Annotated in this window: 48 protein-coding genes and 3 tRNA genes (2 of these 51 cut by a window edge); 19 read left to right on the top strand and 32 right to left on the bottom strand. The window is 67.1% G+C overall.

All coding sequences use genetic code 11. The features are described 5' to 3' along the window. On the bottom strand, positions 1 to 478 hold the 5' end (the start) of the coding sequence (locus AU193_RS02470; RefSeq protein WP_064420757.1) for a phosphotransferase family protein. It extends 566 nt beyond the left edge of the window; the window shows 478 of its 1,044 coding nt (coding positions 1-478); the start codon lies at positions 476 to 478; its stop codon lies off the left edge, out of view. A 9-nt stretch (positions 479 to 487) separates the two neighbouring features. Then, entirely contained in the window at positions 488 to 1,090 is a 603-nt protein-coding gene (locus AU193_RS02475) for a histidine phosphatase family protein (RefSeq protein WP_064420758.1), read from the bottom strand. 18 nt (positions 1,091 to 1,108) lie between these two features. Between AU193_RS02475 and AU193_RS02480 the strand changes: the two genes are divergently transcribed. Then, the gene (locus AU193_RS02480; protein WP_064420759.1) at positions 1,109 to 1,882 is read left to right on the top strand and encodes an SDR family NAD(P)-dependent oxidoreductase; all 774 of its coding nucleotides are present in this window, start codon (positions 1,109 to 1,111) and stop codon (positions 1,880 to 1,882) included. A gap of 11 nt (positions 1,883 to 1,893) precedes the next feature. On the opposite strand, the gene AU193_RS02485 is transcribed toward AU193_RS02480, so the two are convergent. The 7 genes from AU193_RS02485 to AU193_RS02510 form a co-directional block, all read right to left on the bottom strand. Next, positions 1,894 to 3,771, bottom strand: coding sequence for an alkyl/aryl-sulfatase (locus tag AU193_RS02485; protein ID WP_064420829.1), 1,878 nt, complete (start codon positions 3,769 to 3,771; stop codon positions 1,894 to 1,896). 88 nt (positions 3,772 to 3,859) lie between these two features. Further along, a complete protein-coding gene (locus AU193_RS02490; RefSeq protein WP_064420760.1) occupies positions 3,860 to 4,273 on the bottom strand; it encodes a hypothetical protein in 414 nt (137 codons plus the stop codon). Further along, positions 4,266 to 4,769, bottom strand: coding sequence for a metallophosphoesterase (locus AU193_RS02495; protein WP_064420761.1), 504 nt, complete (start codon positions 4,767 to 4,769; stop codon positions 4,266 to 4,268). Before AU193_RS02495 ends, AU193_RS02490 begins: the two co-directional genes overlap by 8 nt. Before the next feature lie 39 nt (positions 4,770 to 4,808). After that, positions 4,809 to 5,126, bottom strand: a complete 318-nt coding sequence (locus tag AU193_RS02500) for a hypothetical protein (protein WP_064420762.1) — start codon at positions 5,124 to 5,126, stop codon at positions 4,809 to 4,811. Between the two features lie 122 nt (positions 5,127 to 5,248). After that, positions 5,249 to 6,664: an IS607 family element RNA-guided endonuclease TnpB gene (tnpB, locus tag AU193_RS22645; protein ID WP_172798193.1), complete on the bottom strand. Its 1,416-nt coding sequence runs from the start codon at positions 6,662 to 6,664 to the stop codon at positions 5,249 to 5,251. A gap of 63 nt (positions 6,665 to 6,727) precedes the next feature. Next, positions 6,728 to 6,800: transfer RNA gene (locus tag AU193_RS02505), tRNA-Arg, on the bottom strand. A 38-nt stretch (positions 6,801 to 6,838) separates the two neighbouring features. Then, a tRNA-Ser gene (locus AU193_RS02510) sits at positions 6,839 to 6,927 on the bottom strand. Between the two features lie 83 nt (positions 6,928 to 7,010). On the opposite strand from AU193_RS02510, the gene hisC reads away from it, so the two are divergent. Further along, on the top strand, positions 7,011 to 8,066 hold the full coding sequence (hisC, locus tag AU193_RS02515) for a histidinol-phosphate transaminase (protein ID WP_064420763.1): 1,056 nt from the start codon (positions 7,011 to 7,013) through the stop codon (positions 8,064 to 8,066). Next, positions 8,063 to 8,524 (top strand): DUF4334 domain-containing protein, encoded by a 462-nt coding sequence (locus AU193_RS02520; RefSeq protein WP_064420764.1) that lies wholly within the window; start codon positions 8,063 to 8,065, stop codon positions 8,522 to 8,524. The genes hisC and AU193_RS02520 overlap by 4 nt, the downstream gene beginning before the upstream one ends. A 106-nt stretch (positions 8,525 to 8,630) precedes the next feature. On the opposite strand, the gene AU193_RS02525 is transcribed toward AU193_RS02520, so the two are convergent. Next, positions 8,631 to 9,209: a TIGR03086 family metal-binding protein gene (locus tag AU193_RS02525; RefSeq protein WP_064420765.1), complete on the bottom strand. Its 579-nt coding sequence runs from the start codon at positions 9,207 to 9,209 to the stop codon at positions 8,631 to 8,633. A gap of 40 nt (positions 9,210 to 9,249) precedes the next feature. Between AU193_RS02525 and AU193_RS02530 the strand changes: the two genes are divergently transcribed. Together AU193_RS02530 and AU193_RS02535 are read left to right on the top strand one after the other, a co-directional pair. Continuing rightward, positions 9,250 to 9,684, top strand: coding sequence for a hypothetical protein (locus tag AU193_RS02530; RefSeq protein ID WP_064420830.1), 435 nt, complete (start codon positions 9,250 to 9,252; stop codon positions 9,682 to 9,684). A gap of 31 nt (positions 9,685 to 9,715) precedes the next feature. Beyond that, on the top strand, positions 9,716 to 10,531 hold the full coding sequence (locus AU193_RS02535; protein ID WP_064420766.1) for a crotonase/enoyl-CoA hydratase family protein: 816 nt from the start codon (positions 9,716 to 9,718) through the stop codon (positions 10,529 to 10,531). On the opposite strand, the gene AU193_RS02540 is transcribed toward AU193_RS02535, so the two are convergent. Together AU193_RS02540 and AU193_RS02545 are read right to left on the bottom strand one after the other, a co-directional pair. Then, complete coding sequence (locus AU193_RS02540; RefSeq protein WP_253867560.1) at positions 10,518 to 11,429, bottom strand: NAD(P)-dependent oxidoreductase; 912 nt, start codon at positions 11,427 to 11,429, stop codon at positions 10,518 to 10,520. The two genes, AU193_RS02535 and AU193_RS02540, sit on opposite strands and share 14 nt — an antisense overlap. Then, the gene (locus AU193_RS02545; RefSeq protein WP_064420767.1) at positions 11,426 to 11,836 is read right to left on the bottom strand and encodes a DUF4345 family protein; all 411 of its coding nucleotides are present in this window, start codon (positions 11,834 to 11,836) and stop codon (positions 11,426 to 11,428) included. The genes AU193_RS02540 and AU193_RS02545 overlap by 4 nt, the downstream gene beginning before the upstream one ends. A gap of 85 nt (positions 11,837 to 11,921) precedes the next feature. Here AU193_RS02545 and AU193_RS02550 point away from each other — a divergent pair, with 85 nt between their 5' ends. Beyond that, positions 11,922 to 13,268 (top strand): PLP-dependent aminotransferase family protein, encoded by a 1,347-nt coding sequence (locus AU193_RS02550; protein WP_253867562.1) that lies wholly within the window; start codon positions 11,922 to 11,924, stop codon positions 13,266 to 13,268. 247 nt (positions 13,269 to 13,515) lie between these two features. Here AU193_RS02550 and AU193_RS02555 read toward each other — a convergent pair. Together AU193_RS02555 and AU193_RS02560 are read right to left on the bottom strand one after the other, a co-directional pair. Continuing rightward, positions 13,516 to 13,602 (bottom strand) — tRNA-Ser (locus AU193_RS02555). A gap of 48 nt (positions 13,603 to 13,650) precedes the next feature. Then, positions 13,651 to 14,163, bottom strand: a complete 513-nt coding sequence (locus tag AU193_RS02560; RefSeq protein WP_064420833.1) for a MarR family winged helix-turn-helix transcriptional regulator — start codon at positions 14,161 to 14,163, stop codon at positions 13,651 to 13,653. 78 nt (positions 14,164 to 14,241) lie between these two features. Between AU193_RS02560 and AU193_RS02565 the strand changes: the two genes are divergently transcribed. Continuing rightward, on the top strand, positions 14,242 to 15,216 hold the full coding sequence (locus AU193_RS02565; RefSeq protein WP_064420768.1) for an NAD(P)H-quinone oxidoreductase: 975 nt from the start codon (positions 14,242 to 14,244) through the stop codon (positions 15,214 to 15,216). A 6-nt stretch (positions 15,217 to 15,222) separates the two neighbouring features. Here AU193_RS02565 and AU193_RS02570 read toward each other — a convergent pair whose 3' ends face one another. After that, the gene (locus tag AU193_RS02570; protein WP_064420769.1) at positions 15,223 to 16,419 is read right to left on the bottom strand and encodes a cysteine desulfurase-like protein; all 1,197 of its coding nucleotides are present in this window, start codon (positions 16,417 to 16,419) and stop codon (positions 15,223 to 15,225) included. Positions 16,420 to 16,836: 417 nt separating this feature from the next. Between AU193_RS02570 and AU193_RS02575 the strand changes: the two genes are divergently transcribed. The 5 genes from AU193_RS02575 to AU193_RS02595 are packed head-to-tail and all read left to right on the top strand — an operon-like array spanning position 16,837 to position 20,324. After that, on the top strand, positions 16,837 to 17,340 hold the full coding sequence (locus AU193_RS02575) for a bacterial proteasome activator family protein (protein ID WP_064420770.1): 504 nt from the start codon (positions 16,837 to 16,839) through the stop codon (positions 17,338 to 17,340). A gap of 21 nt (positions 17,341 to 17,361) precedes the next feature. Next, positions 17,362 to 18,153: an ABC transporter ATP-binding protein gene (locus AU193_RS02580; RefSeq protein WP_064420771.1), complete on the top strand. Its 792-nt coding sequence runs from the start codon at positions 17,362 to 17,364 to the stop codon at positions 18,151 to 18,153. Then, positions 18,150 to 19,121, top strand: a complete 972-nt coding sequence (locus AU193_RS02585) for a glycosyltransferase (RefSeq protein ID WP_064420772.1) — start codon at positions 18,150 to 18,152, stop codon at positions 19,119 to 19,121. Before AU193_RS02580 ends, AU193_RS02585 begins: the two co-directional genes overlap by 4 nt. Then, a complete protein-coding gene (locus tag AU193_RS02590; protein ID WP_064420773.1) occupies positions 19,118 to 19,948 on the top strand; it encodes an ABC transporter permease in 831 nt (276 codons plus the stop codon). Before AU193_RS02585 ends, AU193_RS02590 begins: the two co-directional genes overlap by 4 nt. 58 nt (positions 19,949 to 20,006) lie before the next feature. Then, entirely contained in the window at positions 20,007 to 20,324 is a 318-nt protein-coding gene (locus AU193_RS02595) for a zf-TFIIB domain-containing protein (protein WP_064420774.1), read from the top strand. Positions 20,325 to 20,328: 4 nt separating this feature from the next. Here the strand turns inward: AU193_RS02595 and AU193_RS02600 are convergent, their stop codons facing one another. Further along, complete coding sequence (locus tag AU193_RS02600; RefSeq protein WP_064420775.1) at positions 20,329 to 21,066, bottom strand: phosphotransferase family protein; 738 nt, start codon at positions 21,064 to 21,066, stop codon at positions 20,329 to 20,331. A gap of 92 nt (positions 21,067 to 21,158) precedes the next feature. Between AU193_RS02600 and AU193_RS02605 the strand changes: the two genes are divergently transcribed. From AU193_RS02605 to AU193_RS02625, 5 genes are read left to right on the top strand one after another with little or no spacing between them, the layout of a single operon-like run. Then, positions 21,159 to 21,554: a GtrA family protein gene (locus AU193_RS02605; RefSeq protein WP_064420834.1), complete on the top strand. Its 396-nt coding sequence runs from the start codon at positions 21,159 to 21,161 to the stop codon at positions 21,552 to 21,554. A 60-nt stretch (positions 21,555 to 21,614) separates the two neighbouring features. Continuing rightward, positions 21,615 to 23,015, top strand: coding sequence for an FAD-binding oxidoreductase (locus AU193_RS02610; RefSeq protein WP_064420776.1), 1,401 nt, complete (start codon positions 21,615 to 21,617; stop codon positions 23,013 to 23,015). Then, the gene (locus AU193_RS02615) at positions 23,016 to 23,810 is read left to right on the top strand and encodes a decaprenylphospho-beta-D-erythro-pentofuranosid-2-ulose 2-reductase (RefSeq protein WP_064420777.1); all 795 of its coding nucleotides are present in this window, start codon (positions 23,016 to 23,018) and stop codon (positions 23,808 to 23,810) included. After that, positions 23,810 to 25,714, top strand: a complete 1,905-nt coding sequence (locus AU193_RS02620) for a galactan 5-O-arabinofuranosyltransferase (RefSeq protein ID WP_082682799.1) — start codon at positions 23,810 to 23,812, stop codon at positions 25,712 to 25,714. The genes AU193_RS02615 and AU193_RS02620 overlap by 1 nt, the downstream gene beginning before the upstream one ends. A gap of 11 nt (positions 25,715 to 25,725) precedes the next feature. Then, positions 25,726 to 28,959: an arabinosyltransferase domain-containing protein gene (locus AU193_RS02625; protein WP_064420778.1), complete on the top strand. Its 3,234-nt coding sequence runs from the start codon at positions 25,726 to 25,728 to the stop codon at positions 28,957 to 28,959. Between the two features lie 52 nt (positions 28,960 to 29,011). On the opposite strand, the gene AU193_RS02630 is transcribed toward AU193_RS02625, so the two are convergent. After that, a complete protein-coding gene (locus tag AU193_RS02630; protein ID WP_082682804.1) occupies positions 29,012 to 29,974 on the bottom strand; it encodes a hypothetical protein in 963 nt (320 codons plus the stop codon). Between the two features lie 191 nt (positions 29,975 to 30,165). Here AU193_RS02630 and AU193_RS02635 point away from each other — a divergent pair, with 191 nt between their 5' ends. Both AU193_RS02635 and AU193_RS02640 read left to right on the top strand, forming a co-directional pair. Then, positions 30,166 to 33,456: an arabinosyltransferase domain-containing protein gene (locus tag AU193_RS02635; protein WP_064420779.1), complete on the top strand. Its 3,291-nt coding sequence runs from the start codon at positions 30,166 to 30,168 to the stop codon at positions 33,454 to 33,456. Further along, positions 33,453 to 36,650 carry an arabinosyltransferase domain-containing protein gene (locus AU193_RS02640; RefSeq protein ID WP_064420780.1) on the top strand — a complete coding sequence of 1,066 codons (3,198 nt, stop codon included), beginning with the start codon at positions 33,453 to 33,455 and terminating at the stop codon, positions 36,648 to 36,650. Before AU193_RS02635 ends, AU193_RS02640 begins: the two co-directional genes overlap by 4 nt. A 115-nt stretch (positions 36,651 to 36,765) precedes the next feature. Here AU193_RS02640 and usfY read toward each other — a convergent pair whose 3' ends face one another. The 15 genes from usfY to glf form a co-directional block, all read right to left on the bottom strand. Beyond that, positions 36,766 to 37,062, bottom strand: coding sequence for a protein UsfY (gene usfY / locus AU193_RS02645; protein WP_172798194.1), 297 nt, complete (start codon positions 37,060 to 37,062; stop codon positions 36,766 to 36,768). A gap of 13 nt (positions 37,063 to 37,075) precedes the next feature. Further along, positions 37,076 to 37,459: a phage holin family protein gene (locus AU193_RS02650; RefSeq protein ID WP_064420781.1), complete on the bottom strand. Its 384-nt coding sequence runs from the start codon at positions 37,457 to 37,459 to the stop codon at positions 37,076 to 37,078. 47 nt (positions 37,460 to 37,506) lie between these two features. Continuing rightward, a complete protein-coding gene (locus AU193_RS02655) occupies positions 37,507 to 38,517 on the bottom strand; it encodes a DUF4331 family protein (protein ID WP_064420782.1) in 1,011 nt (336 codons plus the stop codon). A 154-nt stretch (positions 38,518 to 38,671) separates the two neighbouring features. Then, positions 38,672 to 40,222 carry an acyl-CoA carboxylase subunit beta gene (locus AU193_RS02660; RefSeq protein ID WP_156425092.1) on the bottom strand — a complete coding sequence of 517 codons (1,551 nt, stop codon included), beginning with the start codon at positions 40,220 to 40,222 and terminating at the stop codon, positions 38,672 to 38,674. Positions 40,223 to 40,239: 17 nt separating this feature from the next. After that, a complete protein-coding gene (gene pks13 / locus AU193_RS02665) occupies positions 40,240 to 45,684 on the bottom strand; it encodes a polyketide synthase Pks13 (RefSeq protein ID WP_172798200.1) in 5,445 nt (1,814 codons plus the stop codon). Positions 45,685 to 45,735: 51 nt separating this feature from the next. Then, a complete protein-coding gene (fadD32, locus tag AU193_RS02670) occupies positions 45,736 to 47,625 on the bottom strand; it encodes a long-chain-fatty-acid--AMP ligase FadD32 (protein WP_064420785.1) in 1,890 nt (629 codons plus the stop codon). A gap of 170 nt (positions 47,626 to 47,795) precedes the next feature. Beyond that, positions 47,796 to 48,800, bottom strand: coding sequence for a cutinase family protein (locus tag AU193_RS02675; RefSeq protein WP_064420786.1), 1,005 nt, complete (start codon positions 48,798 to 48,800; stop codon positions 47,796 to 47,798). Positions 48,801 to 48,818: 18 nt separating this feature from the next. Next, complete coding sequence (locus tag AU193_RS02680; protein ID WP_064420787.1) at positions 48,819 to 49,274, bottom strand: DUF732 domain-containing protein; 456 nt, start codon at positions 49,272 to 49,274, stop codon at positions 48,819 to 48,821. 57 nt (positions 49,275 to 49,331) lie between these two features. Continuing rightward, the gene (locus tag AU193_RS02685) at positions 49,332 to 50,219 is read right to left on the bottom strand and encodes an alpha/beta hydrolase-fold protein (RefSeq protein ID WP_064420838.1); all 888 of its coding nucleotides are present in this window, start codon (positions 50,217 to 50,219) and stop codon (positions 49,332 to 49,334) included. Positions 50,220 to 50,360: 141 nt separating this feature from the next. Next, positions 50,361 to 51,416, bottom strand: coding sequence for an esterase family protein (locus AU193_RS02690; RefSeq protein ID WP_064420788.1), 1,056 nt, complete (start codon positions 51,414 to 51,416; stop codon positions 50,361 to 50,363). Between the two features lie 244 nt (positions 51,417 to 51,660). Then, positions 51,661 to 53,736: a flagellar motor control protein ZomB gene (gene zomB, locus AU193_RS02695; RefSeq protein ID WP_064420789.1), complete on the bottom strand. Its 2,076-nt coding sequence runs from the start codon at positions 53,734 to 53,736 to the stop codon at positions 51,661 to 51,663. Then, a complete protein-coding gene (locus AU193_RS02700; RefSeq protein ID WP_371259127.1) occupies positions 53,714 to 54,682 on the bottom strand; it encodes a decaprenyl-phosphate phosphoribosyltransferase in 969 nt (322 codons plus the stop codon). Before AU193_RS02700 ends, zomB begins: the two co-directional genes overlap by 23 nt. Before the next feature lie 38 nt (positions 54,683 to 54,720). Continuing rightward, a complete protein-coding gene (locus AU193_RS02705) occupies positions 54,721 to 55,245 on the bottom strand; it encodes a phosphatase PAP2 family protein (RefSeq protein ID WP_064420791.1) in 525 nt (174 codons plus the stop codon). Next, positions 55,238 to 57,175, bottom strand: a complete 1,938-nt coding sequence (locus AU193_RS02710) for a glycosyltransferase (RefSeq protein ID WP_064420792.1) — start codon at positions 57,173 to 57,175, stop codon at positions 55,238 to 55,240. The genes AU193_RS02705 and AU193_RS02710 overlap by 8 nt, the downstream gene beginning before the upstream one ends. Next, a protein-coding gene (gene glf / locus AU193_RS02715; protein ID WP_156425094.1) for a UDP-galactopyranose mutase crosses the window boundary here: on the bottom strand, positions 57,172 to 57,671 show its end. 715 nt of this gene lie beyond the right edge of the window; the window shows 500 of its 1,215 coding nt (coding positions 716-1,215); the start codon falls outside the window, past its right edge — the gene reads right to left on this strand; it ends in the stop codon at positions 57,172 to 57,174. The genes AU193_RS02710 and glf overlap by 4 nt, the downstream gene beginning before the upstream one ends.

Genomic DNA, 57,671 nt, shown 5'->3' on the forward strand with positions numbered 1-57,671 from the left:
TTCCGAAGTCGCCGAGGCCGACCTCCTCGGGGTCCAGGGCGTGCAGGTCGGCGAGCACCTTGATCAACGCGTCGACGCAGGCTTCGATGTCGGCCTGGTCGCCGAGCGCCTCGAGTTCGGAGGTGTGACGGATCACCCGCCCTTCGACATACTCGACCATCTGGAACGGCGCGCCGAGCACCGAGTCGTCGTTGCGCATGGTCACCGCTCGGGGGACTGGCACGGCGGTGTTCTGCAACGCCGAGATCACCTTGTACTCGCGGGCCATGTCGTGCGCCGACGGTGTCAACCCGTGCAGCGGGGGCCTGCGCAGCACCCACTTCGATCGGTCGTCGCACACCAGGAAGGTCAGATTGGAGCGGCCGCCGGAGATCAACTCGGCGCGCAGGTCACCGGAGCGGGCGATGCCCTCCGAACGCAGATGACGGTCGAGGGCGTCGAGGTCGAGCCCCTCCAGGGACGTCGGCGGTGAAGTCACGGAATCTGTCTACCACTGCTGATTTCTGGGCAGCAGGTCCCATACGTGCTCGGTGGAGTTGACGCCGGCGACGAAGAACGTCTTACGCGACGACGAGTACAGCAGCCGGGTGATGCCGGCGTAGTCGACCTGCACGCACAGCAGGCGCTCGGTGCCCATGACGTCGTGAACCAGGGCGTTGATGACGCCGCCGTGGCTGAACAGCGCGACGGTGTCCTCCCGTTCGGCGGCCTTGACGATGTCGTCCACCCCGGCCTTGACCCGGTCGACGAACGCCGACTTGTCGACGCCGCTGGGCAGCTCACCGTTGGCGAGGCGTCGCATGTCCTCTTCGGAGATCTCTTCGACCGGTGTGTAGTGCGAGAGGTCGCGGTCGTATTCGGCCAGCCGGTCATCGATGTCGATCGACAGGCCGAGCGCCTCTGCGACCGGCTCGGCGGTCTGGATCGCGCGCTTCTGCGGGCTGCTGACCAACCGCGTGATCGGGAACCGCGCCAACGCGTCGGGCAGACGCTTGGCCTGTTCGATGCCCTCTTCGGAGAGGTCGGGGTCGGAGCCCTGCCCCGGCTCGCTGCGGAGCGGCAGAGCATGTCGAATGATGAGCAACTGCACCGTGCCACCATATGGCCCATGGGTACCGACAAGGATTTCGCCGCCGAGCTCTTCGATCTTTCCGACCGCGTCGTGCTGGTCACCGGCGGAAGCCGCGGGCTGGGCAAGGAGATGGCTTTCGCCGCCGCGCGGTGTGGCGCCGACGTGGTGATCGCCAGCCGCAAGTACGAGTCCTGTGTGGCGACGGCCGAGGAGATCACCGCCGCGACCGGCCGTGCTGCGCTGCCCTACCAGGTGCACGTCGGGCACTGGGATGAGCTCGACGGGTTGGTCGATGCGGCCTACGAGCGGTTCGGCAAGGTCGACGTGCTCATCAACAACGCGGGGATGTCGCCGCTTTACGAGTCGCTGCCCGCCGTCACGGAGAAGCTTTTCGACTCGGTGATCAACCTCAACCTGAAGGGTCCGTTCCGGTTGTCCGCGCTGATCGGTGAACGCATGGTCGTCGACGGTGGGGGATCGATCATCAACGTGAGCTCGAGTGGTTCGCGCCGCCCCCGCCCCGAGCAGCTGCCCTATTCAGCGGCCAAGGCGGGGCTCAACGCGCTGACCGAGGGGCTGGCCCTGGCCTACGGCCCGACGGTGCGGGTAAACACGCTGATGCCGGGTCCGTTCCTCACCGACATCAGCAAGGCGTGGGACATCCCAGCGACGCAGAAGGGTGCGCAGCACTTCGCGTTGCAACGTCTCGGCGAGCCGCCCGAGATCGTCGGCGCCGCACTGTATTTGATGTCGGACGCGTCGAGCTACACGTCGGGTTCGATCATCCGCGTCGACGGCGGCATACCTTAGGGGCGAAACCACTAGGGCGTGACGATGTTGAAGGCCGGGTCGGGGCGGTCCAACACCGCGATCAACGACTGCAGCGCGCCGGTGTCGCCGGAGACGTCGAGTCCGGGTGAGCTGTCGTCGCCCGCCGCCAGCGCGAGCAGGCGCAGCTTGCCGGCCACTTCGACGGTCGCCTGGGCGGACGCCTCGTCGGCGGCCACCTTGCGGTGCACCAGCACGCCGTTGCGCAGCGTCAACCGGTAATTGGTGGCGGTGTCGAGGAAGGTGATGTCGACGGAGATGTCGAGATCCCACGCGCGCGGCCCGTTCACGGTGATCGCGAGCGCGTCGAAGATCCGTTCGGGCGCCAGTTGCATCACCATCGACGTCGACGCGGTCTGGGTGGGCGTGCCGAAATTGCCTTCGCGAAGTTCAGTCGCTCCGGAGAGAAAGAAGTTGCGCCACACCGCGTTCTCCGCGCCATAGGCGAGCTGTTCGAATGTGTCGGCGTAGAGTTCGCGAGCGGCGTTGTGGCTCTCGTCGGTGAACGTGGCATGGTCCAGAAGCGTTGCAGCCCAACGGTAGTCACCTTGCTCGAAGGCCTCGCGCGCTATCTCGACCACGCGGTCCAGGCCTCCCATCGCGTCGACATAGCGAGGGCCGGCGGCTTCGGGTGGATGCGCCCACAGTCGTCCCGGGTTGCCGTCGAACCAGCCCATGTAGCGCTGATACACGGCCTTGACATTGTGGCTGACCGACCCGTAGTAGCCGTGTGCGTGCCATGCCTTCTGTAACGCCGGCGGAAGTGCGAAGTCCTCGGCGATCTCGATACCGGTGAAGCCCTGGTTCAGCTGGCGCAGCGTCTGGTCATGGAGATACGCGTACAGATCCCGTTGCAGCGACAGGTATTCGACGATGCGGTCCCTGCCCCAGGTGGGCCAGTGATGAGACGCGAACACGACGTCGGTGCGGTCGGCGAACGTGTCGATCGCCTCCGTCAGGTAGCCGGCCCAACCGTGCGGATCACGCACCAGCGCACCCCGCAGCGTCAACAGGTTGTGCAGGTTGTGAGTGGCGTTCTCGGCCATGCACAGCGCGCGGAACTTCGGGAAGTAGAAGTGCATCTCGGCGGGCGCCTCGGTGCCCGGCGCCATCTGGAACTCGATCTCGATGCCGTCGACCGTGTGCGTCTCGCCGGTCTGTCGGATGTCCACCGTCGGAACGATCAGCGCCACTTCACCCGTCGACGTCACCTGTCCCAGACCGCATCCCACCTGCCCCTGTGGTCCGCGCGGCAGCAGCGCGCCGTACATGTAGCTCGCTCGGCGCCCCATGGCGGTGCCCGCATACACGTTCTCCTGCACGGCGTGTTCGGTGAAGTGTTCGGGCGCGAAGATCGCGACCCTGCCCGCGTCGACGTCGGCCTGAGAGGTGACGCCTAGGACGCCCCCGAAATGGTCGACGTGGCTGTGGGTGTAGATAACCGCTGTGACGGCACGATCACCCCGGTGTTCGCGGTACAGCGCCAGCGCCGCCGCCGCGGTCTCCGTGGAGATCAGTGGGTCGATGACGATCACGCCGGTGTCACCCTCGACGAACGTGATGTTGGACAGGTCGAATCCGCGCACCTGGTAGATGCCCTCGATCACTTCGTAGAGGCCTTGTTTGGCGCACAGCCGACTCTGCCGCCACAGGCTGGGGTGCACCGAGGGCGGGGCATCCGCATCGAGAAACGAGTACGCGTCGTTGTCCCAGACCACCCGGCCGTCGGCCGCCGTGATCTCACAGGGATCCAGCGCCGCGATGAAGCCGCGGTCGGCATCCTCGAAGTCTGTCGTGTCGTCGAACGGCAACGCCGTGAGGTGCTCGCGGTGTGCGGACTCGATGACGGCGGTGGGCGGCTTCTGCTGCATGGCGACACGATATTCACCTTCGCGCCGGCGCGGAGCTGGTTCACTGACCCCCATGGAGTACGCCGCGTGGTGACCGATAGTCGTGCGATCAACCCTGGTGCTCGGCCAGCCACCGATCGGCCCGGCGTCTCGAAGCACGCGAGAGCCACGCGTCCTGGATGAGTTCGGTCAGCTCGACCTTCCCGATCTCCCGTAATCGGCTGGCGCGCACCAGAACCGAAGGATGGCCCTCGAAGCGGTCGGTGGTGAAGAACGGGGAGTGGGGATCTTGAACCAGCGCCAGCTTGTCCATCTCCGATTCCACCCAGATCATGATCACGTCGGCGTAGCGTTCCCCGGTCTTCGGATCCTCGGCGTCGGGCTGGGGCGTGCGGAAGAACACAAACGATTTTCCGCCCACTTGGTAGATCGGGTTGCCCTTCGGGCCCTCGATGCGCTTGACGTGCGGCATCGACGAGGCGATCTCGTGGACGTCGGCGATCCGCGCCGGCCGGTCACGCATGGCGGTCCAGGGCATGCAGGATGACGTCGGCGAGGGTGCCGTTGTGCACCGTTGCGGTCATGTACGTGCAGTGGGGCTGGCGTCGCCGGTCGGTTGGCGAGCCCGGATTCAAAAGTCGCAGACCGGTTTTCGTGGTCGTATCCCATGGGATGTGACTGTGGCCGAACACCAGCACGTCGGTGCCGGGATAGGCCTTGGCCATGCGCGCTTCACGACCGGTCGCCGCGCCGGTCTCGTGGACGACGGTGAAGCGCAGCCCGGCGAGTGTGACGTCGGCTCGCTCGGGCAGTCGGCGGCGCAGTTCGGCGCCGTCGTTGTTGCCCCAGCATGCGACCAGGCGCTTGGCACGCGCCTCGAGCGCGTCGAGCAGCGGCGGTTCCACCCAGTCGCCTGCGTGCACGACGACGTCGGCGTCCGCCACTTCCTCCCACACACGGGCGGGCAGGTCCTTGGCGCGCTTGGGAACGTGAGTATCGGCGATCAGCAACAGCCGCACTGTTCCCAATCTAGCCAATGCCCCCGCCCGCGGCTGGCGTCAGCCCTCGGGGCTCGGTGACAGGCCGGCCTCCGACTGGTCGCGTTTGCGCTGCGCGAGGTGGCGGTCCTCATCGGCGGCCTCGCGGTGGCGGGCCGATGACTCCTCGTTCACTTCGGGGGCGGGCATGCCGCGGCGGATCGAGTCCTGTTGTGTGTCGGCGAGTTCGTCGTGTCGCTTCGCGGATCGCTCGAAGCTCTTGGCTGCGGACAGCCCAACGTGCGCCGCGCGCTCGCGGGCCCGGGCGGCCCGTCGCTCGGCTTCGTGTACCTCGTCGAGGGCGTGGCTTTGTTGCGGTGGTTCACGATCGGTGGCCATGACGCACTGAATACCCGCCTGGCCGACACTTACCAGAATCGAAAGCGCGCGCCCGAAGGGATTCGAACCGTTACCGCGAGGGCGGACGAAGTGCCGCAACCTGCTGGCAGCCGCCTGATCGCTCAGGCGACGTTGCCCTCAAGGGGCTTCCCGTGGCGGTACCCACGGCCATGACGACCGCCGTTTTGTGGGTTTCCAGCGGGCTCGTTTTTCGTCGCCCCGCAACTCGGGGAGGACGCGTCGTCAGCAATCCGGTACGCAACGGCAGCCAGGTTGCGGGCGGCATTTTGATCTCGATCCATCGACATTCCGCATGCATCGCAAGAAAACACCCATTGGGACGGACGCAGATTGGCTTTCACCGCGCCGCATCCCGCACATGTCTTTGAGCTTGGATAGAACCGGTCAGCAATGAGCAAGCTGCCGCCCCTCCAGCAAGTCTTGTACTTCAACTGTCGTCGCAATTCACTCCAGCCCGCGGCAGATATCCCGCGCGCCAAGTGCGGATTACGGAGCATGCCCGCGATGTTCAGGTCTTCGACCACGACGGTTTCGAAGCGCTCCGCAAGACGCGTGGTCAATCGATGCAAAGTCTCGGTCCGATGGTTCGCTATCCGAGCGTGCTGGCGATCAACCTCTGCAGCTGCACGAATCCAACGTCGAGAGGGAGTTGTCCCCGTACGTCGGTCCGGACCGACCCGCCTTGCAGCCCTACGCTGCAACCGGCGCAGCCTCTTCAGTGAGGTTTCGTATCGCGCCGGGTTCGGAACAACCCCGTTAGCATCGGAGAGGCCGGGGACCGGGGTCGACAAGACCGCTAGATTGCGGATGCCCAAGTCCACACCGACGACGTGATGCGGCCGGACGTCAAGCGCCGGAGAGTCGTAAACCTCGACGGAGAACGACACGAACCACCGACCGCGGGTGAAGGTAACAGTCGCTGATCTGATCCGCGCCGATCCTCGGTCGACGCGTCGAGCGAGTTTTCGAGTTGACTCGTGGGTGCGCACCTTCCCGATGCGGGGCAGTTTGACGTGTCGCCGGTCTGAATTGATGAGACCGAAGACGCCAGTGGTGAATCGGCACGACAGGTGGCTCTTCTTGGTCTTGAATCTAGGGAATCGCGTCGGTCGGCCTCGTCGATCACCTGATTGAGACGCTACCCAATTCCTCAATGCTGTCGCGAGGTTGGCCAAGCCGGAGGAGTACGCCTCCTTCGAGTTCTCCTGCCACCAAGGCGCGATCTCGCTCTTGACGCTGTTCCAGGTTTTGCGCAGGGAGTACGCCGACCAATTCAGCGCCGGGGTCAGTTCTTGGTCGGAAAGTCCGTAAGTGCGTTCTGCCGCGCGCTGTTCCAGATTCGCTTTGACGAGGCGCAAACCCCAGTTGTACGCGAAGCGCTGCGCGCCGCAGTGTGATCGCAACTGCTCTTCCTGCAGCGGCGTGGGCTCGAGCGCGAATCGGTACGCGCGAATATGCGGCTTGTCTGAACGGTGGTCGGCGTAATCGACCTCTCCAGCCGACTTGTCACTGCTCATGAGGCGGAGTCTCCCATGGAGGTCCGACATCTTCGGGATCGTCGGCTCGCGACATTCCCGTTGCGCGCCCGGAGAGACTCGAACTCCCAACCTTCTGATCCGTAGTCAGATGCTCTATCCGTTGAGCTACGGGCGCAGGTCGATCTTCAGTTGTCGGCTGAGGATCAGCCGCGGCGGAGGCGAGAGGATTTGAACCTCCGGTCGCCTTTAAGGGCGACAACTCATTAGCAGTGAGCCCCATTCGGCCGCTCTGGCACGCCTCCTGACGATTACCGCCGATCCGACAGCGTACACATGGGCCGCCGCGCGAGGCAAAGCGCATTCGGCCGACCCATAAACTGGTCCGGTGACCGTCCGGCTGCGCCCCGAACTGGCTGATCTGCCCGCCTACACCCCCGGTAGGACGGTTCCCGGAGCGATCAAGATCGCCAGCAACGAGACCGTGCATCCCCCGCTGCCGAGCGTGCGCGCCGCGATCGAGGACGCCGTCGGCAACGTCAACCGCTACCCCGACAACGGCTACGTCGAACTGCGCGAGCGGCTCGCCAAGCACGTCAACTTCGCCCCCGAACACATTTCGGTGGGCTGCGGGTCGGTCAGCCTGTGTCAGCAGTTGATCCAGATCACCTCGACCGTCGGAGACGAGGTGCTGTTCGGTTGGCGCAGCTTCGAGATCTACCCGCTGCAGGTGCGAACGGCGGGGGCCACGCCCGTGCCGGTGTCGCTGACCGACCACACTCACGACCTCGACGCCATGCTTGCCGCGATCACCGACCGCACCCGGCTGATCTTCGTCTGCAATCCGAACAACCCGACGGGCACCGTCGTCGCACCCGACGCGCTCGCCCGTTTCGTCGCCGCGGTGCCGCCGCACATCGCGATCGCGCTCGACGAGGCCTACGTCGAGTACATTCGCGAGCCGATGGTTCCCGACAGCCTGGCCTTGGTCCGCGCCCATCCGAACCTCGTTGTGCTACGGACGTTTTCGAAGGCCTACGGGCTGGCCGGTCTGCGGGTCGGATACGCGGTGGGCGACCCGGATCTGATCACCGCGATCGGCAAGGTGTACGTACCGTTCACCACGACCAGCGTCTCGCAGGCCGCTGCGATCGCTTCCCTGGACGCCGCCGACGAACTGCTCGAGCGCACCGACGACGTCGTCGCCGAACGCACCCGGGTCACCGCGGCACTGCGCGACGCGGGCTACACCGTGCCCGAGTCGCAGGCCAACTTCGTCTGGCTCCCCTTGCCCGGGCGGGCCCAGCGGTTCGCCGAGGCGTCGGCGGACAACCGCATCATCGTGCGGCCCTACGGTGACGACGGCGTGCGCGTCACCGTGGCCGCGACGTACGAGAACGACGCGTTCCTCGATTTCGCCCGCCGATGGATAGGACAGACATGAGCGACGCCCGCGAGACCTTCACCGAACTCAAGGAGCGCACCGGCACCATCTCCGACTCCGAGCTCGACGACTTCTGGGCCAAGCTTGCTCCCGCCACCATCGACTTCATGATCGGCGAGTGGCAGGGCGGCGAGTTCCATACCGGCCACAAGGCCAACGGATTCATGGAGCGCCTCAACTGGTTCGGCAAGACCTTCGTGTCGGCGACCGACGCCAAACCGCTGGTGTGCCTGGACGCCGACGGCAACAAGTTCTCCAACACCGAGGCGATGAAGGGTGAGGCCAGCCTCTGGATGGAGGAGTTCCGCGGCGAGGTGACCGCCTCGATGGTCTACGACGGCGCCCCCGTCCACGACCACTTCAAGGTCGTCGACGAGAACGCCGTCGTCGGGATCATGAACGGCAAGGGCGCGCTCGACGGCACCCGGCACCTGTACTTCTACCTCGAGCGGGTGTAGCGCTCGCGAGATCAACACCAGGGTCGTCAGGATGGGCGATCCACGACCCTGGTGTACGCCTCGCGAAGTGGCTAAGCCTCGCGAAGTGGCTAAGCCTCGCGAAGTCCTAGGCCCGCCGACCGGTATAGGCGAGCAACCGCGTGAGCGCGTCCGCGTCGTCGGCGACGTCGATCGCGTCGTCGAAGCCGGCGTTGACGCGACCCTCGGGCGTGATGATCTTGCGCGCCAGCCCCAACACGTAGTCGGACAACGGCTCGGGGGCGTTGACCTCGCGTCCGACCGCTGCCGCGTAGTCCCAGGCATGCACCAGAAACTCGATCGACAGGATGCCGACCATCATTCGAGCGGGGACGTCGTTTCCGCGGAAGTCCACGGTGCCATCCAGCCCGCGACGCTGCCAGGCATCCAGCGCTGACCGCGCCGCGAACACCACCTGCTGCTCGATCGGCGCGTCGCGGTCGCGCTCGGGCAACTGCGCACCCGCCATGGCGCCGAGTGTGCTGATCGAATTGAGCAGGTGGTCGGTCAGCGCTGCCACGTCGAACTCCCGGCACGGTGTGCGCTTGTGCAGATCGTCGTCGGCGATGCCGTGAAGCACATGCTGCAACACGGCGAACGACTTCTCCGCGCTACGCAGTTCGTCGGTCGGCGGTGAATCGGGTCCTGCACGCAGGTCGTCGGGCATGACGCCACGCTACGTCGCCGATGGGCATATCGTTGCCGTGATGAAAACGCACGTGCGATTGGCGGCGACGGTGCTGGTTCTCGTCGGTGTCACGACGGGATGCCAGCGCACCACCGAGGGCTCCGTCGCGATGACCACCGAGCCGGGTCCGCCGTTGACTTCGCCGGCGCGGCCGACGTCGCCCTCGATTCCGGGGCTTCCCGATATCGGTCTTCCCGAGATTCCGCTGCCGACCCGCAACACCGACGTCCCGGTGGTACCGGCGCCGCCGAATGCCTTGTCGATGCAGTGCTCCGAGTACAACGGGCTCGACGAGGCGTCCCAGGTCGCGGTGATCCGCGAGATCCTCAAGCAGGAGGGCAACCCGCTCGGGCCCGACGGAGAGGGCATCGGCCAGATGCTCGTCGACGCCGCCTGCCAGTTCCTGCCCAGCGCCACCGTCAACGAGGTGCTCCTGGGCAAGCCGCCGCCGTGACCCGCGCCGCGACGAACTAGCGTGTTGCCCCATGGGCCAGACCTACGAATCCGTCACTGTTGACATCTCCGATCACGTCGCGCGGGTGACGCTGATCGGACCCGGCAAGGGCAACGCCATGGGCCCGGCGTTCTGGGCCGAGATGCCCGAGGTGTTCGGCACGCTGGATGCCGACCCGGAGGTGCGCGCCATCGTGCTGACCGGCTCGGGCAAGAACTTCAGCTACGGGCTCGACCTGGTCGCGATGGGCGGCAGCCTGCCAGGCCTGGAGTCCGGCGCAAAGGGCCGGCTCGAGTTCCACACGACGCTGCAGAGGATGCAGGGCGCGATCAACGCGGTCGCCGACTGCCGCACCCCCACCATCGCCTCGGTGCACGGCTGGTGCATCGGCGGTGGCGTGGACCTGATCAGCGCCGTGGACATCCGCTACGCGAGCGCCGACGCGAAGTTCTCCGTGCGTGAGGTGAAGTTGGCGATCGTCGCCGACGTGGGCTCGCTGGCCCGCCTCCCGCTGATCCTGTCCGACGGACATCTGCGCGAACTGACGCTGACGGGCAAGGACATCGACGCGGCCAGGGCCGAGAAGATCGGTCTGGTCAACGACGTGTACGACGACGCCGACGCCTCGCTTGCCGCAGCGCATGCGACCGCCGCCGAGATCGCCGCCAACCCACCCCTGACGGTGCACGGCATCAAGGATGTGCTCGATCAGCAGCGCATCGCCAGGGTGTCGGAGAGTTTGCGCTATGTGGCAGCGTGGAATTCGGCTTTTCTGCCGTCGAAGGATCTGGGCGAGGCGGTGACGGCGATGTTCCAGAAGCGGCCGCCGAAATTCACCGGCGAATAGGCGTCCAATCGAGTTCGGCCTTGGCTTTCGCGTTCGACAGCGGAAGCCAGGTGTCGCCGAAGGCGGTGACGCCGTAGGGCGCCACGAGCCTGACCGCCATTCGCGGAATGCGCAGCTGTCGAAGACGTCCCATCTTCTCGCCCAGCTCCCGGATGTAGTCGTTGAACGACTGCGGCCGGTCGTCGACGATGTTGTAGATCTGGCCGCCCCGCCCGCGGTCGAGTGCGGCCGCAGTGGCCTTCGCGACGTCGTCGATGTGGATCCAGGACACGACGCCGCTTCCTCCCATATCCAGCGCCACCCGCCATCTCGCCATCCGCGTGAACAACTCGTCGTGCGGCACACCGGGTCCGTAGAATGCGCCGTAGCGCAACACGATTCCCTCGGTGTCACTGCGCTCACCGGAGGCCAGGACCTTCTGCTCCATCCCGCGCAGCGCCGCCAACATCGCCTCTCCACCAGGCGGGGCCGGGCCGGGATAGGGATCGCTCTCGTCCATCAGCGCCGGACCCGTGGTCGGGTATCCGTATGCAAACATCACGGATTCGGCGACGACGCGCCGGACACCGGCACGCTGCGCCGCGGCCAACAGATTCGGCGCACCGGTACCCCACAGCTTCCTCGCGGGCTCGAAGTCTCTGGCCCGCATGGGCCCTCGTTTCGGCAGCGTGGTCAACAGCGAAACCACGACCTCCGGACCGATATCGGCAACCACCTTGTCGATCTCGCCGGCGTCGAACACGTCGGCGACCACGGGTTCGGCTCCCGCAGACGTGATCTCACGAATCTTGTTCGGTGACCGCGTCAGCCCGATGACCTCGTGGCCGCGGGCGTGGAGTTCACGCAACAGCGGGCGGCCGGGCACACTCGTCGCACCGGCCACCAGAACACGCATCATGGCCTCCGATCGGCAATGGCGCTGGCGCGCAGCGCGATCGCGAGGATCGCGGTGGTGAGCACCAATCCGCCGGCTTCCAGCCAGCCGATCCAGTCGCCCGCTCCATGGTGGGGATCGATGAGGTGGCTGACCGAGTGCAGCGCCCAGTGCAGCGTCGCGAATGCCAATGCGGGAGTGCGCCACGTCCTCCACCGAACCGCCGCGAGCAGCATGAGACCCTGCGGCACTTCGAACGTGGCGTTGTCGAAGATGTAGTGGTCATTTCGTGCGCCGAAGTTGCCGAGCGTATCGAAGAAGGCGCCGGGGGCGAACATCATGAACAGCCCCACCGCCAGGGCGTACAGCCCGAACACGATGAGCGTCACTTCGACGAACCCGGCCCTTGTGCGCGTCGGTGTCGATGTCATACGGTCACGCTAGTGCGCCACTGGCCTCAAGATAGGCACCACTTTGATCGCGAAATCGGGTACCACTTCGGGTCCGGAGCTGCTAGTGGAACTCGACCGCGACGCCACCGATCCGCTGCACCGCCAACTCGCCGACAGGCTGCGGACAGCCATCAGGACGGGCCGCCTGACACCGGGCACCCGCCTGCCGTCCAGTCGCGTGTTCGCCGCCGACCTGGGAGTGTCCCGTCGGCTCGTGGTTGACGCCTACAGCCAGCTCGTCGCCGAAGGGTTCCTGCTCAGCAGGCACGGGTCGGGCACGGTGGTCGCCACGGTCGACAGCGTCGAGGAACCGGCACGCGGCCACGACGGGCCGACGGCCCGCTACGACGTCGACTTTCAGCCGGGGTCGCCAGATCTGGGGAGCTTCCCCCGTGACGCGTGGCTGCGGGCACTGCGGCAGGGACTGGCCGAGATCGGCTCGGATGCCTTCGGCTACGTCTCCCCCCAGGGGCTGTTCACGACGCGGTGCGCGGTGGCCGACTATCTGCGGCGCGCCCGCGGTGTGCTGGCCGACCCGCATCACATCGTGCTGTGCTCCGGAGCGACGCAGGCGGTGGCGCTGCTCGCCCAGTCGCTGCCCACCGCATCGCTGGCGATGGAGGAACCGGGATTCTGGTTACATCGAATGGTGCTGCGCAACAACGGGATAGAACCGGTGCAGGTTCCTGTGGACGACGACGGGCTCGACGTCGGTGCACTGGCGGATAGTGGCGCCGAGGCGGTGCTCACCACCCCCGCGCACCAATGCCCGACCGGGTTCGTGCTGTCGGCCGCGCGGCGTACCGAGCTGATGGACTGGGCGCGAGCCGATCACTTGGTCGTCGAGGACGACTACGACGCCGAGTACCGCTACGACCGCGCGCCGGTCGGCGCGTTGCAGGGAATCGCACCCGACCGTGTGATCTATGTCGGCTCGACCAGCAAGACACTGGCGCCCGGGCTTCGCATCGGCTGGATGGTGCTGCCCGCACAGCTCGTCGCCGACGTCGTTCGCGCGAAAGGGCTTGCAGATACCGGTAGTTCGGTGATGGACCAGTTGGCATTCGCGCACCTGCTGACCTCGGGCGGCTATGACCGGCATCTTCGCCAGATGCGCCGCCGCTACCTCATGCGCCGCAACGCATTACTGCGGGCTCTGAACAGGTACCTGCCACAGGTGACCGTGCTGGGTGCGGCCGCTGGATTGCAACTGACCGTCTGTTTTCCCGACGGCTTCCCGATCGAGGAGCTGGTGCACAGGGCCGCAGCACAGCGCGTACGGGTCGAACCGCTCGCACCGTGCTACGCCGACTCCGAGTCGGCGCCTCCGGGTCTGCTCTTGGGCTACGCGAACCTCACTGAGTCGCAGATCGATTCGGGAGTGCGGATATTGGCTGGCGCGATGCCATAGGTCGCCGCCGCCACAACATGGGCGGGATGTGGGATCGTTTTTGGTCCTTGACGTCCGACGTCGTCCTGAAGCGATATCGGCCTCGGTGTATTTGTCGGGGACCGGGATCACGGTGGCCGGGTCAGGTGAGAAGCGTGACCCGCCAAGTGGTTCGATCAGGTCGTCGCCTCGGAAGTCGACAAGCAGTTGGACGCCGGAGCGCAGCAACTGTGAAGACGCCTCACACACTCGAAACAAGGCAAGTGAGCGGTGGCGGAGGGATTTGAACCCCCGGACGGTGTTAGCCGTCTCTCGCTTTCAAGGCGAGTGCATTAGGCCGCTCTGCCACGCCACCGCCGACAAGAGTACGGGGCGGCTCACTTAGTCGCGATGGGGAATCCCCTCAGACCCGGCCGAGCTTGGCGTTCATCGACCCGTTCTTGAGCGCGACGCTGATCCGCCTGCAGTTCTCGCCCATCGCCGCGACCTGGGGCCGCGACAGCCGGTCCAGGAAATGCGCTCTTACGCTGTCGCCGTAGGTGACCATCGCATCGCGTACCGCGGTCCGCCCGTCGTCGGTGATGCTGGCGAGCACTCCACGGCCGTCGTCAGGACTGGCCCCGCGACGCACCAGGCCCCGCATCTCCAGGCGACGGATCTGCCGGGTGACCCGGCTGGGCAACGACATCAAACACTCGGCGAGGTCGCCCATTCGGGCCGATCCCGTCGCTGACTTGTCCAGCATGTCGAGCAGCCTGACGTCGTTGAGCGTCAGATGATGTTTATCCACCAGCGACCGGTTCAAGGTCGCGTACAGCCGAAGCGCGGCGTCCAAGAAATTTTGCCAGGACCGCTGCTCCGCGATGTCCAGCCCCGGCATATCCCCCGCGGTACGACCCCCGATAATCCCCTCCATGCGGCCATAGTAAACGGCCATATTGTTGCTGTTGACCGATTCGTCAGACTGTTGTCGCAGGCTAGTAGCGTTATCTGAATGCATGCGATCGTGGCCGGGCCCGAAGGCCGATTGACCTGGCAAGAAGTTCCCGACATCGCGCCGAATGACGACGAGCTGCTGATCAAAGTGGCCTCCGCCGGCATCAACCGGGCCGACCTGCTGCAGGCAGCGGGCAAATACCCACCACCGCCGGGCGCCAGCGAGATCCTCGGTCTCGAGGTCTCCGGGACGGTCGAGGCGGTCGGCGACAAGACCTCCGAATGGTCGGTGGGACAACGAGTCTGCGCGTTGCTGGCGGGCGGCGGCTACGCCGAGTACGTCGCCGTCCCGGCCGGGCAGGTGATGGCGATTCCGGACTCGGTGTCCCTGCACGAGGCCGCCGGCCTGCCCGAGGTGGCCTGCACCGTGTGGTCGAACCTGGTGATGACCGCCGGCTTGACGACGGGGCAGCTCGTCCTCATACACGGGGGCGCCAGCGGCATCGGCACCCACGCCGTCCAGGTCGCCCGCGCGCTCGGATGCCGCGTCGCCGTGACCGCTGGGTCCGCCCACAAGCTGGACCTGTGTGCCGAACTCGGGGCCGAGGTGACGATCAATTACCGCGACGAGGACTTCGTCGAACGGGTCAGGGCCGAGGGCGGTGCCGACGTGATCCTCGACATCATCGGCGCGGCCTACCTCGACCGCAACATCGACGCGCTGGCCTCCGACGGCCGTCTGGTGATCATCGGGATGCAGGGCGGGGTGAAGGCCGAACTCAACATCGGCAAGCTGCTCGGCAAGCGCGCGGGTGTCTTCGCCACCGCTCTTCGCGCGCGCCCGGTCAGCGGTCGGGCAAGCAAGGGTGAGGTCGTCGCCGAGGTGGTCGCCAACGTCTGGCCGATGGTCGAGAGCGGTCAGGTGCGGCCGATCATCGGGGCCGAGTACCCGGTGCAGGAAGCCGGCGCGGCGCACGAGCTGCTGCAGTCCGGCGAGGTCTCGGGGAAAGTGCTTCTGCGCGTGGCGGATTAACGCTTCTCAGCCCAGCGAGGCCAGCGTACGTACCAGTTGATCGACCTCAGCGGTGGTGGTGTAGTGCGCCAATCCGACCGTCACCGCGCCGCCGACGTCGTTCACGCCGATCACGTCCAGCACCCGCGAACTCGCATTCGATATCGCCAAGATTCCGTTGTCGGCCAGGCGCTGCACCACCCGCTCGGCGGGCACGCCGTTGACCGCGAAACTGAGCACAGGGATTCGCGATTCGGGCTGACCGATGATCATGACCGTCGACAGCGACCGCAGCGAGATCAGCAGATAGTCGAACAGCCGGCTCATATAGGCGTTCGCGGAGTGCATCGACATCGCCAGGCGTTCGCGGCGCGTGCCGCGCGCGCTCTCGTCCAGGGAGGCCAGATACTCGATGCTGGCCACCACTCCGGCCAGCAAGCCGAACTGATGCGCGCCGACTTCGAGCCGAGCCGGCCCGGTCGCGTGCGGATCCAGCGATACCGAACCGAACGAGTCGATGAGCGCGGGATCCCGAAAAACCAAGGCTCCGATGGGTGGGCCGCCCCACGCCAACGCGTTGACCGCCACCACGTCGGCGTCGATCTCGTCGAGGTCGATCAACTGGTAGGGCGCGGCCGCGGAGTGGTCGACGACGACCAGCGCACTCTGATCGTGTGCCAGCTTCGTCACCGCGCGCAGATCGGTCACGGTGCCCAAAGTCGATGAGGCAGAAGTGATCGCGACCAACCGCGTCGATTTGGTGACCAGACTCTCCCACTGCCAGCTGGGCAGTTCGCCGGTCTCGATGTCCACCTCGGCCCACTTCACCTTGGCCCCATAGCGATTCGCGGCACGCAGCCACGGCGCAATGTTCGCCTCGTCATCGAGACGGGTGACCACCACCTCATAACCGAGACCGACACGCGACGACGACGCGTCCGCCAGCGACGTCAACAAAATTGCGCGGTCGGCGCCCAGGACCACACCACGGGGATCGGCGTTGACCAGATCGGCCACGGCCAGCCGAGCGGCCTCCAGCACCGCCGCGCTGCGCTGCGCCGACGGGTGCGGACCGACCGGAGTGGGCATGGACCCACGGAACGCCGTCGACACCGCTCGGCCGACGGTGTCAGGCAACAACATGCCGTGCTGGGCGTCGAAACGCACCCAACCGTCGCCCAGAGAGGGGTGCAAACCGCGCACCCGGGCGACGTCGTATGCCATGCCAGCCCACCTTCGAGCGTCCGTGAGTTCGCCAACCCACACGATTCTGGCCGATGATCGGCCCGACCCGCCATGTCGGACTGGGTCTGCTGGGCAGCCATACTAGTCCAGTGACCTTGCCGTTCCGAGCGTTGAACCCGTCGTCGTTGCTGGTCACCCGCACAGTGCGACAAGAAAGCGACGAGAGGTTAACGTGCGAGCGCATTCACGATGGTGGTACGAGGTGAGCCTGTTTGCCCCGGCGCCTGGGGCGATCTGGGGATGGATTTGCGGTGATCGGCCGAAGTCCGCTTGCGCCCAGCGTGGCGACCGCCTCGCGTACGACCAGACTAGTGTCGCTAGATGGTTCGCGGTCGAGGGCGGGATCGCGAGGCTGGCGCGACGAATGGCGTGGAGATTAGAGGGAACGCAGGGACTATGACCGACGACGACAACATCGAGATCATCAGCGGTGACGACAGCGGCGCCGAGAACGAGGAGGACAGGGACGGCAGGTCGCTGACCGACCTCGTCGAGCAACCGGCGAAGGTGATGCGGATCGGCACCATGATCAAACAGCTCCTCGAGGAGGTGCGCGCGGCGCCGCTCGACGAGGCCAGCCGCAACCGGCTCCGCGAGATCCACCACACCAGCATCACCGAGCTCGAGGACGGCCTGGCCCCTGAACTGCGCGAGGAGCTCGAGCGGCTCACGCTGCCGTTCACCGAAGACGCGGTGCCTTCGGACGCCGAGCTGCGTATCGCGCAGGCCCAATTGGTCGGTTGGCTGGAGGGTCTGTTCCACGGCATCCAGACCGCGCTGTTCGCCCAGCAGATGGCCGCGCGCCAGCAGCTGGAGCAGATGCGGGGACAGGGTGCGCTGCCCCCCGGGGTGGCGATGCGCGGCGCTCCGTCGCATCCGGGAACCGGACAGTACCTCTGATCCTCGGGTAGGAGCCGGCCGGTGGTCCCACACATCGAGACCCGCAACGCATGGGTGGAGTTTCCGATCTTCGATGCGAAATCACGCTCGCTGAAGAAGGCGTTCCTCGGCAAGGCCGGCGGCGCGATCGGACGCAACGACTCCAACGTCGTGGTCATCGAGGCACTGCGGGACATCACCATGTCGTTGGAACTCGGCGACCGGGTGGGCCTGGTGGGGCACAACGGTGCGGGCAAATCGACCCTGCTGAGACTGCTGTCGGGTATCTACGAGCCCACGCGGGGGGTGGCGACCGTCACGGGCCGGGTGGCGCCGGTGTTCGACCTCGGCGTCGGGATGGACCCGGAGATCTCGGGCTTCGAGAACATCATCATCCGCGGCCTGTTCCTCGGGCAGACGCGTAAACAGATGCTGGCCAAGATCGACGAGATCGCGGAGTTCACCGAGCTCGGGGATTACCTGTCGATGCCGTTGCGCACTTACTCCACCGGTATGCGGGTGCGTCTCGCGATGGGCGTGGTGACCAGCATCGACCCCGAGATCCTGCTGCTCGACGAGGGCATCGGTGCGGTCGACGCCGAGTTCCTCAAGAAGGCGCAGAGTCGTTTGGCCGAACTCGTCGCGCGCTCGGGCATCCTGGTGTTCGCCAGCCACTCCAACGAGTTTCTGGCCCGACTCTGCAACACCGCCATGTGGATCGACCACGGCACGATCAAGATGACCGGCGACATCGAAGACGTCGTGCGGGCCTATGAGGGCGAGGACGCCGCCCGGCACGTCCGGGAAGTGCTCGAAGAGACACGCCAGGGATGACCGCCAACGAGGGCTTGCCCGAGCAGCCAACCAGCCCCGTCATATGCGCGGTCGTGGTCACCCACCGTCGTCTCGACGAGTTGGCGAAGTCACTGGAGGCGGTGTCGGCCCAGACCCGCGCGCCCGACCACTTGATCGTCGTCGACAACGACTTCTCCGAAGGTGGGGACCCCCGGGTCGCCGAGCTGGTGGCCGGACAACCCATCCCGACCACCTATCTCGGGTCGCGCCGAAACCTCGGTGGCGCAGGCGGTTTCGCGTTGGGGATGCTGCATGCGCTGGCCCTGGGCGCGGACTGGGTGTGGTTGGCCGACGACGACGGCCGCCCAGCCGACTCGGAGGTGCTGGGCACGCTGATCGACTGCGCCGCTCGCCACGGGCTCGCCGAGGTGTCGCCGATGGTCTGTGACATGGCCGACCCCGGACGCCTGGCCTTCCCCCTGCGACGCGGACTCGTATGGCGTCGCCGTGTCGACGAGTTGCGCACCGAGTCCGGTTCAGTGGGGGCACCTCCCGCTTGCGGGGGACTGCTGCCGGGCATCGCATCGCTGTTCAACGGCGCGCTGTTCGCCGCAGCGACGCTGGAGGCGACCGGTGTGCCCGATCTCCGGCTGTTCGTGCGGGGCGACGAAACCGAACTGCACCGCAGGCTGGTCCGCTCCGGGCTACCGTTCGGCACCTGCCTTGACGCGGTGTACCTGCATCCGCAGGGCGGCGACGAGTTCAAACCGATCCTCCGCGGCCGCATGCACACGCAGTATCCGGAAAACGCGGCCAAACGCTTCTATACCTACCGCAACCGCGGCTATCTGTTGTCCCAGCCGGGCCTGCGTCGATTGCAGTTGCAGGAGTGGGCCCGCTTCGGTTGGTTCTTCCTGGTGTCCCGTCGGGACCCCACCGGCCTGATGGAGTGGATCCGGTTGCGGCGCATGGGCCGCAAGGAGAGGTTCGGGAGGTTCCCACAGTGACGTTCACCGACGCCGCCGCGCAGTCGAGGACGATGAGCCGGGCGTGGGGTGACCTGGTCGCCGGCTTCGGCAAGCACGAACTGTGGTTGCACCTCGGCTGGCAGGACATCAAACAGCGCTACCGCCGCTCGGTTCTCGGCCCGTTCTGGATCACGATCGCCACCGGCGCGACCGCGGTCGCCATGGGCCTGCTCTACTCCAAGTTGTTCAAACTCGAGCTGTCCGAACATCTTCCGTACGTCACCCTCGGGCTGATCGTGTGGAACCTGATCAACGCGGCGATCCTGGAGGGCGCCGACGTGTTCGTCGCCAACGAGGGTCTGATCAAGCAGTTGCCGACACCGCTGTCGGTGCACGTCTACCGGCTGGTGTGGCGACAGATGATCCTGTTCGCGCACAACATGATCATCTTCGTGATCATCGCGATCATCTATCCCAAGCCGTGGACGTGGACGGACCTGGCGGTCATCCCGGCGCTGGGCCTGATCGTGCTCAACTGCATCTGGGTGGCGTTGTGCTTCGGCATCCTGGCCACCCGTTACCGCGACATCAGTCCCCTGCTGGTCAGCCTGGTGCAGCTGTTGTTCTTCATGACCCCGATCATCTGGAACGAGTCCACTCTGCGGCAGCAGGGTGCGGAGCGGTACGCCAAGATCGTCGAGCTCAATCCGTTGCTGCACTATCTCGACATCGTGCGGGCCCCGCTGCTCGGCGCCGATCAGGAACTGCGCCACTGGTTGGTGGTGATCGTGCTGACGGTGGTCGGCTGGATCTTCGCGGCGTTCGCCATGCGGCAATACCGCGCCCGCGTCGCGTACTGGGTCTAGAGGGCCGGGGCACGGCTTCCGGCGGAACTCGGGCATCGGGTGCGGCCGTTATGCGGATATGAGCATCCCGCCATATCAGCCTCCGTCGTCTACGCCGTCCGGCCCGGCAGGCACATTGACCTGCCCCAAGTGCGCGGGCTCGATGCGCACCTACGAACGTAACGGCATCCACTTGGAGCAGTGCGACACCTGCCGCGGCATCTTCCTCGACTTCGGTGAGCTCGAGGCGCTGACCCAGATGGAGAACCGGTTCGTGCAGTCCGCGCCGCCGCCTCCGCCTGCTCAGCACGGATACGGCTACGGCCCGGGCTGGGGGCATCGCGGCAACAAGTACTACCGCAAACAGGGGTTCGGCCGGCTGTTCTTCTCCAGCTAGACCGTCAGAGCATCCGCGCGCAGGCCGCCACCAACAATTCGTCGTCGGGGTGGTGAGCCGCCGCCTGTACCACCGCGGCGCGGGCGAACCCGTCGAGCACCGGCCACGGATCGCCGTCGGGCAGCGCGGGTCCGCTCGCGGCGCGGTACGCGTCGACGAAGCTCTGCCAGTCGTCGTCCGGAATGAGTCCGGCGGCCCAGAATCCGGCCGCACGGGCGAGATCCCACGCCGGGTCGCCGACGCCCAGATCGTCGACGTCGATGAGCAGCCACTGTGCGCCGCGACGGCCGAGCTGCCCCAAGTGGAAGTCGCCGTGCACGAGCGTCGCCGGACGGTCCGGCGAACCCGCGCGCCAGACCTTGTCTGGCAGGTCGGCTGCGGCGCGGCGCACTGTCTGGTTCCCGGTGCGAAGCGTGTCGACGGCCCGGCGTAGTCGTTGTGGCCAGCCGTGCGGCGGTGTCCGCGTCGGCCGCGGTTCCCGGTGCAACCGCGCCAGCAGCTGACCGGCTTCGGCCCACGGCACGCATTCCGGTTGTGGTGCAACGGTTTCCACGCGCGGCCACCGGGTGCGCCAGCGTGCTGCGACCGGCTCGGGAACCGTCGACAGCGGCGAGACCAGACAATCCGACCGGGCAGCGATACCGAGCCGAACGGTCAACGCACGCGGATCGGTACCCGGCCGGTGCAGCTTGTAGACGACGTCACCGGCGACGACGATCTCGGCACCGGACCGGGTTTGCACCCTCGCAACCTAGCGACGCGGCGGCCGCGGCTCGCGCCGGGCGTCGATGAGTCTGCGCCGCACCGTAAGCTGCCCGGGTGGCCGAGCCTCCGATGCAGCCCACCCTGACCCTGGGCACCCAGATCTGGCGGTTCATCGTCACCGGCGGTCTTGCGGCCGTCGTCGACTTCGGTCTCTATGTCGCGTTGCTCGCCGCCGGTTTGCATGTCAACGTGGCCAAGACCCTGAGCTTCATCGCGGGCACCACCACGGCGTATCTGATCAACCGCCGATGGACCTTCCAGGCGCCGCCGAGCGCCGCCCGGTTCATCGCGGTCTGCGTCCTGTACGCGGTCACTTACGCGGTGCAGGTCGGCATCAACTACGTGTTCTACATGGCCTGGGACGGGAAGCCGTGGCGGGTGCCGGTCGCGTTCGTCATCGCGCAGGGCACCGCGACGGTGATCAATTTCGTGGTCCAGCGCGCGGTGATCTTCCGCCTGCGCTAGCCGGTACGCGCTGAAAACAGCTCACCGGGGCGCCGCCGGGCACACGGTACCCTCGTCACGATGTCCGAGAACCTGCCGACGACCACGCGTGCCCTGACCGGCTTCGGCCGCACCGCACCGTCGGTCGCGCAGGTCCTCACCACGCCGGACGTCGAACTCATCGCCCAGGCTGTTCGCGAGGCCGCCGACCGCAGCGCGTCGAGCCCGTCGTTCCTGCACCGGGGTGTCCTCGCCCGCGGGCTGGGCCGCTCCTACGGCGATCAGGCGTGCAACGGGGGTGGCCTGGTCGTGGACATGACCGCGCTGCACAAGATCCACTCGATCAGCGCCGACACGGCCGTCGCCGATGTCGACGCGGGCGTCAGCCTCGACCAGTTGATGAAGGCCGCGTTGCCGTTCGGGCTGTGGGTGCCCGTGCTGCCCGGCACACGCCAGGTCACCGTCGGCGGGGCGATCGCGTCGGACATCCACGGCAAGAATCACCACAGCGCCGGTAGCTTCGGCAACCACGTGCTGTCGATGGACCTGCTGATGGCCGACGGCGAGGTTCGTACCCTCACGCCGGACGGGCCGGAAGCCGAATTGTTCTGGGCGACGGTCGGCGGTAACGGCCTCACCGGGATTGTGGTGCGCGCCCGAATCGCGATGACGCGCACCGAAACCGCGTACTTCATCGCCGACGGTGTGTCCACCGGCAACCTGGACGAGACCGTCGTCGTGCACCTCGACGGCAGCGAGGACCGCTACACCTACTCCAGCGCGTGGTTCGACCTGATCAGTCCGCCGCCGAAACTGGGCCGCGCCGCGATCAGCCGCGGCAGCCTCGCGACGCTCGACCAGCTGCCCCCGAAGCTGGCCAAGAATCCGCTCAAATTCGATGCGCCTCAACTGCTCTCGGTGCCTGACATCTTTCCCGTCAGCGCCATGAACAAGCTGTCGTTCATGGCGATCGGCGAGGTGTACTACCGGCTCGGCGGCACCTACACCGGCAAGATCATGAACCTGTCGCAGTTCTACCACATGCTGGATCTGGTCAGCGGGTGGAACAACGCTTACGGCCCAGCGGGTTTCGCACAGCACCAGTTCCTGGTACCGCCCGACGCGCTCGAGGAGTTCAAGGCCATCATCCGCTGGATTCAGACCCGCGGGCATTACTCCGCGCTCAACGTGTTCAAGCTGTTCGGGCCCGGTAACCGCGCGCCGCTGAGCTTTCCGATGGCGGGGTGGAACGTGGCGATGGACTTCCCGAACAAGCCCGGCATCAACGAGTTCCTCAACGAACTCGACGAGCGGGTCATGGAGTTCGGTGGCCGGGTCTACACCGCGAAGGACTCCAGGGTCAGCGCCGAACGGTTCCACAAGATGTATCCGCGGATCGACGAGTGGATCGCCGTGCGCCGCAAGGCCGACCCGAACGGCGTCTTCGCTTCCGACATGGCCCGACGCTTGGAGCTCCTGTAGATGGTTCTTGATGCCGTAGGTAACCCCCAGACCATCCTGCTGCTCGGCGGGACGTCGGAGATCGGGCTGGCGATCTGCGAGCGCTACCTGCGCAACGCGCACGCCCGCATCATCCTGGCCGACTTGCCGAATCACCCCCGCAAGGACGAGGCGATCGCCGCGATGACCGCCGCGGGAGCCAAGGCCGTCGAATGGATCGACTTCGACGGCACCGACACCGCCGGTCACCGCGCCGTGATCGATCAGGCGTGGAGCGACGGTGATGACTCAAGAGACATAGACGTCGCGATCGTGGCTTTCGGGCTGCTCGGCAACGCCGAGGAGCTGTGGCAGGACCAGGCCAAGGCCGTGCAGGTTGCCCAGATCAACTACACCGCAGCGGTTTCGGTCGGCGTGCTGATCGGTGAGAAGATGCGGGCGCAGGGCTTCGGGCAGATCATCGCGATGAGCTCGGCGGCCGGTGAACGGGTGCGGCGGTCCAACTTCGTGTACGGGTCGACCAAGGCCGGCTTGGACGGCTTCTACCTCGGACTCGGAGAGGCGTTGCGGGAGTACGGCGTTCGGGTGCTGGTGATCCGGCCGGGCCAGGTGCGCACCACGACCACCATCGAGCACTGGAAGGCCACCGGCGCGAAGGAAGCGCCGTTCACCGTCGACAAGGAAGACGTCGCCGAACTGGCCGTCACGGCGGCAGCCAAAGGCAAGGAACTGGTATGGGCGCCGGGAGCGTTCCGGTACGTGATGATGGTGTTGCGCCACATCCCACGGCCGATCTTCCGCAAGCTACCCATCTGATGCGCGACGGCACGCCGGTTCGACCGGTCAGGGTCGCCGGCCAGATGGTGGCAGCCGCCGCGGTGGCGATCGTCGTCGCGGTGGTCTCGCTGGCCGCGATCGCGCGGGTGGAGTGGCCGGCGTACAACTCGTCCAATCAGTTGCACGCGCTGACCACGGTGGGCCAGTTCGCCTGTCTGGCAGGGCTGTTGGCGAGTGGATGGGTCTGGCGGCGGGGACGTCGGCTGCTCGCGAAGGTCGCGGCGACGCTGTTCTTGTCCGCGTTCTCGGTGGTGACGCTCGCGATGCCTCTTGGTGCGACCAAGCTCTATCTGTACGGCATCTCGGTCGATCAGCAGTTCCGCACCGAGTACCTCACCCGGCTCGCCGACAGCGCCGCGCTGCGCGACATGACCTACATGGGCCTGCCGCCGTTCTATCCACCGGGCTGGTTCTGGATCGGCGGCCGTCTGGCCGCGCTGACCGGTACACCCGCGTGGGAGATGTTCAAACCGTGGGCGATCATGTCGATCACGGCCGCGATCGCGGTGGCGTTCGTGTTGTGGGCGGCCATGATTCGCTTCGAGTACGCGCTCGTCGTCACCACCGCCACCGCCGCAGCCACACTCGCATACTCTCCGGCCGAGCCCTACGCCGCGATCATCTGTGTGCTCCTGCCGCCGGTGTTCGTGCTCGCGTGGTCGGGGTTGCGCGCCGGCGACCCGCATGCAGCGGGTGGGAGGACGCGAGCCGGGTGGGCCGCCGTCGTCGGCACCGGCCTCTTCCTCGGCGGCGCCGCCCTGCTCTACACATTGCTGTTCGCCTATGCCGCATTCACGTTGGCGATCATGGGTGTGCTGCTGGCCGTCGTGCGCAAGCGCATCGACCCGCTGCTACGGCTGGCGGTCGTCGCGGCGATCTCGGCGGCCATCGCCTTGATCGGATGGGCGCCGTACCTGCTCGCGGCGATCTCCGGTGAGCCCGCCGAGTCCGGAACCGCGCAGCACTATCTGCCGACCGACGGCGCGCAGCTGGAGTTTCCGATGCTGCACTTCACACTGCTGGGCGCGCTGTGCATGCTCGGCACGCTGTGGCTGGTCTGGCGTGCGCGCTCGTCGACCCGGGCCGGCGCTCTGGCGATCGCCGTGCTGGCCGTCTACGCCTGGTCGCTGCTGTCGATGCTCACCACGCTGGCGGGCACCACGCTGTTGTCGTTCCGCCTGAATCCGACACTGACCGTGCTACTGACGGCGGCCGGCGCCTTCGGTTTCATCGACGTCACACGTGCCGTCGCGGCGCGGGTGCGGCCCGAGAACGCGCGCCGCGTCGTCGCGGCCGCGGTGACGCTCGGTGCGATCGGCGCCGTCACCTACAGCCAGGACATCCCCGATGTGCTGCGCTCCGACATCGTCGTCGCGTATACCGACACCGATGGATACGGTCAGCGCGCCGACCGGCGACCGCCCGGCGCCGAGCGTTATTACCGCGACATCGACGCCAAGATCACCGAGGTGACCGGCCGTCCCCGTGACGAGACCGTCGTGCTGACCGCCGACTACAGCTTCCTGTCCTACTATCCCTATTACGGCTTCCAGGGATTGACGTCGCACTACGCCAATCCCCTCGCGCAGTTCGACAAGCGCGCCGAAGCCATCGAGAGTTGGGCCACGCTGACCGACGCCGAGCAGTTCGTCGAGGCACTCGACACGCTGCCGTGGGAGCCGCCGACGGTGTTCTTGATGCGCCGCGGCGGCCCGTCCGGTTCGGCTGACACCTACACGCTGCGGCTGGCCTCCGACGTCTATCCGAACCAACCCAATGTCCGCCGCTACCACGTCGCCCTGGACGAGGCCCTGTTCGACGACCCGCGCTTCGAGGTCTCCAGCATCGGCCCGTTCGTCCTGGCCATCCGCACGCCCAATTAGGATCGAACGCCGTGGTCGGTGAAGCCGGGGTCGGATCGAACCATCGGACGGTGCGGCTCATTGCCATCGTCGCCGGGTTGCTGGGCGCATTGCTGGCCCTCGCCACGCCGCTGATGCCGGTCACGCAGACGACCGCCGAACTGACCTGGCCGCAGAACGGCGTGCTGCAGAGCGTGGACGCCCCGCTCATCGGCTACGTCGCCACCGACCTGGAGATCTCCGTGCCGTGTCGCGCGGCGGCCGGGCTGGCCGGGCCGGATGCTCAGGACCGCACGGTGCTGTTGTCGACCGTGCCCAAGCAAGCGCCCAAGGCAATCGACCGCGGCCTGCTGATCGAGCGGGTCAACGACGACCTGCTGGTGATCGTGCGCAACACCCCGGTGGTCAGCGCCCCGCTGGATCAAGTGCTCAGCCCGCAGTGCCAGCGGCTGACCTTCACCGCACACGCCGACAAGGTAACCGGTGGATTCGTCGGGCTGGTCCAGGGTCCGGGACGGATTCCGAACGAGGACCCCGGGGAACCGCTGCGCGGCGAGCGCGGCGGCTACGACTTCCGCCCGCAGATCGTCGGGGTCTTCACCGACCTCAGCGGCCCGGCCCCACCGGGACTGGACTTCTCCGCAACGCTCGACACCCGCTACAGCACATCGCCGACCCTGCTCAAGACGCTGGCGATGATCATCGGGGTGGCGATGACCGTCATCGCGTTGGCGGCGCTGCATCTTCTCGACACCGCCGACGGCCGCGGCGTCAGACGGTTCCTGCCCCCGCGGTGGTGGACGCTGCGACCGCTCGACGGCCTCGTCGCCGCCGTGCTGGTGTGGTGGCACTTCGTCGGCGCCAACACCGCCGACGACGGCTACATCCTGACCATGGCACGGGTCTCCGAACAGGCCGGCTACATGGCGAACTACTACCGATGGTTCGGCACGCCGGAGGCGCCGTTCGGCTGGTACTACGACCTGCTGGCGTTGTGGGCGCACGTCAGCACGCACAGCGTCTGGATGCGCCTGCCGACGCTGGTGATGGCGCTGGCGTGCTGGTGGGTCATCAGCCGTGAGGTGATCCCGCGCCTCGGCCACGCGGTGAAGCAGACGCCTGCGGCGGCGTGGACGGCGGCGGGCCTGTTCCTGGCGTTCTGGCTCCCGCTGAACAACGGGCTGCGCCCGGAACCGATCATCGCGCTCGGCATCCTTCTCACCTGGTGCTCGGTCGAGCGGGGCGTGGCCACCAGCAGGCTGCTGCCCGTGGCGATCGCGATCATCATCGGCGCGCTCACACTGTTCTCCGGGCCGACGGGCATCGCCGCCGTGGGCGCTCTGCTGGTAGCGGTCGGGCCACTGAAAACGATTGTCGCCGCACATGTTTCACGCTTCGGCTACCTGGCGCTGCTGGCGCCGATCCTGGCCGCCGCCACCGTAACAATCATCCTGATCTTCCGGGACCAGACGCTGGCCTCCGAGATGCAGGCCAGCGCTTTCAAGTCCGCGGTCGGTCCGAGTCTGAGCTGGTTCGACGAGCACATCCGCTACGAGCGGCTCTTCACTCTGAGCCCCGACGGTTCAGTGGCGCGCCGGTTCGCGGTGCTCACACTGTTGCTGGCGCTGGGCGTGGCGATCGCGATGTCGTTGCGTAAGTTCAAGATTCCGGGCACGGCGTTGGGACCGAGCCGCCGCATCATCGGCATCACGGTCATCTCGTTTCTGGCCATGATGTTCACGCCGACGAAGTGGACCCATCATTTCGGTGTGTTCGCCGGCCTGGCCGGGTCGTTGGGCGCGCTGGCCGCGGTCGCCGTCACCGCCACGGCGATGCGCTCGCGCCGCAACCGCTCGGTGTTCGGCGCCGCGGTCCTGTTCGCGATGGCGTTGTCGTTCGCCACGGTCAACGGCTGGTGGTACGTGTCGAACTTCGGTGTGCCGTGGTCGAACGCGATGCCGGAGTGGAAGTTCGGCTTCTCGACGATTCTGCTCGGGTTGGCCGTGCTGGCCCTGATCGCCGCCGCGTGGTTCCACTTCTCCGGCCGCGACGTGTCGCCGCCGGGCCCGCAACGGCGTTGGCAGCGAATCCTGCAGGCGCCGTTGGCCGTTGCGACGTGGCTGCTGGTGGTTTTCGAGGTGCTGTCGCTGACGCTGGCCATGATCGACCAGTACCCGGCGTGGAGCGTCGGCCGATCCAACCTCGAAGCCCTGGCGGGCAAAACGTGCGGGATGGCCCAGGACGTCCTCGTCGAGGAGGACCCCAACGTCGGCATGCTGACCCCGATCGACACGCCCGTCGGCGAGGCGCTCGGCGCCGGTACCGCACAGGGCTTCAGCCCCAACGGAATTCCCAGCGACGTCTCCGCCGACGAGACGATGAGCGGACAGGGCACCTCCACCAACTTCGCCGACACCGACAGCGAAGACGACCAGGCGGGCAACGGCGGGACCGAGGGCGGCACGACGGCCGCCGCCGGTGTCAACGGTTCACGGGCCCGGCTGCCCTACAAACTCGATCCGGCCACGACCCCGGTGATGGGCAGCTGGCGCTCCGGCACGCAGCAGCCGGCGCAGCTGCGGTCGGCGTGGTACCGCCTGCCGTCCCGCGATGACACCGGTCCACTGCTGGTCGTCTCGGCGGCCGGTCGGTTCGACGCGGGCGAGGTCACAGTGCAATGGGCGACCGACGAGCAGGCCGCGGCCGACGAGCCGGGCGGTTCGATCGGGTTCGCCGACGTCGGCGCCGTGCCCGCGTGGCGCAACCTGCGGGCGCCGCTGACCGCGATACCGCCCGACGCGACTCAGATTCGGCTGGTGGCCTCCGACGAGGACCTCGACCCGCAGCACTGGATCGCGGTGACCCCGCCGCGGATCCCGGAGTTACGCACGCTTCAGGACGTCGTCGGGTCGTCCGATCCGGTGTTGCTGGACTGGCTGGTCGGGTTGGCGTTCCCCTGCCAGCGGCCGTTCGGCCACCAGAACGGCGTCATCGAGGTGCCGAAGTGGCGGATCCTGCCCGACCGGTTCGGGGCCGAGGCCAACTCGCCGGTGATGGACTATCTCGGCGGGGGGCCGCTCGGCATCACCGAACTGCTGGTGCGGGCCACGACGGTGCCGACGTATCTGCACGACGACTGGTTCCGGGACTGGGGCTCGCTGCAGCAGCTCACGCCGTGGTACCCGAACGCCGCGCAGGCCCGCCTGGACCTCGGCACGGCGACGCGTAGCGGTCTGTGGAGCCCGGCGCCGCTGCGGCTGTCCTGAGCTTTGCGCCGCGGGCCTTAAGAGGTTGATCGCATGCATGTGGTACGTGGGATCAACCGGTTAGCGGGACCGCGGGACGACACGCGGGACAGCTTCGCCGTTGACCGGCCCAGCCGCGACGACGCAGCAAGTCACCGATCAGTTGAGCGGTGCGGCATGCATCGCCGAATACGAGTCCATAGGTCAACCGGATCGTGACCACATCAGACCGGCTCAACTCCGCGAGATCACGCAGCGCATCGCGATCGCGATCTCGCGGCGATTCGTGGAACGCGCGGCCGTCCAACTCGACCACCACCCCTTGGCGCTCGTAGTGCACATCCTGGAACGTCGACCGGCCGGTCGCGGTGCTGCGAAGCTGGCGCTCGCCTCGAGGCAGCCCGTGCGAGCGCTCGACCCGATGCAGGTAGCCACGCTCGAGCACCGAACAGGCGCCGTCGCGAAGGTCGGTGAGCATCTCCTCCAACGTGCGCCGACCCGAAACACGTCTTCGAGTTTCCAACGCCTGCAGTATCCGCTGCGGTGTGGTGCGCCTGGTGGCACACACCCGCGCCAACACGGCGAATGCGGCAGCAGTGTCCTCGTCGCGGAGTTCGCTGCTCATCACGTCGATCAGCGCATGTTCCAGGCGAATCGCCGGCGGGCTGCGATCGAGTTCGGCGCGTTGCGCGAAGTCGGGCACGCGATGTAGCACGACTCGTGGCAGTGGCCGCAGATGGCGAGCCTCGTCGACGGCCACGTGTACGACCGTCGTCGGCGGATCGGGCAGCGCCGACGCGTGAGCCAGCGCGGCCGGCCAGAATGCCAACACCGCGGCCCAGTGCCGCTGCGTCTGCGTGAGGCGGCCGCTGTGGCCGACGTAGACGCCGCGCTCGAGCGGTGTCAACTCCCGGCGGCGCACCAGCCTGGCGATGTCGAAATCGGTTCCCCCGGCGTCCAGTACCTGCCGACGCGCGACGACTCCGTCCTGCGACGCCGTGATGGCCTCGACACAGCCCAGATGCCAACGGGTCACTCGGCTAAGCGTGAACGTGCCGGCGGGCGACGGCCAGCCCGACGCCGCGCGGTTGTGGATAACCGCTTGACCGGTGGATCGCATGCACGTCGTACGTGGGATCAACCGGTTAAGGCGCAAGAGCAACGGCCGAGCCGCGATCGGCCGTGCGTCATCAACTCCGGCGAGCGCTTCGCCTACCATCGACGCTCGTGCCTGCCCATCGAATCGCGCGTCTGATCGCCGTCGTGGCAGGCATCGCCGGTGTGCTGCTGTGTGGGCTGGTCCCGCTGCTGCCGGTCAAACAGGCGACCGCGACCATCCTGTGGCCGCAGGGCGCCGGACCCGACGGGTTCGTCACCGACATCACCGCCCCGCTGGTGTCCGGCGCGCCGCAGGCCCTCGACATCTCGATACCCTGCCAGGCCGTCGCCACCCTGCCCGATGACGGCGGCCTGGTGCTGGCGACCGTTCCGCCGGGCGGCATCGACGCGAGCCGCAACGGGCTGTTCGTTCGCGCGACCTCCGACGTGGTCGTCGTCGCGTTCCGCGACTCCGTCGCAGCGGTCGCACCGCGGCCGGCCGTGGAGGGCGGCGCCTGCAGCACGCTGCACATCTGGGCCAACGCGGGTGAGGCCGGCGCCGACTTCATCGGACTGCCCGGGGCCGCGGGGACCCTGCCCGCCGAGGAGAAGCCGCAGGTCGCCGGCGTATTCACCGATATGGAAGTGCCGGCGCAAGAGGGCCTGTCGGTGCGCATCGACGTCGACACGCGGTTCATCACCTCGCCCACCGCACTCAAACTCGCCGTGATGGCGCTCGGAGTCGTGTGCGTGATCGCGTCGATCGTGGCGTTGGCGGTGTTGGACCGCCGGAGCCGCTCCGGCGGCGACATTGGGCTCCGCAGCGGCCGACGCGTGGCGCGCGCCTGGCGGCGGTTCTGGCGCGTCGGCTTCTGGCACTGGGTGGCTGATCTGGCCGTTGTGGGCACGTTGCTGCTGTGGCACGTCATCGGCGCCCTGTCCTCGGACGACGGCTACAACCTCACCATCGCCCGAGTTTCGGCCGACGCCGGCTACACCGCGAACTACTACCGCTTCTTCGGCGCCACGGAGGCCCCGTTCGACTGGTACCAGTCCCTGCTCGCAGCGCTCGCCTCGATCAGCACCGCGGGTGTGTGGATGCGGCTGCCTGCGACGCTGGCGGCCATCGGCACCTGGCTGATCGTCAGCCGCTGCATCCTGCCCCGCCTCGGCCGTCGGCTCGCCGCCAACCGGGTGACGGTGTGGACGGCCGCAGCGGTGTTCCTGGCGGCGTGGCTGCCGTTCAACAACGGCCTGCGACCCGAGCCGCTCATCGCGTTCGGAACGGTCGCCGTGTGGGTGCTGGTGGAGAACGCCGTCGCCACCCGTCGGACGTGGCCGGCCGCGCTGGCGATCGTCGTCGCGGTGTTCAGCGTGACGCTCGCGCCGCAGGGCTTGATCGCGATCGCGCCCCTGCTGGTCGGGGCCCGCGCGGTCGTGCGCACGATCCGCGCGCGCCGTCCGGTGGACGGTGTCCTGGCGCCCCTGGCTGCGCTGCTGTCCGCGCTGGCGCTGATCTTCGTGGTGGTGTTCCGCGACCAGACCCTGGCCACCGTCGCGGAGTCGGCCCGCATCAAGTACGTCGTCGGCCCGACGATCGCGTGGTACCAGGAGTTCCTGCGCTACTACTTCCTCACCGTCGAAGACAGCGTCGACTCGTCGCTGACCCGGCGCTTCGCGGTGCTGGTGCTGTTGCTCTGTCTGTTCGGGATGCTCGCGGTGCTGCTGCGGCGCGGCGGTGTCCCCGGCATGGCGCGCGGCCCGGTGTGGCGCCTGATAGCGGCGACGGCGGTCGGCCTCCTGCTGCTGACGTTCACACCCACGAAGTGGGCCGTGCAGTTCGGCGCGTTCGCCGGGCTGGCGGGTGCGCTCGGAGCGGTGACGGCGTTCGCGTTCGGCCGCGTCGGGCTGCACAGCCGTCGCAACCTCGCGCTCTACGTCACCGCGCTGCTGTTCGTATTGGCTTGGGCGACATCGGGTATCAACGGCTGGTTCTACATCGGCAACTACGGCGTGCCGTGGTTCGACAAGCAGCCGGTGATCGCCGGTATCCCGGTGACCGGGATCTTCCTCGCGCTGGCGATCCTCACCGGCCTGCTCGCGGGGTGGCTGCACTTCCGCATGGACTACGCGGGGCACACGGAGGTCGCCGACACCAAGCGAAACCGCGTGCTGGCCTCGACGCCGCTGCTCGTGGTCGCGGCGATCATGGTGGTGCTCGAGGTCGGCTCCATGGCCAAGGGCGCCGTGCAGCGGTACCCCGTCTACACCACCGCGAAGGCGAACTTCTCCGCACTGAAGTCGGGGCTCTCGGACGCCAGTTGCGCGATGGCCGACGACGTGCTCGTCGAACCCGACACGAACGCCGGTCTGCTGCAACCCGTTCCGGGCCAGCGGTTCGGTGAGTACGGCCCGCTCGGCGGCGAGGACCCGGTCGGCTTCAATCCCAACGGCGTCAGCGACACGCTCGAACCGCCCGAACCGATCACCGCCAACCCGGGCACGGTCAATTCCGACGGGTCGCCGAACGAACCGAACATCGGCATCGGTTTCGCCGCGGGCACCGGCGGCGGTTACGGACCCGTCGGGGTGAACGGTTCGAACGTGTTCCTGCCGTTCGGCCTCGACCCCGAACGCACCCCCGTGATGGGCAGCTACGACGAGAATTCCGTCGCCGCCAAGGTGACGTCGGCGTGGTACCAGCTGCCGGCACGCACACCGGACCGGCCGCTGGTCACCGTCGCGGCCGCGGGTGCGATCTGGTTCTACGAAGAGGACGGCTCGTTCAATTACGGGCAGTCGCTGAAGTTGCAGTGGGGCGTGCACCGCCCCGACGGCAGTTATCAGCCGCTGGCCGAGGTGCAACCGATCGACATCGGACCCGGGCCTCAAAAAGCTTGGCGCAACCTGCGTTTCCCGCTCGCATGGGCCCCACCGGAGGCGAACGTCGCGCGCATCGTCGCCGACGACCCCAACCTGTCCACCGACCAGTGGTTCGCGTTCACCCCGCCACGGGTCCCGGTGCTCGTCACCGCGCAGCAGTTCCTCGGCTCGCAGACACCGGTGCTGATGGACATCGCAACCGCCGCGAACTTCCCCTGCCAGCACCCGTTCTCCCAGCGCCTCGGCATCGCCCAATTGCCCGAGTACCGCATCCTTCCGAACCTCAAGCAGGTGGTCGTGTCCTCGAACCAGTGGCAATCGGCCCAGGACGGCGGCCCGTTCCTGTTCATCCAAGCGCTGTTGCGCACCTCGACCGTCCCCACCTACCTGCGTGACGACTGGTATCGGGACTGGGGTTCGATCGAGCGCTATGTCCGGGTGGTGCCCGAATCCGAGGCGCCGGACGCCGTCGTCGAACAGGGGACGGTGCGCGTCTTCGGTTGGAGCCGTAACGGACCGATCAGGGCGCTGCCATGAGATCTGAGGTGAGGGTCGCCCGCTGGGTGGCGGCGATCGCGGGACTGATCGGATTCGTGCTGTCGGTGGCCACGCCCCTGCTTCCGGTGGAACAGACCACCGCGACGCTGAACTGGCCGCAACAGGACCGGCTGAACAGCGTCACGGCGCCATTTATCACACAGACGCCCGTGCGGATGTCGGTGACGGTGCCGTGCGAGGTGATCCGCACACTGCCTCCGCGCGGCGGAATGGTGTTGGGCACCGCGCCGAAGGACGGTAAGCAGGCCGCGCTGCAGGCTCTGTTCGTCACGGTCAACCCGCAACGCGTCGACATCACCGACCGAAATGTGGTGGTGGCCAGCGTCCCTCGGGCCCGGGTGGTCGGAACCGGGCAAGCCCCGGGCTGCTCGCGCATCGAGATCACCTCCTCCGAGGAGGGCACGTTCGCGACCTTCGTCGGGCTGACCAAGCCGGACGGCTCGCCGCAGTACACCGGTTTCCCCGACCCGAACCTGCGGCCCGCGATCGTCGGCGTGTTCACCGACCTGACCGGTCCCGCCCCGCCGGGGTTGAGCCTGTCGGCAGAGATCGACACCCGGTTCACCACCGAGCCGACGCCGTTGAAGCTGACGGCGATGGTGCTGGCCATCGTGTCGACGGCGATCGCGCTGCTCGCGCTGTGGCGCCTGGACCGGATGGACGGCAGGCGGATGCGGCGGCTGATCCCGCAGCGATGGCGGACGTTCACCCCCACCGACGTCGTGGTCATCGGAGGCTTCGCGGTCTGGCACGTGATCGGCGCCAACTCCTCCGACGACGGCTACATCCTGGCCATGGCACGCGTGGCCGGTCACGCGGGCTACATGTCGAACTACTTCCGGTGGTTCGGCAGCCCCGAGGACCCGTTCGGCTGGTACTACAACCTGCTGGCGATGATGACCAGCGTCAGCGACGCCAGCATCTGGATGCGGCTGCCGGACCTGGTGTGCGGAATCGTGTGCTGGCTGTTGCTGTCTCGCGAGGTGTTGCCTCGACTCGGTCCGGCCGTTGCCGCGAGCAAGCCTGCGCTGTGGGCGGCGGGGCTGGTGCTGCTGGCGGCGTGGATGCCGTTCAACAACGGCCTGCGCCCGGAGGGCCAGATCGCCACCGGCGCGCTGATCACGTACGTGCTGATCGAGCGGGCCATCATCTCCGGACGGCTCACTCCCGCGGCGTTCGCGATCATGACGGCGGCGTTCACGCTCGGCATCCAGCCGACGGGCCTGATCGCGGTCGCCGCGCTGCTGGCAGGCGGCCGACCGCTGCTGCGCATCCTCGTGCGTCGGCGTCAGGTGGTGGGCGTCTGGCCGCTGGTGCTGCCGCTGCTGGCCGCGGGCACGGTGATCCTGACGGTCGTGTTCTTCGACCAGACCATCGCAACGGTGTTGGAGGCCACAAGGATTCGCACCGCCATCGGCCCGAACCAGGAGTGGTACACCGAGAACCTGCGCTACTACTACCTGATCCTGCCGACGGTGGACGGGTCGCTGTCGCGTCGGTTCGGCTTCCTGATCACCGCGCTGTCGCTGTTCGCCTCGATGTTCATCCTGTTGCGGCGTGGGCGGGTGCCCGGTGTGGCGCGGGGTCCCGCGTGGCGGCTGATCGGGATCATTCTGGGCACGGTGTTCTTCCTGATGTTCACCCCCACCAAGTGGGTGCATCACTTCGGACTGTTCGCCGCGGTCGGGGCCGCGATGGCGGCGCTGGCGACCGTGCTGGTGTCGCCCGCCGTGCTGAAGTGGTCGCGCAACCGGATGGCGTTCCTGGCCGCCGTGTTGTTCGTCGTCGCACTGTGTTTCGCGACCACCAACGGCTGGTGGTACGTGTCCAGTTACGGCGTTCCGTTCAACAACGACGAACCGGCCATCGGTGGGATCACGATCAGCACGATCTTCTTCGCGCTGTTCGTGATCGCGGCGATATGGGCGGCGTGGCTGCACTTCTCGTCGCGAACCCGTGGAGAAGGGCGCATCGCCCGCGCGCTGACCGCGGCGCCCATCCCGGTCGTCGCGGGCTTCATGGTGATGGTTTTCGTCGGTTCGATGCTCGTCGGTGCGGTTCGCCAGTACCCCACCTATTCGAACGCGTGGGCCAACCTGCGCGCCTTCGCCGGTGGTTGCGGCCTGGCCGACGACGTGCTCGTCGAGCCCGACGCCAACGAAGGTTTCCTGACGGCGCTGCCCGGGCAGTACGGACCGTTGGGTCCGCTGGGCGGTGTCGGTCCCGTCGGGTTCACCGCCGACGGTGTGCCGGAAAAGATTGTCGCCGAGGCCATCCGGGTGAATCTGCCGATGCCCGGCACCGATTACGACTGGGACCAGCCCACCAAGCTGAAGGACCCCGGCGTCAACGGCTCCACGGTGCCGCTGCCGTACGGGCTCGACCCGAACCGGGTGCCGTTGGCGGGCACCTATGTCGAGGGGCCCCAGCAGCAAAGCAGGTTGACGTCGGCCTGGTACGAACTACCGGCCCCCGACGACGCACATCCGCTCGTCGTGGTCACCGCCGCCGGAACCATCACCGGTGACAGCGTGTTCAACGGGCGCACCGAAGGCGAGACGGTCGAGTTGGAGTACGCGCGTCGGGGTCCGGACGGTGCGCTGCTACCCGCCGGCCGGATGGTGCCCTACGACCTCGGTCCGATCCCGTCCTGGCGCAATCTGCGCTTCCCCCGCGCGAACATTCCCACCGACGCGATTGCCGTACGTATTGTCGCCGAAGACCTTTCGCTCACGCCGGGCGACTGGCTGGCGGTTACTCCGCCACGGGTGCCCGAACTGCGGTCGGTGCAGGAGTATGTGGGATCGGAGCAGCCGGTGCTGATGGACTGGGCCGTCGGCCTGGCGTTCCCGTGCCAGCAGCCGATGCTGCACGCCAACGGCGTCACCGAGATTCCGAAATTCCGCATAACTCCGGACTACAACGCCAAACGCAAGGACACCGACACGTGGCAGGACGGCCTCAACGGCGGCCTGCTGGGCATCACGGATCTGCTGCTGCGCGCGCACGTGATGGCGACGTACCTGTCGGAGGACTGGGGTCGGGACTGGGGCTCGCTGCGCCGGTTCGAGATGACTCCTGAGGCGCAGGGGGCGACGCCGGCAACACTCGATTTCGGCACGGCCACGCGCAGCGGTCTGTACAGCCCGGGCCACATCCGCATCAAGCCGTAACCAACCGCCGCGAGCGTGCGAGCCTGCACACGACACGCCGCTAGATCAAACCACTTTGCGCACGCTCGGCAGCGACTTTGCGCACGCTCGGCAGCGACTTCGCGCAGGGTCGTCCTCAGCCGATTGTCCCGCGTCCGCTTGCGTCCCAGTGCTTCTCGAGGCGAAGCACGCGGCGGTTCTCGACGACGATCCACAGTGCACCGGCGAGCGCGGCCAGTACGGCGATGAGCACCGTCGAGCCGAGCCACTCGTAGTGTCCATACGCCGCGACGGCGACCGTAGCGATCATCGCCGCCGCCGACAGCGCCAGCAGGATCAAGCCGGGCCAGTAGAAGTTGTCCTTCATGAAGATGCCGGCGTGGGGTTGCGTGGTCCGATGGTGATCCGTCGGATCGTGATGCGTGGTTCCCATCACAACTCCCTTGTCAGGTTTGGTCGATACGCTCGCGAGCCAGCATCTCGGGCAGGCTGATGGCGCCGATGGTCGTCACCAGCCACACCAACAGCGTCGTGGTCAACCACGCCGCGAACCCGTTGACGGTCAGCCCATGGGTCAGCGCGGCGGCGACCGCCAGCCCGAGAAGGGTCAGCGCCAACCCTGCGCCGCCGAGCAGAAGCGACGCATAGTCATGCGGCAGCTTCAGCAGGACCAGCGACGTCAGCGCCTGGCCAACCGAGAACACCAGCACGGCGACGACGAAGGCCGGCACGGTCACGGACACTCCCGGCACCACCCAGGCCGCCACCAGTAGTCCGACGGCCCAGGAGCCCAGCAGCGCGATGGCGCGCACCAGGACTTGCCTGTCCATAGCGTCAAGCGTAGGCCGCCGTTCGACCGCTGGGAAGGCCCAGCCGATCAGTGCGGTGGACCCAGGTATGGAAACTCGGTCAGGGTGTCGGTGTGGGGGCTCAGACCGCTGGGCGGGCATTCGCCTTTGGTCAGGAAGGCCAGGCGGTAGTCGATGACGTCGTCGGTGAATGTCCGGCCATTGGGGTACTTCGCCGGTTTGGACGGGTTGAAGGTCAACATGTCTGGCAGGGTGCCTTCGTCATCGATCGCCGCGATGGCTTCTTCCCGCGTGTAGCCGCCGGTGTGTCCCATCAGGTGGATGAATTGGCCGATCCATCGTGCTCGGTCGTCGATGGGTTCGCTGGCGTTGTACTCCAACTTGGTGTCGTCGGTGTTGAAGAAGCTGCTGACCGACGGATGGCCGGCCCGGTCGACATGGTGGAGCTCGCCGTCTTGGCGCACGCTGCATCGTCCCCAGATCCGGATGTCCGGGTCCGCACCCAGATAGGCCGTCGGTAGCTCCAGGACCATCGAGAAGACGTTGGCAGTGGCGTTGGAATCCTTTCCAGTCCATGGTGATTCGCCGCCCAGCGCGCCGGGGCGAGGCGCTGTGAAGTTTCGCGCTCCGGAGATGTCGAACAGGTTCTTGATGCCGTCGAAGTCGAAGAAGAACGCGTCGCTGCGCGCCCCTGCGAACAACGTGAAAGCGCCCGAGTGAGCGATGGAGGGAGTGTTGCCGAACGAGACATCGACGGTGTCGAAGATCTTCTCGCCCACGGCTTCGGGCTCCTCGGCCTCATCACCTGTTGCCAGCGAGACGTTGACGGTCTGCCGGCCGTCCTGCGGAGGCGAGAAGACGAAGCTGAACGCGATGTCGTTGCGCAGGTCACCGTCGTTGTCGATGGCCAGCCGGTAAACGGCGTCAGGATGCAGCGCGTCTGCGTTCGGATTCGCGTTGAGAATGAGCACGGTTCGAGTGGGATCGGCGGGTGACTGGAAGGCGTACAGATCGCAGAGGTCAAGCCGCTGATCGCCCAGCGGCGGACCGAGGCTCAGGCCCGTGAAATGGTTCGACACAGCGTCAATCAAACCGCACGGGGCCGGTTACGTCCTGAGAAGTGGGGCGTCGTGCATGCCGATGCGCACGGTGGCGCGGTCACCAGGGTGCGCAACGCGCTGCTTTTCCGCGGCGTGTCGTGTGCAGACCCGCACGCTCGCGGAGATGGCGGGTTTAGATCGGTGTCAAACCGTGCTTGCGCTGCACTCGGGTGATCTGCTTGTCCCGCAACAGGTTCAGCGACTTGCGTAGGAGCAGCCGGGTTTCGTGCGGCTGGATCACCGCGTCGATGAAGCCGCGCTCGGCGGCGATCCACGGCGTGGCCATGTTCAAGTTGTAACCCTCGATGAAGTCCTGCCGTATCTTCTGCACCTCGGGTGCCGTCGGGTCGGGGAACCGCTTCACCAGCAGCTGCGCCGCACCCTCGGCACCGATCACCGCGATACGCGCGGTCGGCCACGCGAAGTTCAGGTCCGCCGACAGCTGCTTGGAACCCATCACCGCGTATGCGCCGCCGTAGGACTTGCGAATCGTGATGGTCACCTTCGGCACGTCGGCCTCGACCACGGCGTTGAGGAAGCGGCCGCCACGCTTGATGATGCCGCCCTTCTCCTGGGCGACGCCGGGCATGAAGCCGGGGGTGTCGACCACGAAAACCAACGGCAGGTTGTAGGAGTCGCAGAACCGGATGAACCGCGCCGCCTTGTCGGAGGCCTCGTTGTCGATCGACCCGGACAGGTGCATCGGCTGGTTGGCGATCACCCCGACCGGGTGGCCGTCGACGCGCGCGAACGCGGTGATGATCGCGGGACCCTGCTGCTCGGCCACATCGAAGACGTCGCCGTCGTCGAAGATCCGCAGCAGAATCTCGTGCATGTCATAGGCCATGTTGTCGCTGTCGGGCACGATCGAGTCGAGCTCGTAGTCGTGCGGCGTCAGCTCCGGTTCCAGGCCCGGGTTGACGATCGGCGGGTCGTCGAAGGTGTTGGCGGGCAGGAACTCCAGATAGTCGCGCACGTACTGGAACGCCGCGGCCTCGCTCTCCACGACCTGATGGATGTTGCCGTAGCGGGCCTGTGCGTCGGCCCCGCCGAGCTCGTCGAGCGACACATCCTCACCGGTGACGTCCTTGATGACGTCGGGTCCGGTGACGAACATGTAGCCCTGATCGCGCACGGCGACCACCAGATCCGTCTGGATCGGCGAATACACCGCTCCCCCAGCGCATTTGCCGAGGATGATCGAGATTTCGGGAACGAGTCCGCGCAGCAACTCGTGGCGGCGGCCCAGCTCGGCGTACCACGCCAACGACGTCACCGCGTCCTGGATCCGCGCGCCCGCCGAGTCGTTGATACCGATGATCGGGCAGCCGACCATCGCCACCCACTCCATCAGCTTGGCCACCTTGCGCCCGAACATCTCGCCGACCGAACCCTGGAAGACCGTCTGGTCGTGGCTGAACACGCCGACCGGCCTGCCGTTGATCCGGGCGTGACCGGTCACCACCCCGTCACCGAACAGCGCGTTCGGATCACCCGGCGTCTTAGCCAGCGCACCGATCTCGAGGAAGCTGCCCGGATCGACGAGGGCGTGGATGCGCGCGCGGGCGCTCGGAATGCCCTTCTTCTCCCGCTTGGCGACCGCCTTCTCCCCGCCGGGCTCCTTGGCCTGCTCCAGCTTCTCGCGGAGTTCGGCGAGCAGTTCCGCGGTGGTCTTCGTCCGGATGGGAGTGGCTTCAGTGGTCACTTCGCCTGCTTCTCCTGATCCTCGTGGTCGGCCTCGATCTGGTTGATCGCCTCGCTCATATGCGCCCCGACCTTCGCAATGTACGGCTCGTCGATCACCTGGATGTGCTCACCCCCGATCGGCACGACCTCCAGCTCGGAGACGAACTCGCTCCAGCCGCCGTCGGGCTGGCGGGTGGCGTAGCGCGGCTCGAAGTAGATCGCGTCGTCGTGGTAGCGGTCGGCCATATAGAGCGTGACCTTGCCGTCGTACGGCTTGATCGCGGCGGTGTCGATGGCCCGCTGATCCAGGTACGACGTGCGCTGGTGCTCGATGATGCCGCCCGGGATCTGCACCCCACTTCGGCTCACCACGTCGAGGACGTACTTGACCTGACCCTCGTCGTCGAGCGCCTCGAGTTCCTCGTAGGGGATCTCGGGGATCTCGACGTTGAACGTACGCTCGGCGAAGCGGGCGTAGCGGTCCCAGCGGGCGCGGGTCTCCTCCTTGGTCTGCGGGATCTCCTCGCTGGGGCGCACCGCGTCGATCAGACCGACGAACTGTACGTCGGCGCCCGCCTGCTTGAGCCCGATCGCGCACGCGTAGGCGAGCACCCCGCCCAGCGACCAGCCGGCGAGGATGAACGGCTTGCCCTGTTTGCCGTCGGTCCAGCCGTTGAGCTCCAACAGCTTCGGCACGTACTCGCGGGCGCGCTCCTCGATGGAGCCCTCGACACGCTCGATGCCGTACATCGGGGTGTCGGCGGGCAACCGCTTGAGCAGGGGCTCGTAGACGACGGTGGAGCCGCCCGCGGCGTGGAAGACGAACACCGGGATCCGGTTCGAATCGTCCTGCGGCGCTCGGATCGTCCGCACGAAGCCGTCGACCTTGCCGCCTTCGAGGTACTCGCGGACGGTGGTGGCCAGCTCCTCGATCGTCTTCGCGGTGCGCACGTCGTCGGCGGTGACAGTGCCCTCGTCGACGCGCTCGGTCAGCCGCTCGGCGATCTTGGTCGCGGTGGCCTCGTCGACCGCGGGCAAATCGTTGAAGATGCCGCCCGGCGACTTGCCGGTCACGATCGCCCACGTCGCGAACGTGACGCGTTCGGCGGCGTCCCGCGGTGGCACGTCGGAGCCCAGCGCCTCGGTGACCGCCTCCTGGGTGAGGATCTTGCTGGCGGCCGCGACCGTCGACTCTGAGGGTCCGCTCGGATCCGTCGGCGGCGGCGGGATGTTCGGACCCGCCGGGTCGGTGGGCGGCGGCGGAACGGCGGGGCCGCTCGGGTCGGTGGGCGGCGCGGGAATGTCAGAGGCCGTCGCGGTGCCCGCGCTGGTCACCTCCGAGGCGATGCCGGTCTTCTCGGCCAGCACCTGCTCGAGTTCGGCGACGGTGGTCGCACCACCCATCAACTCGGCCTGTTCGGCGGCGATCTCCTCGGCGGTCTTGGTCTTCTGGTGCTCGGCGAGTTGGTCGACCTCGTCGCGGTGCTCGATCGCGTACTGGATCAGCTTCTCGACCGCGTACAGGTTCGCGTCGCGCACCGCGGTCAGCTGGATCGGCGGCAGGTCGAAGTCGTACTCGACCCGGTTCTTGATCCGCACGGCCATCAGCGAGTCCAGCCCGAGCTCGATCAGCGGCACCTCCCACGGCAGGTCCTCGGGCTCGTAACCCATTGCGCCGCCGACGATCGCGCCGAGCCGGTCGTGGATCGTCTCGCCGGAGTCCGGCGACCACTTGGCGAAGCCGGCACCCATGCCAGCACCCTGGGTCAGATTGTCCTGCAGGATCTCGGCGTCTTCCTCGGGCTCGTCTGCGGGTGCCGTCGAAACCTGTTCGGCCACAGTTGCTCCCGTCGCGATCGCAACGGGCAGTGCTCCCGCGGCGCCGTTACGGCTGACCACGGCGTCGTACACCAGGGTGAAGGACTCGTCGATACGCGCGTGCACCTGCACGCTGGCCCCGCCGGGATGACGGGTCAGGGTCGTCACCAGCCGCGCACCCTCACCGGGGACCGCGCGCTGTTCGGAGGCGGCCAGCTTGGCATCGGGGATGACCTGTGCCGCAGCGGCTTTCACCAGCGCCGCCAGGTCCGGCTCACCCTTGGGCGCGTACTCCCAGACGTGCCGGCCGTCCGGGGTGGCGACATGGTTACCCGGCATCATCACCGAACTGTCGCCGGTGAACCGCGCATCGAGCCAGTGCGGTTTGCGTTTGAAGCGGGTCGGCGGGATGTTCGCGAAATCCAATGCCCCGGCCAGCCCCGTGGACCGCCGCGGGAACAGCGTGCGCAAGTCCAGATCGTGGCCGTAGACGAACAGCTGGGCCATCGCAGCGGTCATCGAGTCGACCTCGTCCTGCTTGCGCGCCAGCGTCGCGATGAGCTGGGCGTCGTGCAGGCCGGCCGCCGCGGTCGTCAGGCCGACCTGCATGAGCGCCACCGGATTGGGCGCCAACTCCAAGAACGTCGTGTGGCCGTTGTCGACGGCGTTGCGGATGCCGTGGGTGAAGTAGACGCTGTGGCGCAGCCCCTTCTTCCAGTAGTCGACGTCGTGGATGGTCTCGCCGGGCCGGATGTAGCGACCCTCGTGCACGGTCGAGAAGTAACCGATCTTGGTCGGGTGCGGTTCGATGCCGACCAGTTCGGCTGCCAGTTCACCGAGCAGCGGATCCATCTGCGAGGTGTGGCTGGCGCCCTTGGTCTGCATCTTCCGGGCGAACTTGCCCTCCTCCTCGCAGCGCTCGATGATCGCGTCGACCTGGTCGGGCGGACCGCCGATGACGGTCTGGGTGGGCGCGGCGTACACGCACACCTCGAGGTCCTTGAAGGCTTCGGTCTCTCTGAACACCCCGACGATTTCGTCGGCCGAATACTCGACCAGCGCCATCAACCGGATCCACTCGCCGAACAGCATCGCCTCGCCCTCACCCATGAGGTGAGCACGCGAACAGATGGCCCGAGTGGCGTCCTCCAGCGACAGCCCGCCGGCGAAGTACGCGGCGGCCGCCTCGCCGAGCGACTGGCCCACCACCGCAGCGGGTTTCGCGCCGTGGTGCTTGAGCAGCTCACCGAGAGCGATCTGCAGGGCGAAGATGACGGTCTGGACGACCTCGATCGGGTATTCGCAGGTCTCGTTGGTGTAGTCGACCGCGTCGTCGAGGATCAGCTCCAGGATCGAATAACCGCGTTCATCCTGGATGAGGGCGTCGACCTTGTTGATCCACTCGGCGAACACCTCGTTGCGCAGATACAGGTTCTTGCCCATCTTGCGGTGCTGAGCGCCGAAACCGGCCAACACCCAGACGGGTCCGTTGGTGACCGGGCCGTCGGCGCTGAACACGCTCGGGTGCTGCTTACCCTCGGCCACCGAGCGCAGCCCCTTGATGGCCTCGTCGTGATCGTGGGCCAGCACCACGGCGCGCGAGCGCCCGTGGTTGCGCCGTGACAGCGCGCGGCCGATCGACTCCAGCGACGACGCGCGCCCCTCCGGGCTGTCAATCCAGTCGGCCAGCTCGGCCGCCGTCGCCTTCTTCCGCGACGTCAGAAATCCCGAGACGGCCAGCGGCACAACAGGTGTCGGCTGTTCGCCGGCTGCCATCTCCTCGCGGGCGGTCTCGAGTAGCCGCTTGGCAGCGTCGGTCAGGCCGGGGAGTTCGGGCTCGTCCTGCAGTGCGTGGGCTGGGCGGTCCAGAGCGTCGTCGTCATCATCGACGAACTCACCGAACTCGTCCATCCGCACCCCGCCGATATAGACGGCGTTGGCGTCGGACGACTTGTCCTGCACGGCTTCGGGTTCCGGCTCCGGTTCGGGCTCGACGAGGTCCGACGGCAGCACCTCACGCAACACCAGGTGGGCGTTGGCGCCGCCGAAACCGAAACCGGAGACGCCGGTGATCGCGTACCCGCTGTATCGGGGCCAGTCGGTGACGGTGTCGGCGACCTTGAGGTGCACGCCGTCGAAGTCGATGTAGGGGTTGGGGCCGGTGTAGTTGATCGACGGTGGGATCTTGTCGTTGCGCAGGGCCAACGCCATCTTCGCCAGGCTCGCCGCGCCCGCCGCCGACTCCAGATGTCCCACATTGGATTTGATCGCACCCAGCAGCGCGGGCTTGTCGGCCGGGCGGCCCCTGCCGACGACGCGGCCCAGCGCGTCGGCCTCGATCGGGTCACCGAGGATGGTGCCGGTGCCGTGCGCCTCGATGTAGTCGACGAGGCGCGGGTTGATGCCGGCGTCCTTGTACGCCTTGCGCAGCACCTCGGCCTGCGCGTCCGGGTTCGGCGCGAGCAGCCCGTTGGACCGGCCGTCGTGGTTGACCGCGCTGCCGGCGATGACGGCGAAGATCTCGTCACCGTCGCGCCGGGCGTCGGAAACCCGCTTGAGCACGAGCATGCCGCCGCCCTCGGAACGGGCGTAGCCGTCGGCGTCCTGTGAGAACGACTTGATCCGGCCGTCCGGCGCGAGCACCCCGCCGACCTCGTCGAAGCCGACCGTCACCAGCGGGGTGATCAGCGCGTTGACGCCGCCCACGACGGCGACGTCGGCCTCACCCGAGCGCAGCGCCTGCACACCTTGGTGCGCGGCGACCAGCGAACTCGAGCAGGCGGTGTCGACGGCCACCGAGGGGCCGCGGAAGTCGTAGAAGTACGAAACCCGGTTGGCGATGATCGAGCTCGCCGTGCCGGTGATCGCGTACGGATGCGCGACCGAGGGGTCCGACATCGCCAGGAAGCTGTAGTCGTTCAGCGAGCTTCCGATGTAGACGCCGACATTGGCGCCGCGCAGACTCGACGCGGGAATGCGCGCGTTCTCCAGTGCCTCCCAGGTCAATTCGAGCGCCATCCGCTGCTGCGGATCGATGTTGTCGGCCTCCATCTTCGACAGCGCGAAGAACTCGGCGTCGAATCCCTTGATGTCGGAGAGGTAACCGCCGCGGGTGCGGGCCTTGGCGACGCGCTCGGCGATGCGCGGCTCGCCGAGGAACTCCTCCCAGCGACCCTCCGGCAGATCGGTGATCGCGTCGCGGCCCTCCAGAAGCGCCTGCCACGTCTCGTCGGGGGTGTTCATGTCGCCGGGGAATCGGGTGGCCAGGCCGACGATCGCGATGTCCTCGACGTCGCGTGAGCGCGTCCAGTCCTCGTCGTCGTCGCCCGTGTCCTCGGGTTCCGGCTCACCCTCGATGATCACCGTCGCCAGCGATTCGATGGTGGGGTGGCGGAACGCCACGGTGGCGGTCAGCGTGACACCGGTCAGGTCCTCGATGTCGCTGGCCATCGCGACGGCATCGCGCGACGACAACCCGAGTTCGACCATCGGCGCGCTCTCGCTGATGGAGTCGGGTGACTGGCCGGTGGCATTGCCGATCCAGTCGCGCAGCCACTGCCGCATCTCGTTGACCGTCATATCGGTGCGGGGTGCGGCGAGCGGTTTCTCGGGTGCGAGCTGGATGTCGTCGCCGGACGGCATCTCGGGTTGCTGCGAATCGTCTTGTGTATCAGCCATATTCCGGGGTTGGTCTCAGTCTGTCTCGTCGGGGAAGGCGTTGGCGATCTTCCCGCTCCGCAGACTGCCGTCCAGGTAGGCCGCGCGACACGCTCGGCGACCGATCTTTCCGCTCGAGGTGCGCGGAATCGCGCCTGCCGGGGTCAGCAGCACATCGCGGACGGTGACGCCGTGGCGCACCGCGATCGCGGCGCGGATGTCGTCGGCGATGGGGCCCATGTCGAGCTTGTGGGCGCCCGGTGCCCGCTCACCGACGATCACCAGCTGTTCTGAGGTGTCGTCGGGATCGCGCTTGAGTCCGGAGTGGGCGTTCTCGAACACCTCGTCGGGCAATTGGTTGGCGGGCACCGAGAACGCCGCGACGAACCCTGTCCGCAGCGCCTTGGTGGCCTCCTGCGCGGAATACTCCAAATCCTGCGGATAGTGGTTGCGTCCGTCGATGATCACCAGGTCCTTGACGCGACCGGTGATGTAGAGCTCACCGTCGTAGTAGGCACCGAGGTCGCCGGTGCGCACCCAGGTGGCGTCGTCGGCGGCCCCTTCGGCGTGCGACGGGTTGGTCCGCGACTTGAGGATGTTCTGGAACGTCGCAATCGTCTCCTCGGGCTTGCCCCAGTAACCCGTGCCCATGTTCTGGCCGCTGATCCAGATCTCGCCGATCTGCCCGTCGGCCAACTCGGTGGCGGTGTCGTTGTCGACGATGACCGCCCATTCGGCGATGCCGATCTTGCCGGCGCCGGCCTGCGGCACGGCCTTGGGCGAATCCTCGGGGACCGGAACGAAGCGGCCATTGTTGAGCTCGTCACGGTCGACCGGGGTGATCTTCGGCTCCTCGCTCACCGGCGTCGTCGACACGAACAGTGTCGCCTCGGCCAGTCCGTAGGACGGCTTGATCGCCTTGGGCTGGAAGCCGAACGGGCCGAACGCCTCGTTGAACCGCCGCACGGTGGCCGCGGATATCGGCTCGCTGCCGTTGAGGATGCACTTGACGTTGGACAGGTCGAGCGGCGGTTCACCGTCCTTGGGCACACCGCGGGCCGCGGCGTGGTCGAACGCGAAGTTCGGTGCCACCGAAATGGTCCCGCCCGTGTCGCCTTCCTTGCGGGCGAGTTCGCGGATCCAGCGGCCCGGGCGACGCACGAACGCGGCGGGGGTCATGAACGTGACGTAATGGCCGATCATCGGCGACAGCAACACGGTGATCAGACCCATGTCGTGGAAGAACGGGAGCCAGGACACACCCCGGTCGCCCTCTTCACCTTCCAGCGCCTCGATCACCTGCACCACGTTGGTGGCGAGGTTCAGGTGGGTGATCTGCACGCCGGTCGGGATGCGGGTCGAACCGGAGGTGTACTGCAGGTAGGCGATGGTGTGCTCGTCGACGTCGACGGGCTCCCAGGTGGCGCCGACCTCGTCGGGCACCGCGTCGACGGCGATGACGCGCGGACGCTGGTTGGCGGGACGGGTGCGGAAGAACTTGCGCACCCCCTCGGCGGCTTCGGTGGTGGTCAGGATCGCCGACGGCTCGCAGTCGTCGAGCACCGCGTGCAGGCGGCCCACGTGCCCCGGTTCGTTGGGGTCGAACAGCGGCACGGCGATGCGGCCCGAATACAGGGTGCCGAAGAACGCGACGAGGTAGTCGAGATTCTGCGGGCACAGGATCGCGACGCGGTCACCGGGCTGGGTGACCTGTTGCAGACGAGCACCGACCGCTCGGTTACGAGCGCCGAAGTCGGCCCAGCGCAGGTCGCGCGCGACCCCGTCGCGCTCGGTGGAGAAGTCCAGGAACCGGTAGGCGAGCTTGTCTCCACGCACCTTCGCCCATCGTTCGACGTGCTTGACCAGGCTCCCGTTGTCGGGAAACTTGATCAGTCCGTCCTTGATGAACGGGTTATGGAACCCCATCGCACTCTCCTGTCAGCGGCACACGCTTCTCGATGCCGATTCGCACTTGATCCCCGAGCCGCCCCCAAGCCCCGCCAAATCGTACCGGTCGGCTATTCGCCTACTGCTCTTAGTTTTTTCTTAATGTTAGGGGACGGGTTGTCACCGTCCAAATCAGGTTTGGTCACAGGTCAGCCATGTTTCGGGCGCGGGGCGTTATCGATCAATTCCCGCGCCCAGCGCTGCGTCCACTCGGTGGACGCCAGCCCGTCGGAATTCCAGAACTGCGTGGTGGCATACATCGCGTGAATCGGTTGTCCCGCACCGCCGAGCAGGATGTCGATGGTCTTGGGCAGGTTCATGATGTTGAACGCTTCCGGCGGGGCCGAGCAGATCAGGTCACCGGGAGCGCAGATCTCGTTGACGCGATCGTTGAGCATGCCGAACCCGCCCGGCCGGGGACCCGTCATCGCCAAACCCATGCCGTCGAGCATGGGCACGTCGCGCAGCGTGATCTCGGCACCCTGACCCGGTGGATTGGGGCCGACGTCCACGCCGACGCCGGTCTGCCGGCGGCCGTCGGCGATCAACGTCACACCCAGCACCAGATCCTCGTCGACCGGGCCTCGCCCGTTGCCGATATCGCTGGCGATGTCTCCGGCGATGACGGCGCCCTGGGAGAACCCGACGATCACGTAACTGGTCAACGGGCAGCGGTTGTTCATGTCCGTCAAGGCCTTGACGGTTGCGTGGAAGCCTTCGGCGCGGCTGTCGTTGTAGGTCATCTGCCCGTCCTTGGAGAACGGGTTGTGGAACTGCGCGGTGTAGGGGACGGTGAACACCTCGACCCGGTCGTTGCCGAACTGCCCGCGGATCGGGTTGGTGACATTGAGCAGCAGCGCGATCGGGAACTGCGTCGGGTTGAACGGATCGAGCTGCGGTGAGGACTCCCAGGTGCCCGGGACCGAGATCATCTGCACATCGGGGCAGCTCGCATCCTGGAACTCCGGGCGCGGCTTCTTGGTGGGGCTGATTGCGGTCGGGGGCACCCCGGTGGGTGGCACACCGGTCGGGCCCTCGGGTTTGCGCAGGATCACAACGACGATCACCAAGAGCAGCACCACCACGAGCGCCATCGCGCCGGCGGCGACGAGCGCGAGAATGCGGTGGCGTTTCCGCCGGTTGGTAGTGGCCATGTTTCGGTTGGGCTCCTGCTAGCAGAGTCGTTCGGTTGCGATGCGAATGTAATCGGCGGTGGCGGCGTCGACGTCGACGGTCGGCGACCTACCGATGATGTGATCCATCGCATCGCCGCGCACCAGCGGATGGATCGAGTCCCAGACCTTCTGGTCGTCGTGTTTGGCGGCCCGGGCCTGGCACACGTACGACCCGATCCGCAGCGCGAGCAGGTCGCTGGACGGCGTCACCCCGGCCGAGGCGAGAGCGTCGAGATAACCCCGCTGCCGGTCGGTCAGCACGAGCGTGTTGGAGTGTCCGGTCGCCGACGGCGGAGCCGTTGTCTCGCTGGCCTGCCCGGGCGCGGGCGCTGCCTCCGACGTCGGCAAACCCATGGCCGCCATGACGTCGGGGCCCGAACACCCGGTCAGCAACGCCGTCGCCGAAGCTATGAGCAGCGACCCTGCCGCCGTCGTCCGTACCGAGCGTTGCACCCCTCCAAGGTACCGGCTGCCGACGTGCGGCCCCGGTTCCGCGGAGCGGGTCGCCGGCTAAGCGATCGTCGCCGCCAATTCGCCGCTCATGGCCGCGAGCTGACCGCTCCAGGAACCCCAGTCGTGGGTTCCGCTGGTCGGGAAGTCGAAGTGTCCGTTCTTCCCGCCGACGGAGCGATAGTGCTGGTAGAACTCGCGATTGGTGCCTTGGGCGATGTCGCAGTAGCCGATCATCGCGGGGGGATCGGTGCACCCGCCGGCCGGGGCGCTCCACACCCACAAGCGGGTGTTGTTGTCGGCCAGCAACTGCACGTGGACGTTGGGTGAGTGCCACTTCCAGCGGCCCAGCTGTGGCATGCCCCACATGTTGCGGGTCTCGACACCGCCGAACTGCGCGAGCCCCGCGGTGATGGCACCGTCGACGCCCGTGCGCTCAGGGGTCAGGAAGCCCGACAGGGAGCCGGCGAAGCGGTAGCGGTCCGGGTGGAAGGTGGCCATCGCCATCGCGCCGTAGCCGCCCTGCGCCGCACCGACGATGCCGTGCCCGGACGGCGCCAGCCCCTTGTTGGCGGCCAACCAGTTCGGCAGCTCGTCGGCCAGGAAGGTCTCCCACTGGCGGCTGCCGTCGGCCTCCCAGTTCGTGTACATGCTCCACGCGCCGCCCGCGGGTGCGGCCACCGAGATGCCTTTACCGGCGAGGGTGTTCATCGCGTTGCCCGCGGTGACCCAGTTGCTGACGTCGGGCGCCGCATTGAACGCGTCGAGCAGCACGACCGCGTGGGGGCCACCGCCCTGGAAGGCGACGGGAATGTCGCGTCCCATCGCGGCCGACGGCACCATCAGCATCTCGACTTGCGCGTTCGCCGACGGCGCCATGGCCGTCCCCGCCGTCCACAAGCCCGCGGCCAGCGCCACGGTCAAGATTGCCCGGAAGATCCCTTGCATCGGCTCGTCCACCTCACCTTGGTCTGCTGTCCCCGCGCGAGGTAGTCAATCACACACGGCCGCAGACGTGGTCGGAAAAGGGCCGACGGCGGCGACCCCGCAGGATCGCCGCCGCCGACTATGAAGTTATTGCCGTACCAGTCAGTTACCGGCGTCCGTCGTCGTGAGCGAGGCTTCGGTCGCGATCGGGGTCGACGGCTGCGGCGTGGCGCCCAGCACCCGCTGGATGTCGGGCTTCATCTGCTGCAGCTGCTGGCCCCAGTACTCCCAGCTGTGGGTACCGGCCTGCGGGAAGTTGAACACACCGTTCTTTCCGCCCGCGGCGAGGTACTGCTCCTGGAACGTCTCGTTCGTGCGAAGCGTGAAGCTCTCGAGGAACTTCGCGTTGAAGTTGTCGCCTGCCGCGACGCCGCTACCGTTGATGTCGGCCGGCTTGCCGTTACCGCAGAACACCCAGATGCGGGTGCCGTTGGCGACCAGCCTGTCGATGTTGACCATCGGGTCGTTGCGCTTCCACGCCGGATCGCTCGACGGGCCCCACATGTCCTCGGACTCGTAGCCGCCGGCGTCACCCATCGACAGCCCGACCAGCATCGGCCACCAGCCCTCGGACAGGTTCAAGAAGCCCGACAGCGAAGCGGCGTACTGGAACTGCTGCGGGTAGTAGATCGCGAGCGTCATTGCGGACGACCCCGCCATGGACAGCCCGACCGCGGCGTTGCGGTTCGGGTTCACGCCCTTGTTGGCCGCCAGGTACGCGGGCAGTTCCTGGGTCAGGAACGTCTCCCACTTGTAGGTCTGGCAACCGGCCTTACCGCAGGCGGGCTTGTACCAGTCGCTGTAGAAGCTGGACTGGCCACCCACCGGCATGATCACCGCGAGGCCGGAGTCCAGGTACCACTCGAACGCCGCGGTCTCGATGTCCCAGCCGTTGAAGTCATCGCGTGCACGAAGACCGTCGAGCAGGTACACGCCAGGCGCGTTCGGCCCGCCGTTCTGGAACTGAACTTTGATGTCACGGCCCATCCCCGCGGACGGAACCATGAGGTACTCGACCGGCAGACCCGGACGAGAGAAAGCCCCCGCGGTGGCCGAGCCTCCGATGGCGCTCACCAAGCCCGGCAGCACGGCGGCCGCAAGGGCGGCTCCCGCAAGCCGGCGGACCCAGGCACCCCGGATCTTGCCAACGAACTTCATGCTTCATCTATCCCATCTGTCGTGTGCCGCACGCGGAACCGCCCACGAGGCTTGCCGCGTAACCCGTGCAGTCAACCACACGTCGGCGTGATCTTCCCATTCGAGACATGTCCACCCTGGTCACGCCGCTTCATTGCGGAGTGCTGCGACCATGCAGGGTTCCTCCAGTTCCTTCAGGTTTCCTCCGGCCATCGGTAGACCGTCTGGATGCCTTTGTTGCTATCGGCCGAGATGGGTCGCGGCGTTACGGACCCGTGGCGGGCATGCCCGTGTACGGCTCGGATACGGGTTCCGGCACGGGCAATTCGCACCGTGCGAGTTCGTAGAGGGGTACGCGGTCGATCCGGTACTGCGCGAACCCGTAGGCGTGCACGAGGTTCGACAGGAACCGACGCGGGCTCATCGGGCCGCGTATCGAGTTCAGCATCGCGTCGGTCTCCGGACACTCCAGCGCCGCCTCGGCCTGTCTGACCCAGTCCTCGTCGATGTAGTTCGGAATGAACGGCGGCTCTTTGAGAAACGGCCCCTCCGCGATCGCCCAATCGGGAAAGAGGTTCTTGTCGTGGCCGATTCGGCCGTCCTCGAGACGCGCGGTGTGCGCCGCCAACGGATTGGCGAGCCCGATCTGGTCGATGACCCGAACGTCGAGTCCCACGTTCATGCCCAGCATGCCGAGGTTGGTGAAGAAGACCGTGTGCGGGCCTTTGTAATCGTCCGGCGCGTCCGGCGGCGGCGGTAGCGCGGGCACCACGTCCCACTGGTCGTAATTTCCCGACGGCAGCAACAGTGCGCCGTCGGGCGTGTTCTCCAACGCCTCGAGCACCGCACGCATCCGCGGATAGTCCAGGTAGTCCGCGGCGGTCAGCGGGTGCGCATGGCCGGTGGCCTGCGCGTAGAACCGCCGCTCGTCGACGATGCCGGAGTACGTGACGCGGGTGGCGTCCCGGCCCATTCCCGGCGAATTGGCCGCCCACAGCGCCCATCCCGCCACCGCCAGCCACAGCAGGCTGGTGGCGCCGACGAACAGATAGCCTGCGCCACGGGCCATTCGGGTCTCGTCGGGAAGGACGACGGGGATCACCGAGATTGGTGCCAGCATGACGAACAGCGGTGTCAGAAGCACCCGGCCGTGCATGAAGTCCCCACCCTGACGGATCCAGTAAAGCGCCTGTAGCAGACCGCTGACGAGGAAGAAGATCACCACCGCACCGGGGCTCTGCACCGTCCGCGCCAACCACCCGGAGCCGCGGGCCACCGCACCGCGGTTCGGTCGAGAACGCCCGCGAATGACCCAGACGACCCCGGCAAGCCCGGCAAGCAGGATCGCGGGCGCCCACAGCAGGTAGGGCTGATTGAAATTCGCCAAATAGACCCAGCCCTGCGACCATTTCGATCCGCTCGCGTCTTTGGCCAGCGCGGTACCGGGAACCAGCAAGCCGTAGTAGCCCATTCGGAAGATCTGGTAGGCCACTGGAAGCAGGCCGCCCGCGACGACGATCACCGCGCGGCGGCGCCAATCGGGCGCGGCGATCAGCATCATCACCAGGGCGAACCCGCCGATCAACGCCAGCTCGGGGCGGACCAGCACGCTCAGGCCCGCAACGAATGCCAGTGCGACATCGAAGGTTCGGCTGACCGGACGTGACGCCTGCGGTCCGACAGGATGCCTGCGGATGGTCGGTGCGCCTCCGCGCTGGACAGGGGGAGAGGTCGCGCGGTGGCCCCGCGGTTGCTGGGACCAGCACACCATCATCCACCACAGCAGACCCAGATACGCCAGCACCAAACCGTTTTCAAGCCCGGAGGTGGCGAAGTCACGCGCGGGCGGAAGCGCGATGTAGACCAGCACTCCCGCCGGCAGCATCAGCGCGCGCCGGCCTTGCAGGCTCGGTGCATACAACCGGCCGGTGCCCAACATCGCGAACGCCAAACCCGACACGCTGAGCACCAGCGCCAGGACGAGCACCACATACTCCAGCCGCGCGGAGCCACCCACCAAGGCGCCGAGGTAAACCAGATAGGTCCACACGGTCGAGGTGTTGGCTTCGACGCGCTCACCGGCGTTGAACACCGGGCCGTTGCCTGCCAACAGGTTTCGGACCGTCCGCAAGACGATCAGGCCGTCGTCGGCGATCCAGCGCCGCTGCCAAGCGCCCCAGCCGAACAGCACCACGACCACCAGCACGCTGAGCCACAGGCTGATCCGGACGGTGTTGTCGTACCGGAACGCGGGCCAGCGGGCGAAGCCGCGGCCGATCTCATCGGCCCACCCGCCCGCACCTGGCCGGCGGATGGTCTCAGCTGAGGAAGACGGCGGCACCGATGGTCCCGATCCACGCCAGCAGCAACAGCTGCAGTACCCGGTCCTTGAGGGCGATCTCCTCGGGCTCCCCGGCCAATCCGCCGTCGACGTCGACCGCGTACCGAAGGATCGCGATGGTGATCGGAATGATCGTGACCGCGTACCACGACGCGGTGGCGCCGTCACGTTCGAAGGCCCACAGTCCGTAGCAGAGAACCATCGCCGTGGCCGACAACGTCCACACGAAACGCAGGTAGGACGCCGTGTAGCTCTCCAGCGATTTGCGGATCTTGGCGCCGGTGCGTTCGGCGAGTTGCAGTTCGGCGTACCGCTTACCGGCCACCATGAACAGCGAGCCGAACGTCATCACGAGCAGGAACCATTGCGACAGCGGGATGCCCGCCGCCGCACCGCCGGCGATGGCACGGATCAGGTACGCCGACGACACGATGCAGATGTCGAGCACCGCCTGGTGCTTGAGACCGAAGCAGTACGCCAATTGCATCGCGATGTAGACCGCGATGACCACCGTCAGGTTCAGCGAGGCGAGCACCGAGATGCCAAGCGCGGCAGCCGCTAACACCACCGCTGCGGTGTAGGCAAGCCATTCGGGTACGACACCTGCCGCGATCGGCCGGAACCGCTTCGTGGGATGCTGGCGGTCGGCCTCCACGTCGCGGGCGTCGTTGACCAGATAGATCGACGAGGCGGCCAGCGAGAACGTCACGAACGCGATGAGTATGTTGATCGCGACGCCGCCATAGTCGTAGTCGACGTCCCCGCCGAGGGAGGCGATGGGCGCGGCGAGCACGAGCAGGTTCTTCACCCATTGGCGCGGCCGGATCGCCTTGACCAAACCCGTTGCGACATTGCGTGGCGGCCCCTTCCGCGGTGCCGGTTCTCCACTCGGTGCCGGTTGCTCACGCGGTGCTGGTTTCTCGCCCGGTGCTGGTTTCTCGCTCATAGGCCGTGCGCTCTCTGCGCTGCTGTCACTGGAGATACTCATGCGTTCCCTTCGGCGCGGTCGGCCACCGTGCCGACGACCTTCGCGACGACAGCCCCGACCGCGACGCCGGTCAGGACGTCGCTGGGATAGTGCACGCCGAGCACCAACCGCGACAACGCCATCGGCGGTACCAACAACGCCGGCAGCGGTAAGCCGGTGGTCCTGGCCATCAGCACAGAGGCCGCGGTGGTCGATGTCGCGTGCGCGGACGGGAAGCTCAGCCGACTCGGCGTGCCGACGTTGACCGAGATGGCGGGATGGTGCGGCCGTTCGCGGCCAACCACCCGCTTGATCAATACCGCGGCGGCGTGTGCAGCGAACGCACCAGCGCCCGCGATCAGCCAGGCACGCCGACGATCGGCCTGAAACAGCGCTCCCAGCAGGGCGATTGCCAGCCATCCGAGGCTGTGCTCGCCGAAATGGGACAACGCGCGCGCGGCCGACAGAACCTGCGGGCGGTCACCGAGGGCCGACTGCACCGCGACCAGCGCGGCCTCCTCGCCGCGCGGAGTCTCATCCATGTGCAGACGACTCCAATAGGACCGTCTCCCACTTCTGCTTGCTCGTCAGAGTCGGCAGCGCCTCGCGATAGACCTTGCGCATCCGGTTGAACCTGCGCGCCAGCCGCGCCTGGCGCTTGAGCGATTCCCGCAGCAGTTCGAACATCCTCTCGCGGTCGCGCTGGCGGTACACGACACCACGGCCGTCCGCGGTCGTCACGGTGGCACCGTCCACCCGGCACAGCGAGAACCACCGGGCGTCCTGGGTGGCGATGTTGATCTGCGGACGGCGATGATGCTCGGGGTCATGCGGGCGCATTTGATGAATCACGCCGCGGGACAACCGCGCCGAGATCGCCAGCGCGTTGGTGGGGATCTTCACCTTCCTGCGCCAACGCTTGTCCGACGGTGTGGGAAGCTCGGCCGCGCTGGGCAGCACCACCGCGTCGGGATACTGCTGGCGCATCTTGCGCACCTCGGGCAGCGCGGACTCCAGGATCGAGAAGATGTGCTCCGGCCCGGCCAGGAAGTCGTCCATCGCCTTGTTCTGGATTGCGACGGTCGAATACTCCAGGCACAGAAGGTGTTTGAGGGTCGCCTTCAGGTGGCTGGCGATCAGCCCACCGACGTTGCCGTCCCAGTGCAGCGCCGCCACGACCAACCGGTTACGCAGGTGGAAGTACGCCTGCCAGTCGATCGCGTCGTCTTTGTCACTCCATGCCATGTGCCAGATCGCGGCGCCGGGAAGCGTGACGGTCGGATAGCCGTGCTCACCGGCACGCAGTCCGTAGTCGGCGTCATCCCACTTGATGAACAGCGGCAGCGGCTGACCGAGTTCCTCGGCGACCTGGCGCGGGATCATGCACATCCACCAGCCGTTGTAATCCACGTCGATGCGGCGGTGCAGCATCCTGCTGCGCGCCGAATCCTCGTCGGCCAGACTGTGTCTGGCGAAGTTGTGGTCGTACTCGGTGTTGACCGCGTTGGTCCACATGAAGTTCTCGGAGTCGACCATCTCACCCATGACATGCAGGTGCGAGGGCTCCTGCAGGTTGAGCATCTGGCCGCCGACCAGCGTCGGCGTCTTCGCGAACCGGTTCATCGCCAACGCCCGCAGGATCGAGTCGGGCTCGACGCGGATGTCGTCGTCCATGAACAGGATCTGTTCGCAGTCGGTGTTCTTCAGCGCCTCGTACATCACCCGGCTGTAACCGCCGGAGCCCCCGAGGTTCGGCTGGTTGTGAATGGTCAACCGGTTGCCCAGCGCGGCCGCCACCTCGTCGAAACCCGGATGGTCCTTGGCCTTGGCGGTGCCCTGATCGGACACGATCACCGCGCCGATCACCTTGTCCACCAACGGGTCCGACGTCAGCGCGGCCAGCGCGTTGACGCAGTCGGCGGGTCGGTTGAAGGTGGGGATGCCGACGGCGATGTTGGCCCGGCCCGGCGCGGGCAACGGCGCGTACCAGCCCGCGTGGTGCAAGGTCGACGCTGCGTCGGTGGCGATGTCGAACCAGATCCAGCCACCGTCCTCGAACGGGCCCAGGTCGACCTCGAACTCGACATGGGCCGGTTCACCGTCGCGCTCGCTGACGATCGGGGCACCACCGACGGTGATCCGCGCGCCGGTGGCCTTGGACCGGTAGACGTCGACGCGGGCGCTGCCGGTCAACTCGACCCGCAGCACCACCGATTGCAGGATCGACCAACGTCGCCAGTAGCTGGCCGGAAACGCGTTGAAGTAGGTCGCGAACGACACCTGCGATTCGGTGCCGATCTCGAGCTCGGTGCGGGACGGCGCGTGCGCGCGCTTGGCGTTGGTTTCCGCCTCCTCGATGTAGAGCTTGCGGACGTCATGGGGTTCGCCTGGACGCGGGAGGATCACGCGGGCCAGCAGGCTGACCGCCTTCGATTCCGCGGAATCCAGTGCGCCGGAGGGGATCTCACTCATGCGCTACTGCTTTCTGGGCTCGGTTCGGTCAGTGGCGCACCGTCGCGCAGGTGCGGGGCGAGGGTGTTGTCGTACATGCTCAGCGCGCTGGCGATGGCCATGTGCATGTCCAGGTACTGGTAGGTCCCCAGCCTGCCACCGAACAACACATTCGCAGAAGCGGTTTCGGCCTTGGCCCGGGCCCGGTAAGCGGCCAGCAGCGCGCGGTCGGCTTCGGTGTTGATCGGATAGTAGGGCTCGTCGTCGTCGGCGGCGAACCGGGAGAACTCGCGCATGATGACCGTCTTGTCGGTCGGGTACGCGCGTTCGGGATGGAAGTGGCGGAACTCGTGAATCCGGGTGTAGGGCACGTCGAGGTCGTTGTAGTTCATCACCGGTGTGCCCTGGAAGTCGCCGGTGTCGAGCACCTCCAACTCGAAATCCAGTGTCCGCCAACCTAATCGGCCCTCGACGTAGTCGAAGTACCGGTCGAGCGGGCCGGTATAGACGACTGGAG

The sequence above is a fragment of the Mycobacterium sp. GA-1285 genome (genome assembly GCF_001499905.1).
Taxonomy (GTDB): Bacteria; Actinomycetota; Actinomycetes; order Mycobacteriales; family Mycobacteriaceae; genus Mycobacterium.

Bases quoted from the DNA above. Each gene is read 5' to 3' on its own strand.
- AU193_RS02565 (WP_064420768.1), top strand. From the start codon at position 14,242: ATGCATGCGATCGTGGCCGGGCCCGAAGGCCGATTGACCTGGCAAGAA.
- AU193_RS02520 (WP_064420764.1), top strand. From the start codon at position 8,063: ATGAGCGACGCCCGCGAGACCTTCACCGAACTCAAGGAGCGCACCGGC.
- AU193_RS02675 (WP_064420786.1), bottom strand. From the start codon at position 48,800: ATGGCCACTACCAACCGGCGGAAACGCCACCGCATTCTCGCGCTCGTC.
- AU193_RS02480 (WP_064420759.1), top strand. From the start codon at position 1,109: ATGGGTACCGACAAGGATTTCGCCGCCGAGCTCTTCGATCTTTCCGAC.
- AU193_RS02585 (WP_064420772.1), top strand. From the start codon at position 18,150: ATGACCGCCAACGAGGGCTTGCCCGAGCAGCCAACCAGCCCCGTCATA.
- AU193_RS02690 (WP_064420788.1), bottom strand. From the start codon at position 51,416: ATGAAGTTCGTTGGCAAGATCCGGGGTGCCTGGGTCCGCCGGCTTGCG.
- AU193_RS02530 (WP_064420830.1), top strand. From the start codon at position 9,250: ATGAAAACGCACGTGCGATTGGCGGCGACGGTGCTGGTTCTCGTCGGT.
- AU193_RS02535 (WP_064420766.1), top strand. From the start codon at position 9,716: ATGGGCCAGACCTACGAATCCGTCACTGTTGACATCTCCGATCACGTC.
- AU193_RS02575 (WP_064420770.1), top strand. From the start codon at position 16,837: ATGACCGACGACGACAACATCGAGATCATCAGCGGTGACGACAGCGGC.
- tnpB (WP_172798193.1), bottom strand. From the start codon at position 6,664: ATGAGCAGTGACAAGTCGGCTGGAGAGGTCGATTACGCCGACCACCGT.
- AU193_RS02700 (WP_371259127.1), bottom strand. From the start codon at position 54,682: ATGAGCGAGAAACCAGCACCGGGCGAGAAACCAGCACCGCGTGAGCAA.
- AU193_RS02620 (WP_082682799.1), top strand. From the start codon at position 23,810: ATGCGCGACGGCACGCCGGTTCGACCGGTCAGGGTCGCCGGCCAGATG.
- AU193_RS02640 (WP_064420780.1), top strand. From the start codon at position 33,453: ATGAGATCTGAGGTGAGGGTCGCCCGCTGGGTGGCGGCGATCGCGGGA.
- AU193_RS02490 (WP_064420760.1), bottom strand. From the start codon at position 4,273: ATGCGTGACCGGCCGGCGCGGATCGCCGACGTCCACGAGATCGCCTCG.
- AU193_RS02605 (WP_064420834.1), top strand. From the start codon at position 21,159: ATGCAGCCCACCCTGACCCTGGGCACCCAGATCTGGCGGTTCATCGTC.
- AU193_RS02710 (WP_064420792.1), bottom strand. From the start codon at position 57,175: ATGAGTGAGATCCCCTCCGGCGCACTGGATTCCGCGGAATCGAAGGCG.
- AU193_RS02685 (WP_064420838.1), bottom strand. From the start codon at position 50,219: ATGCAAGGGATCTTCCGGGCAATCTTGACCGTGGCGCTGGCCGCGGGC.
- AU193_RS02570 (WP_064420769.1), bottom strand. From the start codon at position 16,419: ATGGCATACGACGTCGCCCGGGTGCGCGGTTTGCACCCCTCTCTGGGC.
- usfY (WP_172798194.1), bottom strand. From the start codon at position 37,062: ATGGGAACCACGCATCACGATCCGACGGATCACCATCGGACCACGCAA.
- AU193_RS02560 (WP_064420833.1), bottom strand. From the start codon at position 14,163: ATGGAGGGGATTATCGGGGGTCGTACCGCGGGGGATATGCCGGGGCTG.
- AU193_RS02485 (WP_064420829.1), bottom strand. From the start codon at position 3,771: ATGCAGCAGAAGCCGCCCACCGCCGTCATCGAGTCCGCACACCGCGAG.
- AU193_RS02545 (WP_064420767.1), bottom strand. From the start codon at position 11,836: ATGACATCGACACCGACGCGCACAAGGGCCGGGTTCGTCGAAGTGACG.
- fadD32 (WP_064420785.1), bottom strand. From the start codon at position 47,625: ATGGGGTTCCATAACCCGTTCATCAAGGACGGACTGATCAAGTTTCCC.
- pks13 (WP_172798200.1), bottom strand. From the start codon at position 45,684: ATGCCGTCCGGCGACGACATCCAGCTCGCACCCGAGAAACCGCTCGCC.
- AU193_RS02610 (WP_064420776.1), top strand. From the start codon at position 21,615: ATGTCCGAGAACCTGCCGACGACCACGCGTGCCCTGACCGGCTTCGGC.
- AU193_RS02500 (WP_064420762.1), bottom strand. From the start codon at position 5,126: ATGGCCACCGATCGTGAACCACCGCAACAAAGCCACGCCCTCGACGAG.
- AU193_RS02650 (WP_064420781.1), bottom strand. From the start codon at position 37,459: ATGGACAGGCAAGTCCTGGTGCGCGCCATCGCGCTGCTGGGCTCCTGG.
- AU193_RS02705 (WP_064420791.1), bottom strand. From the start codon at position 55,245: ATGGATGAGACTCCGCGCGGCGAGGAGGCCGCGCTGGTCGCGGTGCAG.
- AU193_RS02595 (WP_064420774.1), top strand. From the start codon at position 20,007: ATGAGCATCCCGCCATATCAGCCTCCGTCGTCTACGCCGTCCGGCCCG.
- AU193_RS02540 (WP_253867560.1), bottom strand. From the start codon at position 11,429: ATGATGCGTGTTCTGGTGGCCGGTGCGACGAGTGTGCCCGGCCGCCCG.
- AU193_RS02525 (WP_064420765.1), bottom strand. From the start codon at position 9,209: ATGCCCGACGACCTGCGTGCAGGACCCGATTCACCGCCGACCGACGAA.
- AU193_RS02615 (WP_064420777.1), top strand. From the start codon at position 23,016: ATGGTTCTTGATGCCGTAGGTAACCCCCAGACCATCCTGCTGCTCGGC.